The sequence below is a fragment of the Siminovitchia terrae genome (genome assembly GCF_003605405.2).
GTDB classification, from domain to species: Bacteria; Bacillota; Bacilli; order Bacillales; family Bacillaceae_C; genus Siminovitchia; species Siminovitchia terrae.
The window spans coordinates 57,251-114,921 of record NZ_QYTW02000015.1; the positions used below are offsets into that span (position 1 = coordinate 57,251).

The window sequence follows — 57,671 nt, forward strand, 5'->3', positions numbered from 1 at the left end:
TACGCGGGTTAACCATTATGCTCATCGGTACATTGGTCTCCACTTCGGTACATTTTTTACCGATTTCATTACAATTGCCAACCATGATAGTTAGTGTGTTTATTATATTATTTGGTACAGGTACCGCTTTACCAAACTGTCTAAGCCTAGCACTCATTGACTTTCAAGATGTCATTGGTTCAGCGAGTGCGATATTCAGCTTGGGCTATTATTTACTCGTGAGCATTATAACCTATGGTATGAGCGTTTTTCATAATGGCACAGTCCTTGCGATGCCACTATATTTTTTAATGTTGGGGCTTGTTATGCTGCTAATAAGCTCACGATTACAACAATAAAAAATGGATCCCGAATGGGATCCATTTTTTGTTTTGCCCCTTACTAATTTAGACACGAGAATTCAAGATTATAGAAACCCCTACAACCTTCTGAAAGTGACTGGCATTTTCCAGTTGTTTGCAAGAACCGGACCCCAAAAATACAAAATCAGACGGAAGCATATCAAATTCAATATGCCCCGCCTGACCTATTTTATGGGCTCTTAGACAGCCCCGCCTTAGTAAAAAAAGCATCAAATGTATTACATTTCTCCGCTTAATTCAACTAGAATTTTTGCTTGAGATTTATCGTTTGTTAATGCCTCGAATCCTTCTTCTACAATGTTCTCTAATTCTATTTGAGATGTAATGATACCTTGGGGTTTTAATTGACCTGTACCCATTAAGTCGATTGTTTGTCGGAATGTTGTTGGTGTATAAGCAATTGTTGAAGTCACTTTAACACCAGTATTTGTTAATTGCATCGGATTCCATTCGATTGGGCGTGCAAAAATAGAGACAATAACCATTGTACCGCGAGCACGTGTTACATCAATCGCTTGTTTGAAGGTTGGAGCGACACCAGCAACTTCAAATGAAACGTCTACACCATCAGGGATAATAGCCTTTACCGCTTCAACAGGGTTTACTTCTCCTGAATTGTAAACATGTGTTGCGCCAAGCTCTTTTGCTTTCGCCAAACGTTGCTCAGATAAGTCGAATACAAAGATTTTACTTGCGCCAGCTGCTTTTGCAGCAATAGTAGTTAATAAACCAATCGGACCAGCACCAAATACCGCCACTGTATCGCCAAACTGCATGTTAGCTTCTTTAACTGCTTGTACAGCAACTGCTGTGGGCTCCACTAATGCACCGTCTTGTAAGGTCATACTTTCAGGCAATTTATAAAGGTGTTTTTCGCCTACATTAACATGAGAAGCAAAGCCACCGTCTGAACCTAGTCCGATAAATTGGAATCCGTCATACGCATCAACGTCTTCTGGTTTGTTACCGTAAGTGTACATTGGATTAATTGCGACACGATCACCAACTTCTACAGATGTTACGCCTTTACCTACTTTTTCTACTATACCTGCAAATTCGTGCCCCATTGTTAGTGGTGCTTGCTGCCCAGTTAGTGGGTGCTGTTCTTCGACCGGAATAAATACTGGACCTTCTTGATATTCATGTAAATCAGATCCACAAATTCCTGTCCAAGCGACACGCACAGTTACCTCTTTATCTTTCATTTGCTTTAGTTTGCGTTCCTCCACACGAATATCCTTTTCACCATACCATACTGCTGCTTTCATCATTAATGCCTCCAATATTAGTTTTATTTAACTCTGAAAAAGTAATAAACTACTTATCTTGTTTAGACATTATTTATCTTTTTAAACATCATTCTACGTGTTATTGAAATAACATCTCCTTTTTCCACACCATTTGAGCCAACTGGACTACTAACTAAAAAAACTTAGACAGTGTTCCTTCAGATACACGTTACACAGTAACTTGGCTTTCCGCAGGACCTCCTTGATAAGCACTATCTGGTGCAAAAAAATTTACCATCCACGTGAATTGAAATACTTGAATCATGATATATACAATCCATTTATCTTCAATTCGAGATAATCATAACACATAATATCTCCCCCTTCAACAAATTAAGACCCTTGTCCAACATGGTTCATTCCGAATCTATTTTATCGAGCTCCGCTCGATAAAATCTGTGGCATCCGCCGGAGGCTTTAACTTTATTCAGCCGGGGTTTGAACCCCCACTGAATAGAATACCAATATCCAATCATCTCACTACTTACTAAAGTGAGAGACTTCTGCTGAATGAAGTTAAAAATTACCTTCTGTTAAATCCTTATATTCCTATTAGGCGAAGATATATACATAACACACATCTCAACAAAAAAAGCTTCTAACAAGATCCCTCATTTCACTAAAACTGTACAGTTTAAGAAATACCTTGTCGAAGAAGGGGCAACTCAAAATTCACCAAACTTCCCATCATTTATTCGTGTCGAACACCGCGTATAGATCCACCTCAATGAAGTTTCATTTTTTACAATCGATATAAAGCTCATGCTTGTTTTTTAGACAGCCTATCATCTTAATTAGTATGGCGTAATCTAATTTTCCGGCTGTTTCACGATTTCTTTCATCACTGTACGGGTCACTTCATCCCCCAATAAGTAAGCGCTTGTGATCTTTAGAATCAGAAATTATAATAAAAATGAAACAGCGTTAACAAGCTTTAAGTTGGAGGAGATAATCATGACAGATTTCACTATACGCCTTGCCACCCCCGAGGACCGCAAGGAGATTTTCAACGTTCATCGTGATTCAGTCCACAACCTCTGTTCAGAGCAATACACGGAGGAACAGATCAACATGTGGCTGGATGGGAGGGATCCGGATGTTTACCTCCCAGCGATAGAACGCGGGGAGCTTTGGGTCGCCGTGTCAGACGGGTCAATCCTTGGTTTCGTTGAAGTGGAAGGCAACGAGATCACCAAGCTTTTTGTCTCCGGAGCAGCAGCGGGGGCTGGAGTTGGTAAAGCCTTGATGATGAAGGCCATCGGGTATATTCGACAGGATGGAAAGGTACGAATTTATTTAGAAGCCACAACCACTGCACGGGATTTCTATCGCAAATTGGGCTTCGTTGAGACGGGAACAGGAACTTTCTCGCGAGGAGGAGCGGCAGTTTCGGTGGAAATCGTCAAGATGGAGCTTGTCTGAATCCAAGCAATCCATTCAAAAGGACATACACATTCTCAAACCGAGATTGCCTTTAGTAGATGAGGTCTAAATTTTACATGTTCCAGAAAAATAAATTTAAAGACAAAGGTCTCAGCACTTGGCACACAAAGATGAAAATAAAAAAGTAACTCCCAAATGATTGCTGAGCTATCTGGGTGGTTACTTTTTTGTTGCGACAAGTAATGCTAAGAAGACATAAGTCCCTAACCGTGGAGAATAAGCTGCTCACACTTAGAATTTTGTATGCTATTGCTTCCCCTTAATGAATGTCCGAATCCCTAAAAAGCATTGTATAAGCAATTAATATGCGCTATACTTTTTTAAAAAATTTCCCTGAGGAAAGTTTTTTTACTTAATACAAATGAGGTGGCGCAATGCTCAATTTTTCTCAAATTTTTTGGGAGGGTCTTATTCTATCTTTTATTTTTTCATTTGTTGTTCTAGCCTCGCTATACTATAATCCTAGATTATGGTTAAACGATTATCCAAAGGATATTCAGAAAGCTTCGCTTCCAAAGACAAAAAAAGAGAAAACACAATTTCTATTAATTGGCCTACCACTGATCGTTATATTACTTATTATCCCTTATCTATCTTCATTACACTACAGTGATAATATTAGTTTTTTATCGTTATTTCTCCACTTCTTTTTAATTTTTTCTGTAATAAGCTTGGTTGATCTGCTATTTATCGATTGGCTTATTTTCTGCTATATTAGCCCTAAATTTATTGAAATTCCAGGTACTTCCTCATTAAACAGTCATAAGAGTTATCTTTTTCATTTAATAGGCTTTTTAAAAGGCATCATCATATATGGGATATTTAGCTTCATTTTGGCCGGAATTCGATACATCGTTTAAACTATTTCGGTGAGTGAAGGCAGGTCGACCGCCGGTCTCTAGTTCGCTCTTTGTGGTCAACATGAAAAAATGTTCCAACACTTTTCGTCAGGCAATAGCTCTTTAGAAGCCAGTTCACAAAGATGAAAATAAAAAAGTAACTACCCAATGGTGGTTATTTTTTTGTTGCGACAGTATCGCATTACTTCACACTAGTATTAGGGAATATCTAATCATTTAATCCCTTTCCATTTAAAATGTGCTGCATATATTTCTCGATTCTTGACTCCCGTGTTACAGATTTTTTGGGTGCTGAAAAATATAGGCTGTATGCCCTTTGCCTTCCTGGTGTCAGTGCCTCAAAAGCAGTTTTTAAATCAGGAATTTCCTCGAATTTATTTTGAAGTTCTTTAGGAATACTGAATTCTGTATTCTTTTTTACTGTCAATCCGGCTTTTTCAATCTCAATAGCCTGATGAATATAGGTTTTCAAAATAGTTTCCAACTCAACTATTTCCTGAAGGTTGTTAAACCGAATCTGGCGCGCCGCTTGTACATTCTCCGTTTGCTGGACTAGAATCCCGTGGGTATCCTTCAACAAGGCGCCTTTTGGAAACAAAAGCGCACAATATTCTTTAAACCCTTGTATCAACACAATGTTTTTCTTCTCAAACGTGTAACAGGGGTTCCTCCACTTAAATTCTTCGGACAACTCACAGTCAAGAATGATATTTCTCAACTTCTCATACTCTTTCTTCCACTTCTTTGCTTTACTTAAAAATTCTTCAACTTTTGGATTCGTTTCACTATTTTTCATTAAGGATCACCCCTCTTGCATTTTTTCGAAAATCAGGAAATCAAATGCGCCTTGGCGTATTTGCGCCCAGATTTTATCGAGCTCCGCTCGATAAATTTCCCCTGAAATTCTGTGGCATCCGCCGGAGTCTTTAACTTTATTCAGCAGGGTTTAAACCCCCACTGAATGGAATCTTAATATGCATTCATCTTACCACTTACAGAAGTGTGAGACTTCTGCTGAATGAAGTTAAATCAACCTGTCCAGTTCAGTCAGGGAGCTTGTGTCACTAGTTTGCCCTGTTAGTTTCAAAAGGAAATCCTATTTAACGTTCAAAGCAAACACTAGCACTCAGTTTATTTGTGTAAAAGCTGAATTACTACCATTTAAATAGCCAAAATGGACTTATTAAAACTATACATCATTTTCAATTTGATATATAAAAAAATTCCCTTGCCACTATGGGACAAGGGACAGAGTTATTTATAAACAACCTCTCAATTCTATTCGCATTACAATTCGTCTAAGGCAAGAACCTCTCCAGTTAATGCATTCACTCCATAAACACAGTCTAATTTTCCGCATAAGATATATTGTTTTTGTGAAGTATCATAAACATAATAAGGCTTTAACTCAAACCTATCCTTCAACTTATCGTATGCTACATCTTTCGCAATTGTGGCCGTTTCCGCTTTCTGAAATTGATTAAACATTTCTAGCATCGGTAGATTATCAATATAATTTACTGCGTAAAATTGTTTAGAATCAATTATCACTGTCATTTTCCTTTGAAATATACGATTATCTTGTTTCTTCATTTTTAAGGTAGCATGGACATATTGCTTATGACGATGCAAGGTTTTGAGAATCCACTTATCTGTATCATGAGGATATTCTTGTCTTAAAAAATTGTTGACTGCCGTGATACATTTTTCTTGTTCTATATTTGTAATTGGAAATGCTTCAGGGCTTGGCTCTCTAGAAAGTGCTTCATCTAGCGTTACCTCCTCCACGAGATTGAGTTCTTTTCTTACAAATGGCACACCAAGAGAGGTATCCCATGACATTATTTTATCAACTGTAGTATTAGAGTTTACAACGAATTCAAATGGGATTATCTTGGTTTGATCATTCGTAATATATACTTCCTCTAACCCATATATCGGAATAAGCTGCTGCTTTGCATCAACTGGAAATTCAATCAATTGCAATTGCGCCTTTACCACATCATTAATCTTTTCAAGCGAAAGATTATAAATTTCTTTTCTTATTTGTTGTTGTACTGGAAATTGGCCATGTACGGTGAACATGGTAAGCTTCCCCTCAGCATCAAAGCTAATCTCAATCATTCCCGAAGGCGAAACATCAACACCATCTATGCACTCCCGGAACAAAAATTCCCTTTCCCCTTCCTTCTGCAATTGAAAATGCTGTCGATATGTAAGACCTGTCTCCTTCTCAATCCATTGGATGATAGCATTCGTATCCAAATGATCAAACAAAACAGTTTTTGCGAAAGATTTCCCTCCAACGAAAATCACACTTCTCACTTTCCCACTATTTAAATCCAACTCAATCACTGCTGTCCCATCTGGATTTAAATCATCCTCTGGAATAGGAATATGCTGTGGAACCCATTCTGTACTTAATGTATAAAGGGTTTCATTAAAAACATTTACAGTCCGCCCGAGATTATATCTCGCCAAATCATATGAATCCAATCCAAATTTTGCTCTCAGTGCACGGATAAATTCCTTTATTCTTCCGTCCATTCCTTGTCCCCTCGTTTCTATTCATCCTCAAAACAATAGAAAAGAACGTCTTCATAATAAAGATAGAAATTAACAATGAAAAACGTTATTCGGATTACCTTGTGAAAATCCGTATTAGTTAGATAATCAATTTACCTTAGAGTCCATTTTTCTGCAACTTTGTGACTTATCATCAATACTGGTATCAGTAATATCGTTACGATTAAGGCACTTATAACCGTGCCTGCATTTAAGATTCCATTAAGATGTAGCTGGTAAAAAAATAAAATGTTATATGGAATAATAATTAGCAGTGTTGTCCATACCCCTGGAACATAGCTTCTTAGAAATATAGATTGAACAGGATGAGTAAAAATATTTAAGGCAAAAAAAATATTTAAACCTACGAATAGGTAATACTGTTTTGTCGTTATTGTTATTAAAATTAGAGCGGAAGCTACAATAAAAACTACACATACAGCCGCAGAAAACTGAGCTGAGGTCATAGTTCCAAATTTATCCACTTCCTTTTTAGCAAACGAGGGTATTCGTTCACGAATACGAGGATACGATTCATTAAACCACCTTTCAATCATGATAATTTCTTCAAAATTGTGGAGCATAAAAATGATTAAAAAAGACCAAACTAAAAAATCAATATCCATTATTATCTCCCCTAGTGTAATATTTCCCTGATATCATCTTTTAACAAACACCACATACTCGAACACATTTACAAAAGTGTTCTGCCAATTCCTGGCTTGTTGCAGATTTTCCCTATATATAACTTAGACTAACTTATTTAGGTTCCCAATGTGGTTCAACAGCAAAGCCATTGAGCGTTAAAAATAGTGGCTCAGATAATAATCCAAAATACATAAAAATTATCATGAATGAAGGAATATAGAAATGGGCACATAAGCAACCACAGCCGCTCCTCCTGCACCTATTCCTCCCACAAAACTATTGAACAAAACATAAGGAGCCATGAGGAACGCCACAGTATACTCATAACGAAATTTTTTCCACAAGCTCCTTGGTAATTGCTCAAACCTAAACCATGCAATTGTTTTGGTGGTTTCGAGAAGTTACCCCAGTATAAAGCCTTTCAACCGGAATTCCTGTCTGGAGCCGCCAACACCATTTTTTATATAGTCGCCTTAGCCCCTTTGCTGTTAAGTTTCTTTATCTTCCTTTTGCAAATTCTCCTTTTCAAACCGGAATAAGAGAGGCAATGACGCTAGCTTTTTTTCAGATTCATAGAAAAGTCTTGCAAACTATTTATCTTTTTTGGGCCAAAGGGTATAGCTAAAGCTCCAAATAAAATCAATAGCCAGAAAGAATCCCCATCGCGGGATGAAGTTTAACAAAGCCTGCGTCCTCGATAAATCACCAACAAATGCAGTCATTGCCAATAATAAAGAGCAACCAATCACCCATGAGAGCAAGTGGCGATACCAGCCCTTTCGTTCATTTCGGGCATGTTCTTTCCCTCCACGCGGAGCTTTCTTTGGTTTTGGCCCGCCAGCAAAAGTGTATGCAAATCGTTCATCCGCCCAGTGAATCATCCTCTTGCCGAATCCCACGGTTACGCCAATATATATCGCTGCTAGTGAATGAAATATATCCGCCACAGCCCCATTTTTCAAATCCATCACGGTGGCAGCGATCAAAATCAAGTCGACAATCGGAGTACAGAGCAACAAATATCCGCCTAGCTTCTTTTTTTTCAAAATATAACGGGCGAATAAGCCCGCAATGACAAATATCCAAAATCCTATTTCACAACCTATGATTAACCAGCCAATCATTTTACACTTCCCTTTTTAGTACAACTGTATTAAAATTAATTTAACACGTCTGTATTAAAAAAATCAATCATGATATAATCAAACTATGCCAAAAATCGTTGATCACGAAAAACAAAAACAAAGAGTTGCTGAAGCTGCCTGGAGGGTCATCAGGGAAGAAGGCATGGAGCAGGCAACCGTACGCAAGATTGCCGAAGAAGCCGGAATGTCTGTCGGTTCTCTGCGGTACTATTTCTCTTCGCAGTCCGAGTTGTTTGCGTTCTCCATGAATCTTGTTTCAGAAAGGGTGAAAGAACGAATCAGAAGCATTTCTTTTTCCGGGCCTTCACGGGAGAGCATGAAGCTTTTACTGAAAGAATTGCTGCCCATGGATGAAGAAAAAAGATTTGAAGGAGAGGTCTGGTTTGCATTTACAGCCAAAGCCTTATCGGACAAATCCCTTCTTTCCCTCAGCCAACAAGTATACAGGGAATTAAGATCCGTTATGGCACTCATCATCAATTCTCTAGTGGATCAAGGGCTCGCCCTTCCTGATTTGAATGCGGAACTCGAAACAGAAAGATTATACGCACTCATTGACGGCTTGGCCATCCATGGCACACTTGAACCTGGGCAGGTTACTCCCGATTTAATGGAGAACATCGTAACAGCCCATCTAAAATCAATATGTAAAGCAGAAAGAACCTCTGAAAATGGATAGAGGTTCTTTTACTTTTATTTACATCCATAAGGCTTTTGAGTTCGAATTCCGTTAACTTCTCGGTACGGCGTTTCCATGGCTTCCTGCACTGTTTTACTTCCTGTTGTTGGTTTTTCCAATTCCGCAGCTGCTTTTTTAATGTTTTGTTCATAGCCACACCACTCTTACAATGAATGCTACAAGGCTTGCGTAAAAGGCTCCCATCAATCTATCCTGTAAAAGCATATCATTATTGGAACCCATAACACCTAAAAATGAAATAACGATGACACACAATAGGACTATTTGAAATGCGATAGTCATAGTTTTTCCTCCTTTAAAAGACACCAAACAACGCTTAATGCGTCATCAGTGTCCTCCAGTGGGCTGAGATGGACTAAATAGTATGTATTTTTTCACTTTCTTTTTTCCGTTTGTTTCGTTCTTTTAATTCAATTACAAAACTACATATTGTCATGTTCAGAGGGAATAACATGGAACACATCATCCCCTTTACCTCCCATCAACAGATCTCCTCTCCCTAAAACGTCTTTCCATTTAACTATTTCCACAGTCTGTTCCCTTCTTGGACACATTTGTTGCTCGTGATCACCACCTTGTTATTTCGAACTGCAACATTTTTTTATAAAATAGTAATATATAATTGTTTTTAGAAATTAAGGAGGTAAACCAGTATGAACTTGACCCCAGATCAACGATCTGTGTTACTTGCGTTAACGACTGATTGGCAGACACCAATACAAATAGCTGACCAACTTTCAAAAGATAGTGATAATCCATCCAACGTAAATCAGCCTCTTAAAGACTTAATGCGTGTAGGTCTGGTTCAGGCTAATCCTGTTGTGATGGGCACGTACCGACTAACTTCGGATGGCACTGTCACCAAGGCGGATCTGCTAGGGGAGTAACCGCCCACCTTTTTCTCCACAATGTTCAATTAAACTAATCTTAATTTCCATTCTGCTTTGACAATCTTCACTCAATGAACTCAGTTCTTTTGAATAACACTCAAGACATATGTTTTCTTGATGCCTATAGTCACCAGTTTTTTGCTTCAATACTTTCATATCTGATCGGAATGCCATTCTTAAACTACCACCTGCTAAAGCAGGTGGTAGTTTAAGGAGTTGCCCTGAAATGGTCGAATCTGCTTTAGAAAACAACCTAAAGGACCCCACTTTTAGACAATATAAAGTAATTGTCAGATTGCATATTTTACCTCATTTCGGTAGAAAAAAACTGCGAGGGTCATTATACAAGAATGGATAAATCTGTATTTTGAAATGATGGACGTTGAAGGGAACAATTTGTATTGATATGGTTTCCTCCTAAGATACTTATCCGTTTTTGAAGAGTATTTTTCACTATGCGTTCATGAATTGTAAATATTGGAGAAGCACTCAATCCGGGACTATTGCAAAAAGGCAGGAGTGGAATATAAGGGGACGCACGGATTCAGACATACTCATGCCGTTTTGCTTCTCGAATCTGGCACAAGCATTAAATTCGTATCAAAAAGATTAGGACACAAAACCCTCAAGACAACGGTGGACATATACTTGGATATTACCGAAAAAATAGAAGAAGACGAACTCAATGAGTTCGCCTCCTACACCAAAAGAAAATCTAACGTGGCACTCAAAGCCTTTGAAATAGAGGCTTTTTAAACTTTTATCCAATCGAACCTTCCATTTCGAATTTAATCAATCGGTTCATTTCAACCGCGTATTCCATTGGAAGTTCTTTTGTAAATGGCTCGATGAAGCCCATGACGATCATTTCCACTGCTTCCTGCTCGCTGATTCCGCGGCTCATCAGGTAGAAGAGCTGCTCTTCGGAGACTTTGGAAACTTTTGCTTCGTGCTCAAGTGAAATGTTGTCATTTAAAATTTCATTGTAAGGAATTGTATCTGACGTGGATTTGTCATCCAAGATCATTGTGTCACATTCAATGTTTGAACGTGCACCGTCGGCTTTGCGGCCGAAGTGGACGATTCCACGGTACGTCACTTTTCCTCCATGCTGTGACATGGATTTGGAAACGATGGAAGACGTTGTATTTGGAGCCAAGTGCATCATTTTCGCACCTGAATCCTGGTGCTGCCCTTTACCAGCCATCGCAATCGAAAGCGTCAAACCCCTTGCGCCTTCTCCCTTTAAAATGACAGCAGGATATTTCATCGTCAATTTTGAACCAAAGTTACCGTCGACCCATTCCATTGTTGCCCGTTCGTCGCAAACCGCACGCTTTGTTACGAGATTGTATACGTTGTTTGCCCAGTTTTGAATCGTTGTGTAACGGCAGTAGGCATCTTTTTTAACAATGATTTCAACAACTGCACTGTGAAGCGAGTTTGTTGTGTAGGTAGGTGCCGTACAACCTTCAACATAGTGAACGTGTGCACCTTCGTCAACAATGATTAGAGTACGCTCAAATTGTCCCATGTTTTCAGAGTTGATTCTAAAGTATGCTTGAAGCGGCGTATCCACTTTTACTCCAGGCGGAACATAGATGAATGATCCACCGGACCAAACAGCTGAGTTCAATGCGGCAAATTTGTTGTCCGTTGCTGGAATTACTGTTGCCCAGTGCTCCTTGAAGATCTCTTCGTTCTCCCGCAAGGCGGAATCAGTATCCTTAAATACGATTCCCATTTCCTCAAGATCTTCTTTCATGTTATGGTATACGACTTCTGATTCATATTGTGCAGAAACCCCAGCGAGCCATTTTTGTTCAGCCTCTGGAATACCGAGCTTATCAAAAGTCTGTTTGATTTCCTCAGGTACTTCATCCCATGAACGCTCTGCATTCTCGGACGGTTTTACATAATATCTGATTTCATCAAAATTGAGAGAATTCAAATCTCCGCCCCATTGCGGCATCGGCATTTTGTAAAAATGCTCCAAAGATTTAAGACGGAAGTCCAGCATCCACTGAGGCTCTTCTTTCATCTTTGAGATTTCCTCAACAATTTCACGTGTCAAGCCGCGCTCTGAACGGTAAATGGAAACGTCTTTATCCCTAAAGCCATATTTATATTCGCCGCCAATTTGAGGTGCTTTTTTAGCCACTGATCCATTCCTCCATTCTTTTATTGTTGTTCCTTGATTCCCTTTTCTAACGCTTTCCATGCCAATGTGGCACATTTGATCCGCGCCGGAAACTTAGAGACTCCCTGCAACGCTTCTATATCACCAAGGTCCAAATCCTCGTCGTCAAAATCTTTTCCTTGGATCATTTCTGAAAATATTCCTGAAAGCTTCAATGCTGTTTCTGTATCTTGTCCGATGACTGCCTGCGTCATCATGGAGGCAGATGCCATTGAAATGGAGCAGCCTTCACCATCAAACTTGGCTTCCGTCACTTTTCCGTCTTCTACATTCATCGTCAAATGGATTCTGTCCCCACAGGTAGGATTGTTCATATCGACAGTCAAGCTGCCATCTTCCAAACTTCCCTTATTCCGCGGGTTTTTATAATGATCCATGATCACTTGCCGATAGAGGTTGTCGAGATTATTAAAAGACATTCGTGAAATACTCCTTCGTTTTAACAAGGCCTTCAACAAGTCTGTCAATGTCTTGTTCAGTGTTATATATATAAAAGCTTGCCCTTGCTGTTGCCGACACATCCAACCATTTCATGAGCGGCTGTGCACAATGATGGCCTGCACGTACGGCAATGCCTTCGGCATCAAGAACAGTCGCAACATCATGCGGATGAACATCTTCGATGTTAAACGTAATGACACCGACACGTTTTGAGGCTTCAAGAGGCCCATAGATCTTCAGATTTTCAATCTCGGACATTTTTTCAAGAGCATAGGCAGCCAATTTGTGTTCATGCTCCAAAATGGCTTCAGAACCAATTTCGTTTAAAAAGTCGATAGCTGCTCCTAGTCCGATAGCTCCGGCAATAATCGGAGTTCCGGCTTCAAACTTCCAAGGTAGCTCCTTCCATGTCGACTCATATAATCCGACGAAATCAATCATTTCGCCGCCAAATTCGATTGGTTCCATTTTTTCCAGATGTTCTTTCTTTCCGTACAGAACTCCAATACCTGTCGGAGCACACATTTTATGGCCTGACAAAGAATAAAAATCGCAGTCAAGATCCCTGACATCCACCTTCATATGGGGTGCACCCTGAGCTCCGTCAACAACCATTACTGCCCCGTGGCTGTGTGCAATAGCTGCCAGCTCTTTAATCGGGTTGATCACGCCAAGGACATTAGATACATGCGATGTTGAAACAATCTTCGTCTTATCTGTAATGGTATTTTTGGCTTCATCCATATTGATGGAGCCATCCTCACGCAGCGGAATAAACTTGAGCTGCGCACCTTTTTCTTTTGCGAGCTGCTGCCATGGAATGATGTTGCTGTGGTGCTCCATATAGGTGATGACGATTTCGTCACCTTGGTTCACATTTGCCCTGCCGTAGCTAACAGCAACTGTATTGATCGCTGTTGTGGTACCTCGGGTAAAAATGACTTCTTCAGTTGAAGAGGCATTGATGAAGCGTCTTACCTTTTCCCTGGCACCCTCATATTTATCCGTAGCTCTTGTTCCGAGTGTATGAACACCGCGATGAACATTGGAGTTATATCCTCGGTAATAGTCATTGAGTGCCTCAATGACTTGGACAGGCTTCTGCGAAGTAGCTGCACTGTCTAAATATACGAGCGGATGTCCATTGACTTCCTGATCCAGAATGGGAAACTGTTTCCGTACGTCGCTCGCTTTCATTATCGCATTTTCCTTTCGATTATTTCTGTCAATTGGCTTTTAACAGCTTCGATAGGTAGTTTTTCTACAACAGGCGCAAGGAAACCGTGTATGATAAGACGCTCTGCATCCGTTTTGGAAATACCGCGTGACATCATATAAAAGAGCTGCATCGGATCTACTCGGCCAACAGACGCCGCATGACCGGCCATTACATCGTCTTCGTCAATAAGCAAAATCGGATTCGCGTCTCCCCTTGCTTTTTCACTTAACATTAATACGCGTGATTCCTGTTCGGCATTCGCTTTGGATGCACCTTTTTCAATCTTTCCGATTCCATTAAAGATCGAAGATGCGGCATCCTTCATAACACCATGGTTTAAAATAAAACCTTCAGTGTTTCTACCAAAGTGAATGACGCTTGTAGTAAAGTTTTGGGTCTGCTTTCCTCTTCCAACAACAACTGTCTTTGCGTCCCCTTTTGAGCCTTGTCCAATCAAGTTTGTTGTATTCTCGGAAATCGTATTCCCGTCGTTCATCATACCGAGCGCCCAATCCAATTCGGCATCGCGCCCAGTAATGCCTCTGCGATTTACATAAACAGTAGAACCTTTTGCAATCGTATCTACCGCTCCGTAAACCACTTTCGCGTTTGCATTGGCAAACACCTCAGACACGACATTGACAATTCCGTTTACCTCTTCATTCGTAGACAAATAGTTCTCTACATAAGTAACGGAACTGTTGTCATCCGCTACGACAATCACATGATTGAACACTGCCGCTTCTTTATCATCCAATATATAAACAGCCTGAATAGGCTCTTTCACTTCCACATTTTTTGGAACGTACAAGAACGCTCCACCGTTGACAAGTGCTGCATGAAAAGCTGTCAGCTTATGCTCATCTATTTTCACAGCATCAGTCATGAAGTATTTTTTGACGAGATCCCCATGCTCTTGAAGAGCAGTAAATAGATCAGTAAAAATGACCCCTTGCTTCTTCAACTCATCAGACAGCGACAAATAAGCCAGCTTCTGATTATGTTGAACATACAGGTTCTGGTTATCTTCATCTACATGAACAACTGATTTGGCAACTTCCGGCAAATCAGCCAACGATTCGAATTTGCTGCCTTCAGCTTCGTGTTTGGCAAAATCGGTGAAATTCCAATTTGTAATCCTTGTTTTGTCCGGCTTCGGCATTGGTAAGTCTTCAGCCTTTTCCAACGCTTGGCTTCTTAATTGTGCAAACCATTCCGGCTCATGGTTTTTATTTGAAAAAGAACGAATGTACTCTTGATCTATAGTCATTTTCGTATCAATTGTCATTTCAATCCCCCTACCACTTATGCTTCTTGGCCAACAGTCTCATCTTCAATTCCAAGCTCTTCCTTAACCCAGTCATAGCCTTCTGCTTCCAGGCGCTGTGCCAGCTCAGGGCCACCTGATTTTACGATACGTCCTTGCATCATAACATGCACAAAATCTGGTGTAATGTAGTTGAGAAGCCGTTGGTAGTGAGTGATTACGAGGCATCCAAAATCGCTGCCTCTCATTTCATTGATTCCTTTGGAAACTATTTTTAACGCATCTATATCAAGACCCGAGTCGATTTCATCCAGGATTGCAAATTTCGGTTTTAGCATTAATAATTGGAGTATTTCATTACGTTTCTTTTCCCCGCCTGAGAACCCTTCATTCAAATAGCGCTGTGCCATATTCGGATCCATTTCAAGCAGTTCCATTTCCTTGTCCATTTGCTTGATGAATTTCATCAAGGAGATTTCTTTGCCTTCTTCGCGACGCCCGTTGATAGCCGTTCTTAAAAACTCTGCATTCGTCACACCGCTGATTTCACTTGGATATTGCATAGCTGCAAACAAGCCTGCACGCGCACGCTCATCTACCTCCATGTCCAAGACATCTTGTCCGTCAAGCGTAATGCTTCCGCTTGTCACCGTATACCTTGGATGTCCCATGATGGAGGCGGATAAAGTAGATTTCCCAGTTCCATTGGGTCCCATGACAGCATGGATTTCTCCACCATTTATATTAATGTTTACACCCTTTAAGATCTCTTTATCGTCGATAGACACATTAAGATCTTTGATTGTCAACGTTGAAGCCATCCTCATTACCTCCAAATATAGAAAATATTTGTTCTCTCTTTCTCATTTGTTTCTCATTGTTCATCTTATCTCATTTTAAAATAATTATCAACAAGCGCACGTCTGGATTGAATTTTCCCTCATTTTATTTGAGAACCTTCTCAAATACCCATACAAAAGCGTCTTGCCAACGATTCAGGCTGATCCAAAGACAAAAGGAGCCGCTTAGAGGCGCACAGCAGCGGTTAGCGAGCCAATAAAATCGCCCTTTGATCCGGCTAACCTTGCCACTGTTGTCACTGCTAGACAAGATGGATCCGCCGGCATATATAACAATGAAGTCTTAGGATATCTGTTGATTGGAACAAAGCTAAGCAAATGATGAAAAGAACCAGATTGTTTTCACTAGAGATGTCACTCATAAGCTGGACGCAGCATAATCTGATAAACAAGTTATACACAAGCATAGAATTTTATAATTTCCTATACCCCATAAAAAAGGCTCATCTGTCTATTTTGAACAGATGAGCCTGATTTTATTATGTTCCTGACGAAAGGACTCCACCTATGTTCTCTGCTACTATCTTAGACTCCACATACTCTTCTTCACGTCTCTTTTCAACCTCGATTCTTTTTCCGCAATCATGCCTGTACGTTTCATAACCGATTCCGTGAGCTCCGTGAAGTGCCTTTTCCATCTCGTTGGTGTACTGAATCTTTAGAGGGGTGATAAAAAACCATTCCTTTCGTTTTTTCATGGCCGGCTTTTCCGGCATACTTATCATTTCCCCTAAGAAAGGAGCAGTTAAACATCGATTTTATATTATTGGCCTTTATCAAGATACCTTTGTACGATGCCAAGCATATTTGGAACAGAACGGAATGCATAGACTTTCTCGGCTGGCAAACCATTCTGAAGAATTAAAAGACACGGGACACTTTCAATTTTTAACTCAATAGCCAAATCAGGCATGTAGTTCAAATCGGCTTTTCCAAATATTCCGCCAGTCATTTCTTCCACAATCTCAAGCATCCGTCCTGCCACCTGGCAAGTCCCGCACATGGGTGTATAAAAGTAAATAAAAGCAGATTCCTGTTTAGACATGATGTTAGTTATATCTGCTTTATTCCAATCTTCCATTAAACCATTCATCCTTTATGAAGATATTGGGCATGAACATCAATTCTGGCCCTTAATAAAATTTGTGCGAGATGTTCCATTGGAGCGGTTGCCACTTCTTTAAATTTGCGGTCAATATAGAGATTCCGAGCTAAAGGGAATTCACGCTTCAATTGCTTTCTAAGTCGATCTCCGGAAGCATCCGAATCGACTAGAATAAAAATGTCCCTTCCTTCGAGTTCCTCGACGAGTTCATCCAACTTCGACAGACTGATCGTTCCATTCGTACAAATAATTTCAACAGGTTCCCTGACAACCTTCATGATTTTCTTCTTGTCGGACAACCCCTCGACGATGATGGCACTATTTGTTAGTGGATTCATAGTCTGCTACCCCGCTTTTATCATCATTGGAAAAAAATGCACCTTAGGAACTGATTCCAAGGCGCATTTATGTTTATCATTTTGTTCAGGCTTAGGAGCCGTCCACTCCGTACGTCGCTAAACGGCGCCTTCCGCTTTTCTATTGTCTAGCTCCAGTCGCCAGCGACTAGCGGACTTCCTGCCCCTTCCTACGATAAGTCAACATCGGCTTCGACGGACAGAACGTCCTAGTGCCACCGAAGCCACAGGACGTGGCGACTTGAGGCGGCCTGTGTCGCCGTGTTGTCTGGCTGCGAGTACCATCGGCTCGAGGTCATAAGCCAATCGCTGCCGAGGCAAACTACGCCTTCTTCAGCGCTCGTCTTATGCTTTGTCGCCGATAAGCAGGCACTCTCGCACTTCGTTTTCCTTTATCTCGTCAAGAGCCGTCCACTCCGTACGTCGCTAAACGGCGCCTTCCGCTTTTCTATTTACTCTTCGCTTGTCATTTTCACATAGTCTTCAGCAGACATCAAGTTGTCAAGTTCGCTTGAATCTGAAGGTTCGACAATAATCATCCATGCTTTTTCATATGGAGATTCGTTGACAAATTCTGGGCTGTCTTCAAGGTCTTCGTTTACTTCAACAACTTTTCCGCTGATTGGCGCATACAATTCGGAAACAGTTTTAACTGATTCAACACTTCCAAAAGGCTCGTCCGCCGTGACTTCATCTCCAACTTCAGGAAGTTCAACAAATACGATATCTCCAAGCTCTGATTGAGCAAAATCGGTAATTCCGATACGTACTTTTTCCCCTTCCTCTTTTACCCATTCATGTTCTTCCGAATAACGTAATTCTGCCGGTGTATTCATACAGATCCCTCCATCATCTTTTTCTCATTTTAATGTACATAAAGAAAGTTTTGAAAGCAAGAAAACCCTCTTAACTCTCTTTATTCCATATTTCATCAAACATTTCTTCTTTAAAACCAACCGTAACTTTCTCTCCATCTGTTACAATAGGGCGTTTAATCAGCATGCCGTCCGATGCAAGTAGTTCAAGCAGTTCTTCTTCTGGAGCCTCTTTGATTCTGTCTTTTAAACCAAGCTCTCTGTACTTTTGACCACTTGTATTGAAGAATTTCTTCAATTCCAACCCACTTTTTTCATATAAATCCTTCAGCTTATCTTTTGATGGCGTCTCTTCTACGATATGTATCTCATTATAATCCACCTCTTGATCATCCAGCCATTTCTTAGCTTTGCGGCAAGTTCCACAACGCGGATATAAATATACGTCAATCGGCATACAATCACCTTCCTTTCTATAAAAGCGTTCTACACCATATATTCCTATATTCGACATCTCTTGCAAAAAACCTTTTAAAAAGTTTACTCTACTTTGAGATATCCTCGTTCGATATGATTAAAACAACGCGGCGATTTTTGCTTCTTCCCTCATCAGTATCATTAGAAGAGATTGGCTGGTATTCACCGTAACCCACGGCTTTAAAGCGATCGGGATCAAGCTTATGTTTCTCGGTCAAATAACGGATCACAACATTGGCCCTTGCCGTGGACAAATCCCAGTTGGAAGGAAAGCGCTCGGTCGATATCGGGCGGTTATCTGTATGTCCTTCAATTTCAATGATATTGGAAATTTCCGCGATTAATGGCGCCATATCATTTAAAAACAGCTCAGCTTCTTTTATAAGGTCAGCTTTGCCCGAGGGAAAAAGCATGATTTCTGGAAGGACGACTTCGATTCCTTTTTCTGTTGGAGTCACGGTCATCTTATCCTCCAAATCATGTTCGACAGCATACGTTTTTACATAATCTAAAATTTCTTTGATATGTTTTTCGCGTTTTATCATTTCTTCCAATTGGTCTTCATATTCCTCTGGAACAGTATTTTCGCCTTCAGAGGATTCTTTTTCATCATCTGAAGACTTTTCTTCATTACTGCCTGCTGCTCCATCTCCTCCACCTTTTTCAGGAGAAGAACTCCGATTATGGTTTTGAAAAGAGTCCGTAACGGATTCAAAATCAGTGTCAGAATAAGAGTATAAAAGAACGAAGAGGATTAATATAACCATCAATAAATCGGCAAATGTCACTAACCAAGGCTGAGTTGTTCTTGGCACCTCAAACTTGTTTCTCTTCATGTGTGCCTTCTCCTACATAGTCGTCCATCATAATAGTCTCCTGTGTACTTTCCGTCAGGAACATTTGCAATTTGTCCTTTAAGATCGTAGGCCCTTCATTATTGCGTATGCTGATCAGCGCATCAATGACGACCTCTTTTAAAAAAACTTCCTCTTCTGTCAGAAGAACCAGCTTATTGGCGATTGGAATAAATACAAGATTTGCCGTAAGCACCCCATAAAAAGTCGTAATCAGGGCTACTGCAATCGCCGGTCCCAATTCACCTGGATTATCCAGTTGCTGGAGCATGAGTACAAGCCCCACAATTGTTCCGATCATTCCCCAGGCTGGCGATAGCTCTCCTGCCTTCGTAATTAACTGCTGGCCGCGTGCATGTCTTTTTTCCATGGCTCTGATATCCATGTCCATGATTTTTCGTATCATTTCTTCTTCATATCCATCAATCACAAGACGGAGGCCTTTTTGAATAAATGGATCGGTCGTCCTTTCTCTCTCCCTTTCAAGGCCCTTAATCATTCCATCGACTCTCGAAGTTCTTGCCAAACGTACTAGATTGTTGATGAACTCCTGGATTGGAACTTCTTTGCGCCTGAAGGTCGTATGTAAAACTTTAAACATACTTCCTACTTCCTTCGCACCAAAACCTACAAACAAAGAAGCAAACAGCCCTCCGAAAACTATGATAAAGGAGGAAAGACTAATAAATACTAAAAAGCTGTCATATCCCCCTGCAAGATAGATTGCAAAAAATATGACCGCAAAACCTAATATAATACCGATGGGTGTCAGTATATCCTTCCTGAGCACAGATGATGCACCTTCTTTCTATAATAAGCGACAGCTACTACCCTTAATATCGGTTTGCGGAACATATTTTTAACGATCTTCTAAAGAAGTCCCATACTTCAATCGGCGATAGCCGATAAGTGGGGGATGAAATTTATTTTTTGGATAAGAACTAAAATATTACCTGCACAAAACAACGAAGCAATTTGTAGAGTGGTGCGTAGAAAATAATACAAAAACTTCTTTCTTTCCGATTAAACTAAGTCCGAGGACAATCCATTTGATCCAGATTCATCTAATTTAGCTTGAACGCAAAAACGAGCGGGCCTCCCGGCCCACTCGCTCCAATCAAATTCGCCTTGGCGTATTTGCGCCCAGATTTTATCGAGCTCTGCTCGATAAATTTCCTCTGAAAATCTGTGGCATCCACCGGAGGCTTTAACTTTACCACTTACTGAAGTGGGAGACCTCTGCTGAATAAAGTTAAACTACATATTTTTCTGCTACAATCAACTGCTCGGCAGCTTCCCTCTTTTTCGCGATGATATTAATAGGTGTATGACGTGTCAACCTGCGAAGGGCAGAGTTCATCATGCGGAATGTATCTCCTTCTTCAATTGCAGCCAGACTTTCTCTCGCCATTTGTTCTACTTTCACGATGGAGTCCTGGCAGAAAATTTCAGTATAAAGGAGCTTCTGCCCATTTTTTTCTAAACCGCTGCGATTAATCGCTTTTTCCGTTCTAAGAACCACCGACTCCATTGCATAGGCAAGTGAAACAATATCAGCAATTCTAGAAAGAATCTCCTGTTCGTTTTCCAATGCTTTTCCATACTTCTGAGCAGCAAGCCCCGCAATCATGAGGGCTGCTTTCTTAGCCCCACCCGTCAATTGCTTTTCCTGGGCTAGCGGTTCATCTCCAGGCTCTTCCGGCATAAGCATCATCAATTCTTCCTGAAGAGTTTGGGCTTTTTCAAGAAGCGGAAGTTCTCCCTTGAATGCCTTGCGCAAATAGGTTCCCGGAACTAGAAGGCGGTTGATTTCATTCGTCCCCTCAAAAATACGGTTGATTCTCGAATCACGGTACGCTCGTTCAATCTCATACTCCTCCATAAAGCCGTATCCTCCATGGATTTGCACTCCTTCATCCACAACATGATCAAGAACTTCCGTCCCAAAAAACTTGTTTAACGAACATTCGATAGCATATTCGGCAATTGATTTCGCTACTTCCGTACCATCTTTGATCTCTTCACTACTAAGACGGCTCATTCTGTCTTCAAATAGACCCACTGTCCGATAGACCGAGCTTTCAGCAGCATAAATTTCCGAGCCAAGTGCACCGAATTTTTCTTTTGTCAAATTGAACTGGGAAATTGGTGTCTTGAATTGTTTCCGCTGGTTGGCATATTCCAAAGTGATTTCAAGCGCTCGCTTGGAAGCACCTACAGCACCTACCCCGAGCTTATAGCGGCCGATATTTAAAATATTGAAAGCGATCCGGTGGCCATTTCCGGCTTCACCAAGCAGATTTTCAACAGGAATTTCTGCATCCTCTAAAATGAGAGTACGGGTCGACGAGCTCTTGATTCCCATTTTCTTTTCTTCCGGTCCAGTTGATACTCCAGGATATTCCCTTTCAACAATGAATGCTGAAAAATGTTCCCCATCCACTTTTGCATAGACGATGAATACGTCCGCAAACGCCGAGTTGGTGATCCACTGCTTTTCTCCATTTAAAATATAATGAGTTCCGGCTTCGTTTAACTTCGCTGTCGTTTTTGCCCCTAGCGCATCAGATCCTGACCCCGGCTCTGTCAAAGCATACGCAGCGAGGAGTTCGCCAGTCGCCAATGAAGGCAAATACTTCTGTTTCTGCTCATCAGTCCCGAACAGAACTATTGGAAGTGATCCGATTCCGACATGCGCGCCATGGGAAATTGAAAAACCCCCCGCTTTTGCCATTCTTTCCGCAATTAAGGCAGAGCTCACCTTATCAAGCGCCAATCCTCCATATTCTTCTGGAACATCGGCCCCCAAGAGTCCAAGTTCCCCGGCTTCTTTTAACAGTTTGACAGAACGGTCAAATTCATGATTTTCCAGATGCTCCACCTGTGGTATTACTTCGTTTGTTACAAAGTCATCCGCTGTTTTCGCAATCATTTTTTGCTCATCAGTGTAATCTTCCGGAGTGAACATTTGATCAGTAGAAATATCCTCGATTAAAAATGCCCCGCCCTTAATCAATTTTTCTGTTCCTTTAGTCATTGCTCATTCCTCCATTTCATTTTGCTCAAACAAGCTCAAATACACCAGCCGCACCCATGCCGCCGCCGATACACATCGTCACAACGCCAAACTGCACTTGCCTCCGCTTCATTTCATGGGCGAGTGTTAATGTCAGCTTTGCACCTGTACATCCAAGTGGATGACCAAGAGCAATGGCTCCCCCGTTTACGTTTACGATCTCTTCATTAAGGTCCAGCGTTCGAATCACCTGAATGGCCTGAGACGCAAATGCTTCATTTAACTCGAACAGTCCGATATCAGCCAATTCGAGTCCTGCGATTTCCAATGCCTTCGGTATCGCTGCAACCGGACCGACCCCCATGATCTCCGGTGCAACACCCGCAACAGCAAACGAACGGAATTTTAACATCGGTTCAAGCCCGATAGAATACGCCTTCTCCCGGTCCATCACCATTACCGTTGCCGCCCCATCGCTCGTTTGCGAGGAGTTCCCCGCTGTGACTGAACCCGTGACAGAGAACGCAGGACGAAGCTTTGACAAAACTTCCATGTTAGTATCTGGACGGACACCTTCATCCTGGGAAAATTGTATATGTTTCTCTTTCAACCTATGATCTGGTCCAACCGTTCTCGCAATTACATCGACCGGAACAATTTCATCATCGAATTTTCCTTCAGCAATTGCCTTGGCTGCTTTTTGATGGCTGCGGACTGCAAAAGCATCCTGATCCTCCCTAGATACGCCGAATTGTCTAGCAACCTCCTCGGCTGTATGTCCCATGCTCATATAATATTCGGGAGCCGATTCCACAAGCTGTAAATTCGGCCTGACGACATGCCCCGTCATCGGTAAAAGGCTCATCGATTCAGCGCCCCCGGCAATGATTGTATCTGATGATCCCACCATGATCCTTTCGGCAGCGTATGCAATCGACTGCAGGCCTGAGGAACAAAACCGGTTAATTGTAATACCCGGAACATCATCAGAAAGACCCGCAAGCCCTCCAATATTCCGTGCCATATTCAATCCCTGCTCAGCTTCTGGAACAGCGCAGCCAATAATGACATCATCGATATTCCCTTCATAATTGCCTGCCCGCTTTAAAGTTTCTTTTACAACCAGCGCCCCTAGATCATCTGGACGCGTATGGGCGAGCGTCCCTTTTTTCGCTTTGCCGACCGGCGTTCTTGCACCGGCCACGATGACCGCTTCACGCATAAATGATCCTCCTCATTTCCTCATAAACTTTGGTCAGTTTCTTAATGGCTTCCCTTTGACAAGCATATGTTGCATGCGCTGCTGTGATTTCGGCTCAGCTACAAGACTCAGGAATGCTTCCTTTTCAAGATCTAGTAAATACTGCTCATCCACCATTGTTCCGTAAGGGACTTTTCCGCCTGCAATCACATACGCCAATTTTTTTGCTATTTTCATATCATGCTCAGAAATATAGCCTGACAGTTTCATTGCTTCTGCACCAAGCAGCAATGCGGCGTATCCAGTCTCTCCTGTAACCGGGATCTTTTCTCTCACCGGTGGTTTATATCCTTGTTCATGTAAGGACAAAACAGCCTGTTTCGCATCGTAAATGAGATGATCTCCATTGACAGATATCCCATCCGCTTGATTCAAAAAGTTATTTTCCACCGCTTCTTCAGCTGAAGTGGACACTTTTGCCATAGCGATTGTTTCAAACACTTTGTTCGCCACTTGCTGCAAATTAAACTCCACGTTATTATCCATACTCTTTAATGTTTTTATATAAAGCTCTTTATTACCGCCGCCCCCTGGAATGAGCCCGACACCTGTTTCAACAAGACCCATATATGTTTCCATGGACGCCTGGATGTGCGCAGAAGGAAGGCAAACCTCTGATCCTCCGCCAAGCGTCATGCCGAATGGCGCGGTCACAACTGGCTTTTCACTATATTTGATTTTCATCATCGCCTGCTGGAACTGCCGGACGACCATATCCACTTCGAAAATGTCATCATCCTGGGCTGCCATTAATATCATGGCAATATTTGCTCCCACACAGAAGTTCTTCCCTTGGTTTCCAATGATAAGCCCTTTGTAGTTCCTTTCTGTTTCTTCAATGGCATAATTGAGCATTTGAATGATATCAAAACCGATCGCATTGCTTTTTGAATGGAATTCAAGCAAAAGCACTTCGTCTCCGACATCTATGACACTTGCTCCTGAATTTTTCTTTAACACTTTCCCCTGCTTTTTCAAAAGCTTCAAATCTATTACTTTAGGATTCTTTGGAATTTCTTTATATTCACCATTTGAAAAATAATACTCGATTCCGTCGACTTCCTTATAAAAAGAAGTATGGCCGCCATCAAGCATATCCTTCACCCAGCCAGGGACCTTAATTCCTTCCTGTTCCATTTTTGCAACAGAATTCTCCAATCCGATGGCATCCCAGGTTTCAAAAGGTCCTAGCTCCCAACCGAATCCCCATTTCATCGCCTGGTCAATGGCAACAATGTCATCTGCGATTTCACCGAGAAGCTCAGCAGAAATTGCCAGTACTGGCGCAGTAATATTCCAAAGTAGCTTCCCTGCCGGATCTTCCGAATACATAAGCGCTTTCATTTTCCGCTTTGTTCCCTTTTCCTGTTTTGCCAATTCCAGTCCAGGTGTTTTAAACTTCTTCCGCGGTTCATATTCGAAAGTCTCAGGATTGAGCTGCAGGATCTCTTTTCCTTTTTTTACATAAAAACCTTGCCCAGACTTGCTTCCAAGCCAGCCTTTTTCACGCATTTTGTTCATAAAACCTGGAACCTCAAACACTTCTTTCTCTTCGCCATCCACCAGTTCATACACGTTGTTAGCGACATGAATGAAGGTATCAAGACCAACGACATCGAGTGTTCTGAACGTGGCACTTTTCGGCCTCCCAATCAATGTACCTGTGATGGAATCCACTTCACCAATGCTGTATCCACCTTTTAACATTTCTCTGACAGCTATGAGAAGGCCATATGTCCCGATGCGGTTCGCAATGAAATTCGGTGTATCTTTGGCAACGACGACACCCTTACCCAGCACATCTTCCCCGAACCTTTTCATAAACTCGAGCACTTCAGGAGCAGTTTTTTGTGTCGGAATGACTTCCAATAGCTTTAGATAGCGTGGTGGATTGAAAAAGTGAGTTCCAAGAAAATGCTTTTGGAAATCATCGGACCTTCCTTCAGACATGGCTTCAACAGAAATACCTGAAGTGTTGGAACTGATGATTGAACCTTTTTTTCTACAATGATCGATCTGTTCAAACACTTTCTGTTTCACTTCAAGATTTTCAACCACTACTTCAATGACCCAATCCACATCTTTTAGTTGATCCAAATCATCTTCGAGGTTTCCGGCTGTAATCAGATTCAAGTTTTTCTTACTTGCAAGAGGTGCCGGCTTTTGCTTCAACAATCTTTTCAAAGCTTCTTCCGTATTCCTGTTTCGCACTTCCCTGTCTTCCAGCGTAAGCCCTTTTGCCTTCTCTCTTGCTGTCAGCTCCTTTGGAACAATATCCAGGAGCAGAGTGGGAATCCCAACGTTAGCCAAGTGTGCAGCTATGCCGGAGCCCATGACTCCTGAACCAAGGACTGCCGCCTTTCGAATTCGAAATGACAATGCAATTTCCTCCTTTTGAACTTTGAATGAACACTCATTCATTTTGTCTTTAAAAAAAAGCTCATGAATGAAATGAGTCCTGTTAACTATTAATATAACGGAATTGAAAGATTTTCGCAATCATTTCTAATTAAAAATTCAAAAAATATTGTTTGGATACTTTGTCTACATTGTAGATATACACCGCAACTCACTTTTTAAACATTCCTTTTAAAATAAAGGAGACGTTGGCCGGCCGCTCAGCAAGCCTTCGCATGAAATAACCATACCAATCGGTTCCATATGGGACATAGACCCGCATCGTATAACCTTCTTTTGCAAGCTCCAGTTGGCGTTCACTCCGGATGCCATATAGCATTTGAAACTCGAACTGATTATTCGGGATGTCATTGTCTTTTACAAATTGCTTCGTGAATTCAATTATAGCATCGTCATGTGTAGCCACTGCCGTATAATGTCCATGCAAAAGATGCATTTGAATCATTTTTTTATAATTCTCGTCAACGTCCGATTTGTCAGGAAAAGCAACTTCGGATGACTCCTTATACGCTCCTTTGACGAGTCGCAGATTGGGTGCGTACGCATCTAGCTCTTTCATATCTTCAAATGTACGGAAAAGATAAGCTTGGATGACAGTTCCGATATTGTCGTATTCACGACTGAGCTGTTTGAAAATCTGAAGAGTTTTTTCACACCGCTCATAATCTTCCATATCAATGGTGACAAATACCTTATTCTTATTTGCAGCGTCCATGATCTCCCTCATATTGGCCATGACAAAGTCATCGGAAATATCCATTCCCATCGACGTAAGCTTAAGAGACATTTGCGAATCAAGTTTTTCACGCCCAATTACCTCGATCGCATTAATGCAATTGTCCACCATGCGCCTCGCTTCCTTTTTGTTGTCAACGAATTCCCCCAAGTAATCAATCGTCACCTTCAACCCTTTTCTATTCAGCTCTTTGATGACAGCAACTGCCTGCTCAATTGTTTCACCAGCAACAAATCTAGCTGCCCCGAATCGAAGGCCATATTTTTTCGCCGTCCTTGTAAGGAATTTATTTTTTGACAAAAACAAAAAGAAATTGCGCATTACCTTTTCCATGAAATATGCCCCCTTAAGAACGTGAGTCTGAGTATCACCGCTATCCTATGCTATCTTCATTTTTGTTTAGCATTTGCATATTGCATGAATAAAAATCCTCCGCGCACACAAGCTATTTTTGTAAAGTCCAAGGAGGGAAAAAAATGCAAAATCAGCAAATGAATCCACAGCAAATGCAAAATCAGCAGCAGCCAATGATGCAACAGCCGCCGCATGTCATTACAACAAAAGATCTCTCTTATATTAATGATATGTTGGCGTGGAACCTGCTGGCAATGAAAAAAGCACATTTTTTTGCACAGCAGTGTCAAGACCAGTCAATCAAAATGGAAATTGAAAAATGCGGACAAATGCACCAGCGTCATTACGAAATGCTGCTAGCACACCTGCAGGAAAAACAGCAGAACAACAAAATCATGTGATTGAAAGGAGACCGCCACTTAGATGAATAACCAAAACCAACCGAGTCAAAAAATCCAAAACCCGGCCATGCAAGTTCCAAAGACACCGCAGATGAACGATCGAGATTTCATCAATGACATGCTGGCAACGGAAAAATATATGACAAACAGCTACGCGGTTGCTCTTCACGAAGCAAGCCACCAACACCTCCATGATGACTTGCTTACCATATTCAATGAAACCCAGCACGCACAGCGAAGCCTGTTTGAACACATGTTCAAAAACGGCTGGTATACCTTCGATGCGGAGAGCGAGCAAAAAATCCAGCAATCTTACCAGCAGCACGCCGGATACTCGAATCAATTCCCTTATGGTGGGGTTCAATGAATAAGGAAAGCAGACCTCGACGGGTCTGCTTTTTTTGATGGATCGATGAGGGAAGGTTGATTCGTAGAACCGTTCGACCAAACAGGTAGTTTGGAGATATACCTGAGAATTGTACGCCTAGCCCATGAATTACACGAATTAACCTGCGAATTGAACGGATCCCTTTTTCAACAAACCGATTATTTTTCACGATTTTAACTTCATTCAGCAGAAGTCTCCCACATCTGTAAGTGGTGAGATAAATGCCTATTGGTATTCCATTCAGTGGGGGTTCAAACCCCGGCTGAATAAAGTTAAAGCCTCCAGCGGATGCCACAGGTTTTCAGAGGAAATTTATCGAGCAGAGCTCGATAAAATCTGGGCGCAAATACTCCAAGGCGCATTTGATTACTTAGGGCCGGGTCAACCGACCTTCATACCAGCTTCATTATCCGCTTTTTTAGAGGGGATAAATGAAAGCAGTATGATTGTGACAAAACTTACCACTAAGCCGTAAATAATTGGTTCAGTAGCAGTGATTCCTAATATTGCCAAACCCCCAAGAATAACTGCTGCACTTAAAATAATGGAATAGAAGGCTGCACGCGCATTGACTTTCCTTGAGATTAAACCGAATATGACCGGAATGAATAGTGCACCTGACAATACCGCGTATGCCACGTCCAAGGCTACTAGTATATCTTGGATCCAAATGGCACAAACGATAGAGAAAACCCCAATTCCCACAGTTGTCATGCGGGAAACCTGGATAAAGTTTTTATCACTTATATTCGATTTAAAGAATCTTCTGACAATATCGTTAGATATGAGTGTTGAACAGGCAATGATTGATCCTGATGCTGTTGACATGATTGCGGCAGCAACACTCGCCAAAACGAGCCCCAGCACACCTGGAGGCAAAGAGATCATAGCCATCTCGGCAAAGACATTCTGGCTATCTTCGATATTTGGCAGCACAATAAAAGCACACATTCCGATGATGGCCAAAACGATTGCGTAGGCATAGGCGTAGAGTCCAGCCGCCACTGTACCGTATTTAGATACTTTTGGAGTTTTTGCAGTGAACAACCGCTGCCACATATCTTGACCAACCATCATCCCAAGTGTAAACAAGATAAAATATTGAAAGATACGATCTCCGCCGATATTGCCAAGATCGAAAAAGCCGGAAGGCAAGCCCGTAGTTAGAGCACCAAAGCCACCAGCCTTGGAAAGACTGAGCGGAAGCATGAGAAGGAAAACACCTACAGTCATCACAACAAACTGAACAATATCAGTCATCGTAACAGACCACATTCCTCCAAGTATCGTATATAAAAAGACAATTCCTCCGCCAACGATAATGCATAGTGCCAAGTTCCATCCCAACCATACATTCAGCAAGGAACCGATACCGATCATTTGAACGACCGTCAACATCAATGTATAAATAGTAGCAACAATTGCACTGACCAATCTTGTCTCTTTGTTATATCGCTTTTCAAGCATTTCGCTAATTGTCAGCACTTTGAATTGGGATATTTTCTTTGTTAAAAAGATTCCGAGAAAGATTACTCCCGTACCAATTGCACCTACCATCCAAATTCCGGAAATTCCGAATTCATACCCCAACCTGGCTGTACCGATTGTTGATGCCCCGCCAAGTATAACAGCGGCCAAACAGCCGAGATACATGAATAAACTCAAATTCCGGCCAGCCACCAAATACTCCTCCGAGTTCGTTGCCCGCCTTGCTCCATAAATCCCAACTCCAGCAATTACTGCAAAATAAAGAATAATGATAGCGATGTCAATTGTTCCCAAGATAATCCCCCTTTTCATTTACATAGATATTCTCTATATTATTCGCAATATTACGAAATATAGAATCGCTTCTGTCCGTTTAGAAATCACTGTTTCTTACCGAATCAATAGCCAGCTTCTAACGTTTGGAGAAACCCGGCTTCATGCCGGGCACTCCAACTACATATCCGTGACTGCTCTTTTTTTATTCAATGCAGCTAAACACATCATTTCAAACATGACGTTCGCTGCTAGTGCAGATGTAATCTCGCCATGATCGTAGGCAGGAAGGACTTCCACCACGTCAAACCCGATAAATGGAATATCCGTCAATTGCCGCAAAATTTGAAAGGCTTCCCGCGGAAAAATACCATTGACCTCAGGCGTTCCTGTTCCTGGAGCAAAAGCTGGGTCAATGAAGTCCACGTCAAAAGAAAGAAATACGCGTTGCCCCTGGACTCTATTTTTTATTGCAGAAATAAGTGAAGGTATCCCCATTTCCACCAATTCATCTGTTGTAATCACTTCAAACCCTAATTCTCTTGATTCGTCATATTCATTAAGACTGTTGATTGGCCCGCGCATCCCTACTTGAATAGAACGAGATGGATCAATCAACCCTTCTTCTACTGCCCGTCTAAAAGGGGTGCCGTGCGTATACTTTTGTCCAAAGTAGCTATCCACTGTATCTGTATGGGCATCAAAATGGAGTAATGAAACCGGTCCATAATGTTTAGCAGCTGCCCGCAGCTCTCCCAAAGAAATCGAATGGTCCCCGCCCATAACAATCGGAACAATTTCTTTTTCATACATAGGCGACAGTACATCCACCATATTTTCATATGTTTCCTGAATAAATCCCGGAACGATCGGGATATCTCCATAATCTACAGCGGAGACATAATCGAATATATTAATCTTGTGATAATTGGAGGAACAGCGAACCAAAGATGAGAAGTTACGAATCGCTTGCGGCCCAAGCCTTGCTCCTGTGCGAAATGTTTGTCCAGTGTCAAAGGGAACACCAACAACTGCCACATCCACTTCATCTAAAGTTTTCACGTGGGGTAACCTCATAAAAGTACTGATTCCGCTAAAACGCGGCTGTGAAAATGTTGGATCTTGTTTATACTTCACCATGCTTTCTCCCTTTCTTTTTGTTCAATTAAAAGTAACTTTATTTACCATGTTATCAAGTTGCCTCTTTTGATAACACTTGTAGTTATCAAGGAATAGGTTGATTGCCCGATTCATATACATCTTCGTCCTGGCAGAAGCATGCGGAGTAACAAGCACGTTTTCCATTGACCAAAAAGGGTGCCCTGTCTTAAGCGGCTCCTCTTTAAATACGTCTAAGGCGGCTCCTCCTATTTTTCCTGCTTTCAGAGCTTTTAATAAATCCTCTTCAATGACCAAGTCTCCCCTGCCTACATTTATAAAAATCACCTGATCTTTCATTAAGCTGATGATTTCTTGGCCTATTAAATGGATTGTTTCCTTCGTTGATGGAAGGATACAGCAAATATAATCACATAACGGAACCATTTCTTTTAATTGATCTATTTTATATACTTGGTCGAATTCAGCCGGACGGCGTCCGCTGCGATTCACACCAATGACATTCATTCCAAATACTTTTGCTTTTTCAGCGATATCGCTTCCAATTGAACCGGTTCCAAGAATACCTAGAGTTTTTCCGTAAACTTCGAACATTTCTTGAGTGTATGACCAACTCATTTGATCTTGTAATTTACGAAACTCTGTAATTCTTTTTGCAAAATGCAGGATGGCACCAAGCACATATTCGCTGATTGGAATAGCATGAATTCCTTTGGAGGAAGTAACAAGAATATCCCTATCTTTGATCACACTTTGTGGCAATTGTTCCGTTCCACTGCTCAATACGTGAATCCACTTTAAATTCGGCAGCTGCTCTAATTCTTCAGCATTAACTTCATCATCAAAATTTCCGTAGGTTAAAAGATATTTTGTCTCATATTTTTCAGAGGATTTAAGCATCTGAATTTTCTTTTGAACTACTTTACAACCCGTTTCTTTTATCACCTTCTTTATTATTTCATTGGATATATCAGAAGTTGTGCAAACAATCACCCGATTACCCCCTTCTTTTTAAAAATAGCATGAGAATTTTCTGTTGAGAAATCGAGATTACTTATCGTATGCATAGCATCTTTCGATACTTCACCTTCTGAATCTTGGCAACTATGATAATATGATATAAAGATAGAAATATAGGAGAGGTTTCAATGGAACTAAGGAACTTAAAAACGTTTCAAGTAGTAGCAGAATGTCTAAACTTTACAAAAGCTGCGGAAAAGTTAAATTTTACGCAGCCCACGGTGACGGCCCAAATTCAATCGCTTGAAAGGGAATTAAATCAATTATTATTCTTTCGAGCTGGCAGAAAAAACCATTTGACCCCCGCAGGAAAACTGTTGAAAAAATACACCGATGACCTTTTCCATATAGTGGACGAAATGGAAGCTGCTTTTCTAGAGCTTGAAAAGCCACATGGCTACCTTAAAGTTGCTGCACCTGAATATTATTGCATCAACTACTTTCCTATAGTTGTTTCTGAATTTTTAAAGACATTTCCTGATGTGCATATTAATTTAATTTCATGTAATAGTGACGATGTTTTAAAAGGTGTTGCAACCAATACTTACGATTTGGGTATCATTGCTGGTGAAGTTTCAAAAAGCGACATTAACAACATCATCTTGGATGAAGAAGAGCTTTTGTTAGTTATTTCGAAGAATATATTTGAGCAAGATGAAATTAATCATATATTAAATACACTTCCCTTTATCAGGTTTAGAATTGGAGTTAACTTTCAGTCGGTGATTAATCAATATATACAACAATCCAATTTTTCCCCAAGAAAAGTTATTGAGATTGGAAGTGAAGAAGCTATTAAGCGGGCTGTATTAAATGGTACGGGCTATGGACTGCTCTCCAGTAATCTGATAAAAAAAGAAATTCAAAGCGGAGAACTCACACCTATTCAATTGACGAATCAAAAAATCAGCTTTAAAACTTCCCTAATTTATTTAAAGAAAAACGAAGAAAAGGGTGTACTTAAATCTTTCAGCGACGTAATTGAATCTTTATGGACAAAAGCGGATACAATATAAAACTCAACAATGCATCAGCACTGTTGAGTTTTCGCTTTTTTAACTTTTGAACCATCCCGCCATGCCAGGGTTCATATTATTATTAATCTGTTTGACTTCCTGGAAGTCCTCCAACCCATACGTTCCAAGGCTGCGCCCTATGCCGCTTTGTTTATAACCGCCCCACGGCGCTTCCACAAATGTAGGATGGTAGGTGTTAATCCAAGTAATGCCTGCACGAAGCTTCTTGATAACACGCAAAGCGCGGGCCCCGTCACTGGTAAACACACCGCCGGCCAGACCATAATCAACGCCGTTGGCCAATTCAAGAGCTTCTTTCTCATCCTTAAACTTTTGGATTGTCACAACAGGTCCAAAGATTTCTTCCTGTACAATCCGCATGTTCTGTTTGACATCTGTAAAAACTGTTGGCTCAATGAAGAAACCTTTGTCCATGCCCCTGTTCATGATTCGATTGCCGCCGGCTCTTAGGACAGCGCCCTCTTCCTGCCCAATCTTGATATAGCTCAAAATATTTTTCATTTGTCTTTCACTCACTATGGGGCCCATTTCTACGCCCTCTTCATTCCCGGGACCGACTTTGATGTTTTTGGCACGTTCGACGAAGCGATCGACAAACTGGTCATATATTCCTTCCTGGACAAGAATGCGACTTCCCGCAGAACATACTTGTCCGGCCCCAAAAAAGATTCCAAATAATGCCTGGTCGACTGCGATTTCCAAATCCACGTCATCAAAAATCATATTAGGAGATTTTCCGCCTAGCTCAAGTGAGATTTTTTTCAAATTCCCTGTTGCAGCCTGCATGATTTTCCTTCCTGTCTGTGTACTGCCAGTGAAAGAGATGGCATCTACATCATGGCTTTCCGCGACCGCCTGTCCAATAACCCCTCCTTCGCCTAATATCATGTTTGCAACACCCGCCGGAATGCCAACCTCTTCCATGATTTCAAACACTTTTATAGCTGTGACAGGGGTGATTTCTGCAGGTTTAAATACGATCGTATTTCCGGCAGCAAGGGCTGGCGCAATTTTCCAGACACTCATAAGCATGGGAAAGTTCCACGGAACAACCAGCCCAGCCACTCCTACAGGCTCCCGGACAACCATCGATTGAATATCGGGGTCAGGAACCTCAAACGTTTCTCCGCCAGGCGTCGTAATTAAACCTGCATAATAACGGAAACAAGCCACCGCATCTTCCATATCAAACTCAGCTTCACCACGAGTTTTTCCATTATCCAACACTTCCAAGTCAACGAGCTCTTCAAATTGTTCCTCCAATTTGTCGGCAATTTGATAGAGATATTTCGCCCGTTCTGCCGCAGTCAGTTCTGACCAGATTCCGCTATCAAAGGCCTTTCTAGCTGCTTGAATGGCTGCTTCCGCATCCTCTATCGTTCCTTCTGCAGCCTGGGCAATTACTTCTCCATTGGCAGGATTGATAATATCGCGGACAGCCTTATTGCTTGAATCTTTCCATTCGCCGTTAATATACATCCTTAATTTCATCATCGGTTTCCTCCTGTTTCCGTTAAATAAGCTATACCTGGACATTTTATTACAACTTTTTATAATTACCTGTATAAGACAGTGCCATACAAGGTTTCCATCTACCTTTACCAGTCATTAAAGGCAGCTAATAGCCCTGTGTCATGTTGGCAATAGCTATAAAAAGTCTCGACATCCTCACTTTTAAGAACACTGACTTCGTGCCACAAGTTAATATCTGACTCCCATTTTGCCTTTTTAGGATCAAAATATGTGTTAAATATAGAAAGATGGGGAGGGTGTGAAGAATCCCACTTTTCAAGGCTTTTTCCTTGAAGCGAGAATTGCTCGAAAACAATCGATCAACATCAGCCGGGAAAACAGCAGTATAAGAATCATTAATTGTTTAATGGTTATTAGGCATGTATTTTCTTGGTATGATTCATCCCTCCTTATACACTCAGTTGGGCCTCAAGCTGCCGGGACACCATTTTATCGCCAAATGGAGAGAAGAGAGGGGGAATAGCCGCCTCTCTTCAGAAGTCCCCATTACTTTAACTTACTTGTAAGTTCCAATAATTGTGCCTTGATTTCTTGCAACGCTGCCTCATCGTCTGGTTGGGATGTCTTAACCATCTCGGTTAAGTGTTTATATTCAGTGTTATTATAAGAAAGTTGTACTAAATCAGGCCGAGAATAATGCCCCAAAAGGTCAAAACCATTTTTGGCAGCTTTTATCATTGTTCCATCTAATTCTGCAACGATAAGAGCTTCTTTATCATATACCGGCTCAACAACATAGCACCCAAATGGATCAACGATTGAGCTGCCGCCGTTGGCCCAGTCCCAGTTTGTTTTGTCTTTATAAGGGAAATCATCCGGCACTTCATCAGCTGGCTGATAACCACATGCACTTATGACAAATGTCTGTGCCTCAAAGGCATGGGCCCTGATTGCCGGTTCAACATCGCTGGTATTATAAGACTGTGGATTTTTTGATTCTCGGTCAACATAAGTCATATCTTCCGTTGGAAGCCCACTCCATGTCCCCGGCCAATTGGCAATGTGAATTTCCTCTCCTTGCAAGGCTAATAGTGCTCTGATTAATATCATATGGTTTTCCCAGCAAACTAAACCGCCAATACGGCCAATATCCGTATCATATACTTTTAGATTATCTCCGCCGCCGCCCATACCATGAAAGCATCTTTCCTGGTTGGTCGGCACTACTTTTCGATGCCTTCCATATAAATTGCCATTTCTATCAAAATAAAGCATCGTGTTGTAAAGCGTACGGGAACCTACCGCATCATCCAGCTCCGTACACCCCATGTTTACATGAACATTTGCTTGTCGGGCCGCCTCTGCCAACAAAGCAGTGTCTTTGGACCCCACAACAACTGATTCCTCTTGAAACTTCACATGGACATCAAACCAATCAGTTGATGGATCGTTATATCCCTGCTGCCAGTATGGAAAAGCCGGAATAAATGATTCCGGGAAAACAACAATATCTGCTCCTTCATTGCCTGCCTTGTGAATGTATTCTATTGCCTTTTCGATTGTCCTTTTTTTATCTAAAAAAACCGGCGAAACCTGAGCTATTGCTGCAGTAATTTTATCCTTTCCTCCGAATATTGCTTTACTCAATGGTAACACTCCTTTTAATGGTTGCTATTATATGCATTTTTAATAATGGTTAAATAATCTTCCACCGTTAAGCTTCTTACATTATCTGCATCCATTGGTGTTTCTTTAGAGGTTTTTGCTAGTTTAGCAAAATCTTTCGGATCTACAGCAGGAAGGTCTGAAAACTTTGGAATTCCTACCTTTTCTACCATTTCAAACAATAACTTAGCGCCTTCTTTACTGGCCTCACGCACCGGCAGGTTTTGGTCAACCCCCAGTGCGTAAGCCACATCTGCATGTTTCTCTAAATTTGCTTCCATGTTAAATTCGAAGACATATGGAAGGAATATAGAGTTTAATACACCATGTGGAGCGTCATACAAACCGCCAGCCGCTTCGGAGATACAGTGTACACTGCCCACATTGGACTGACTAAAAGCGATTCCTGCCATTAAACTGGCACTTAGGATATTCTCACGTGCCTCCATATTGGCTCCATTTTGAACAGCTTCTAAAAAGTAGTCTTTTATTAGCCTAATAGCATGCAAAGCTAGAGCATCTGTCACTGGCGATGAAGATCTTGAGGTATAAGCCTCAATGGCATGCGTTAAAGCATCCATACCTGTGCTTGCCGTAATACTTGCTGGAAGGCCCTTTGTTAGTTCAGGGTCTAATAATGATAGTTTAGGCGCAATCCGATCATCTACAATCCCCATTTTCACTTTTCTTTCAGTGTCTGTAATAACTGCTATGTTCGTAGCTTCACTGCCTGTTCCAGCTGTAGTTGGTATACAAATTAATGGAGTAATATCCCGCTGCAGCGTGTTATCGCCTTCCCAATCATTAATTACTCCATCATGTGTTAACAGTATACCTAACGCTTTTGCCGTATCTAGTACACTTCCACCACCTACAGCAATAATTCCATCAACATTATTCACCCTTGCAAAGTCAGCTGCTAAACCGCAGTATTTGTCTTTAGGATTCGGCTGCACATCGTCATACACAGCAAAATCTATATTCTCATTAGTCAAGCTTTCAATGATTCCTTGCAATAAACCTGCTTTGTTAATGCCTTTGTCTGTCAATATTAAGGGCTTACTAATGCGATATAAAGGTAAAAATCCAGCTACTTGTCTGACTATGCCTGTTTTTAGAACAATATTTGTTGGTAAGTTAAACTGAAAATTCATCATACTCCTCCTCAATTTCACAATCTATACATCAAATGCACCTTGGCATATTTGCGCCCAGATTTTATCGAGCTCCGCTCGATAAATTCCTCTGAAAATCTGTGGCATCCGCCGGAAGCTTTGACTTTATTCAGCCGAGGTTTGAACCCCCACTGAATGGAATACCAATATGCATTCATCTCTCCACTTATAGCAGTGGGAGATTTCTACTAAATGAAGTTAATATTAACATCTCTATCAACCTGCATTTTTTTCAATATCAGTTTTACTATGATATCCACCCATCCCTTTTGGAATAACGAAAAATTTTGTTATCACGTAATATAGGATGCCGGCTAAAAGCATTGCTGGCAATGTGGCAGAGGCATAATCAAAGAATGTTGACCCTTCAAGACTAATCGGGTCCAATATTAAAAAGTAAGCAATTGTGGAAATAGCTACTGATATAATTGGTGTAAAATTGTACCCTCCCACAAAATCATAAGGCTTTCCGGGTGTATCCAAATAAAGAGCCCTCATATCTATTTGCTGTTTACGCAATAAATAGTAATCCACAAACATGACTGTCGATAACGGGCCAAACACCGTTCCGCATGCCGCTAAAAAAAGACTAAAGTTGCCATATATTGCATCAGGGAAGAAGACAAACACAGCTGTACATGCTAAAAATAGCAGTGTTAAGTTCTCCCATTTCATATTTCTAAAGAACTTGATCTGTTTTAAAGCCATACAAGTAGAGAAGACAAGCGATGTCATAGCAGTAACATTAGCAAATGAAATAATGATCAAAGCGACCAAACCTAGGATTGCTCCACCTATTGGAATCATCCAAGCAGTAGGATCGCTATCACCAATGGCCAGTCCAGCCAATAGTCCGATCATCGTTCCCAACACTGCACAAATATTAACCCCAATCATATTTGGCCATAAGGCAGCCCTCTCCGATTTTGTTAACCGGGTCAGTCCCCCCATAATGGGCCACCAGGAAAATCCAGAACCAAGGCCAAGCTCAAAGGCAACAATATAGTTGTGTAAATCATTGGGAAAAGGGCTTATTGGTTGCAGCGCTAACATCTCACCAAAGCTGTATTGCTGGGACAGCATGTAAAACATAACAATTAACATAGTTACCAACAACGGGGCTACAATTCGGTTTAACCAATTGATGGAATTGGAACCCCTTGAAACAATTATCCAGCTTATCACTATGGCAATAAGGGCAAAAATTGTAACAGCCGTGTTAGAGACAGCTGGCGTATTTGTTATAGCACCATAAGCATTACTGCTTGCCTTTCCAAACATTACAGCTAATGTGGCTACCCATCCAAATTCTACAATAACCATTAATATTACTGGAATCTTGGTTCCCTTTTTTCCAAATATACTTCGTAAAAATATATATTGGTCAATCCCGTACCTACTTGATGGAATGGCATTTGACAAAGCTACAAAAAGAACAGAGATGGTATTTCCTGCTAATGTGGCAATTAATCCCATTTTTAAACCTACAAAAAGCGATAATGTACCTCCAATTAAAAAACACCATGTTGCAATAGCAAGACCAATATTCACCATTGAAAAGTCAAAGCTTCCCCAAGTCCTTTCTTTGGGAAGTAGTGGCAAAAGATCGCTTTGTCCATTAGATTTTTCCACTTGATAATGCACCTCTTTCATGTTTAAACAATTTTTTTATAAAATCCGCCCGAAAAGTAATAAAAAAATGGCCATAATACTAATTATTCCTATCAAAATATAATCGATGCTGCTTAACCTTTTATCAGGTGTATCTGCATTGCTTATTATTTCAATTCTTTTCTCCACTTCTTCCAGAAATTCTTTATCGAATTCAGAAGTATTCATGCTTCTATCCCTCCACAATCAAAATTTATTTGTCTTGAAAGCTATTACAATTTACATGAAGGATCATTCGGAGATTTGTTGACCTTGCTTCATCAGCAGCTTTCCTTCTCCCGCCTCTTCTTCAAAGCAATCAACGTAATCATCTCGTATATAACCGCCGAAGCAAGCACCGCGGTAATTTCATTCGCATCATAAGTCGGAAGCACTTCCACCAAGTCAAATCCGACAACATCCAACCCGTCCAATCCACGGACGTATTCCAGCGCTTCGTAGCTTGTCGGTCCCCCAACTTCAGGTGTACCTGTCCCTGGTGCAAACGCCGGATCGACGAAATCAATGTCGTAAGTGACAAATACCGGGCGGTCTTTCACACGTTCATGAATTCTCTTCATCACATGGTCAAAACCAATCTGACGAACTTCCTTCATCGGAATGACTTCAAAACCTAGGTCCCTCGCGTCTTCAATATCGCCAGGTCCGTATAAAGGCCCTCTCATGCCAACCTGGATGGAGTGCTCCATATCCAGCAGCCCTTCTTCGGCTGCACGTCTAAACGGAGTGCCATGCATATATTTTTCTCCGTAGTAATGCTCCCATGTATCGCCATGGGAATCGAAGTGGACAAGCGCAATCTTTCCAAATTTTTTATGGAAAGCACGTAGATTTCCCAGTGTGATAGAGTGATCCCCACCCATAATGACAGGGATTACATTCTTCTCAAGAAGCGGGGTAAGTCCATCAACCATGCTGTCGTAAGTGCGGAGTGCGTTTCCTGGGATGACATTAATATCCCCATAATCGACTCCTGAGCAATATTCGAATATATCGATATCCATATCTGGATTATACGGACGCAGCAGCACGGAAAAATCACGGATATGCTGAGGGCCGAAACGCTGTCCAGTCCGGTTGGATGCTGCCGTATCAAAAGGGACGCCAAGAACTGCGAAATCTATATTATCTGTTGTCCTTACTTGTTCCAGCCTCATAAAAGTCCTGTTGCCCACAAAGCGTGGGGATTGTGATGAGTCTTTTGGTTTGTACATTGGCATGATTATAGTCCTCCTGTTAGTAAAGTTTTATCGCTATAGCACGCACCGGTGATCCATCTCCGTTTGAGATTTTTAAAGGCAGGGCGATAATCAACGGATTTTCAAACGTGATTTGATCAAAGTTAGTAAAATTTTCTCCGATAATTCCGTTCACCACGGTGATAGCTTCATGGGCCGGAAACTCGCCTCCATTTGGCTGATCAATGTTTAACGCATCTATAAAAAATGTACGGACACCAAGGTCAAGCATTTTCGCAATAACCTCTATATCTACATAAGGGTGGTTGAAATATCTTTCTTCTCCAAGATACTTTGTCCAGCCCGTGTGGAATAAAGCCACTTTTCCCGGCCCAAGCTTATCGAAATATGGTGCGGCATCATCCATTGTTACCGGCTCGCCGCCCTTTTTATGGGTTGCCGGGATGATAACACCTTCGCCCATAAAGTTATCCAATGGCAAGCGATCAATCGTTTCTCCTTCATCCCTGAAATGATAGGGGGCATCTACATGTGTCCCTGTGTGAGAGCCGATATCCAGAAAGGATGTATTATAACCATCTTTTTTGATTGTTGTCGCCGAGCGCATATTCGGTTCGGGATCCCCGGGAAAGATGGGGAGATCATTGTTCAATGGCAAAGATAAATCCACTATCTGTTTAAACTTCATCTTAATCTCCCTTCCATTGAATCGTATATAAATCCGATCGTTCATCGGAACGCATCGAATAAAATGTTTCTTTAAGTTCTTCTCTTTTCTCAATATTTATCTCTGCGAAGGCTAAACTGCTTTCTTCTGTTACTTTTCCGCTTATTATGCCTCCATCCGGGCCATAAACAGCAGACCTTCCAAAAAATTGAATATCCTCGTCATCGCCGGTATAGTTGCATGTAGCCAAATAAACTGTATTATCCATTGCCCGTGCCGCCGCCATACGGCAGTAAGAACCTTCATAAGGCCTCTCCCATGCACTAGGAGCGAGAATGACATCTGCCCCTTGTTGTTCAAGCAGACGAGCCAACTCCGGAAAGGCCATGTCCCAGCAGATCATAAAGCCGAAAGTGCCCAGCTCAGTCTTTACGGTAACAAGTTTGTCACCCGCCGAAAAAAGATGCTTTTCCAAAGGCGTAAGGTGCATTTTCTGATAAGTCGTCAAAAGTTCTCCTGCTGGGCTGATTAAATTCATTGAATTAAATACCTTGCCATCCTTTTTTTCAATAAAACCATAACCAATGTACAATTCGAACTTCTTTGCCAATCGTGACAAGAAGCTGAAAGAGGAGCCATCCGCCGGTTCCGCTTTATTCGCCACATGATCTTCAGAAAATACATAGCCGGATGCAGCTGCTTCCGGAAACAAAATGAACTTTGTTTCCGGATTTTCCTGCATACAACAATTGATATGGGATTCCATCAAATGCAGATTATCACCAACGTTAAAATCATCTTGAACAACAGCCAGCTTCCATTTTGTCATGCCGTTTTTTCACCTTCCACCTTCTCTATTGAATTTGAACGCATCACTTTTGAAAGTACAACATAAGGATCCCAGATACAAAGAACGTAAGAACCATCGAACCAATTGCCAGTGGACTTACATATGTGAAGAAAAGGGCAAAAGCAGCGCTCAATACATAGGCAACGTATGCTGCCGGATCAACCTTTTACATAGCTGCCTGCAAACGAGCCATCTTCATTCTCCCTATTATTCACCTGAATATATTTTTGCTTTCTTGCTTTTGAATAAACGTTGCAAAAAACGTGCCAACAAAAAAACAATTGGGTTAGAAGGCGTTTACATTTTCTTTTAATTTGTTTTTGAATTAAATGATGTAAATTCGATGCGTTATTGAATTTTAATTCAATGTTGAATCAAATATATGATATTTTTCAAACAAAATTGCAAGCACTTGTCCATCGACAGGTAGAATGTAGTACATCCCGCACGACAAAAAACGTATCTAACCCTCTTAACAAATAAAGAGCGGCCCGCTAAGCGAACCGCCCTTACTCAATCATTTGAAGAAAACATATACTTTTTAAAATGGTAACGGATAGACATGATGATCCCGATCGCAAGCATATTAGAAAGCAGCGAACTCCCCCCATAGCTAATGAAAGGAAGCGGAATACCTGTAATCGGCAAAAGTCCAATGGTCATACCGATATTTTGAAAAACGTGAAATGTAATCATCGAGATAACCCCGACGCAAATATAGGAATAAAAAGGATTTTTCGTATCAAGACCGACTCTTGTAATCTGATAAATCAGCAGGAAAAAGAGACTGATGACGATGCTTCCGCCTATAAAACCGAACTCCTCCCCAAGCGTACTGAAGATAAAGTCCGAATGACTTTCCGGCATGTATACTTCCCTGTTTCCAAAGCCTTTTCCACTTGTCATCCCCGAACCGATCGCCTGCAGCGATTTTACAAGCTGGAATCCTTCATTCGACTGATACGTGTACGGGTCGAGCCAAGAATAGATCCGTTTGAATTGATATGGTTTTACGCCAAAATACTTTAAATACTGCGGCATTTCAATCGCAATATAAAGAACCGTTCCTCCTAACAGGGAAACCCCTGAAAAAATAGGGACCAATAGTTTCCATGTGATTCCTGATACGAGAACCATTCCCAGGAAAATGGCCAAGAATACAAGAGAAGTTCCGAGGTCCGGCTGCTTTAAAATAAATAACACAGGCACTGCTATCGCAAATCCAAGCTTGAGCAATAGCCAAAAATCCGTTTTCGTCGTTTTATGGATAAACTTCACATGATGATCCGTAGCTATTCTAGCCAACACCAATATCGTAAATACTTTCATGAATTCCGATGGCTGAATGGCTCCAACTTTAGGTATGAAAAACCAGCTTTGTGCGCCGTTTACCCTTTTTGTAAAATCAATATTGTCAGGTGAAAGAATTAGAACAATCAGCATAAAAAGCCCAATTCCATATAAGTACCAGGAGATTTTTCTTAGCTGTTCCGAGTCAAACTGCATGACAAAAACAGCAACAAATGATCCGAGTGTATACCAAAACACCTGCTGAAGGACGAAGTTTTGTTTATATTGCCCTGTTGTCTGGGCGCTATAGATAATGATCAAACTCGCGATCATCATCAGCATTAAAGTTAATATGATCCCGTAATCGATTTTGGGAATTTGTCTTCTCTGTGAGGTCATTCCAATTCTCCTCTTTAATGAAAAAATAACGCTGTAGCCATCTTAACATTATACTGAATGATGAATGATTTAAAAAGCAACAAATTATGTCGATTTCCGACAAAAACACGAAAATCGGGAAATTTTTTTAATAGCACATTTTATTTTCGTCAATAAGTTCAAAGGCTACTACCTTACTTTAACATAAAACAATGCCAAGTTTCCGATCAGCTATTTTTATTACTTCCTCTAACCGCTCCCTTAAACGGAATGGAAATCCAATATTTTCCCTTTTTGTCATATAACTATCGACATCCTTCATTTACCAAAAAGAGAATGTTTTAAATCACCTTTCACCAGGTAAACATAAAATAGCTAGGACCCAAAGGAAGGGAAGTGAAACGAATGCTTTGGACAATCATTGGTATATTGATTGTATTATGGATTCTAGGCCTTATCGCCAAGATCGGCGGCGCACTCATTCATATTCTGCTTGTAGCGGCCGTCATCATCTTTATCGTTTATTTGGTTATGAGGAGAAATAACGCAAGGTAATATGAAAGACTCAAGCGCATCGGCTTTAAACTGAGTCCAATGCAAAAATCCTTGGTCAGTTCGAGAAAATCATCCTACTCACAAAAAGGCTGTACTGCGGCTGGATGAAGTTTATAGGTATAAAGACCCTCATGCATTATAAAGGAGAGTCAGCACAAAGTACTGAAAAAGGATGAGCAAACACCCTGTTCATCGGTTAGTCAAAGTATATTCACAAGAAGAATAAAAACCGGGCCGTCTAAAAAGCCCCTAAAATGAATCAGCCGAAGAAATTTCTCCGGCTGATGTTGCATTTTGGACAGCTACCTCCGCCAATCGTGACTGTTTTGACTGAAAGCCGTTTAAGATGGGTACCTTTCGCTACCAATCATTACCGTTTTAACTGCAAACCACTTAAGTTAGGCATCTTTCTTCACTCATAAAACAATAAAGAAACGGGAGCTTACTTTTCTGGACATCCCCGTTTCATGCTTATTCAAATTTCAGGAGCATATCAGCATGCGGAATTCCCTCGTCCAAATACACTTCTGAAACCTTTTCAAATCCGAAAGAACCATAAAAAGATAGTAAATATTCCTGGGCCTGCAACCTGACCGCCTTTACCTTCAGTTCTTCCCGAATAAAATCAATAGCCCTAGTCATCAATTCACCAGCCAAGCCGCGTCCTCTGTATGCCTCTTTTACCAATACTCTTCCTATGGACAGCTCCTGATACGTAGTACCTGCCGGCAGTATCCGAGCATAGGCAGCAATCTCCTTTCCATCGCAGGCATAAATATGGTAGGAAGTCTGATCAAAATTATCAAGCTCCCTGTATGGGCATTGTTGTTCCACAACAAAAATATCCACACGCTCTCGCAATATGCTATATAGCTCATCAATGGTCATTTCTTCAAAAGCTTTTAATTTCCACTCCATCCGCGGTATCCCTCTTCATTATTATTTTATTGAATTATAACACACTTCATTTTGCTTCCATTCATAGCGATTGGTTATTTTGGGGGCTTTATGAGTGCTATGCTTAATTGAATGATCACAAGTTTAATAGACCTTTCTTACGTTGGTGCTATCATTAACCAAACACGAGAGCTCTTATTTTCTATGACGCTTCTAGTAGAAAGCCAAACAAATGCGCCTTGGCGTATTTGCGCCCAGATTTTATCGAGCTCCGCTCGATAAATTTCCTCTGAAAATCTGTGGCATCCGCCGGACCTTTGACTTTATTCAGCCGGGGTTTGAACTCCCGCTGAATAGATTACCAATATGCATTCATCTTACCACTTGTAGAAGTTGGAGATTTCTGCTGAATGAAGTTAAACTTAAATACAATCATATTTCTCTAAAAAAGTGCATATTTTACTATGACTGAATATATATCAAATGCGCCTTGGCGTATTTGCGCCCAGATTTTATCGAGCTCCGCTTGATAAATTTCCTCTGAAAATCTGTGGCATCCGCCGGAGGGTTTAACTTTATTCAGCCTGGGTTTGAACCCCCACTGAATGGAATACCAATATGCTTTCATCACACCACTTACTGAAGTAGGAGACTTCTGATGAATGAAGTTAAGCCTATACAACATCCTTCATCAGTCCTAGGAATAGACCATACGGCTCATGTGTTTAAATAGAAAGATTGATATAGTGAAAATAACTTTTTTTCAACACCTACAATTACCTGAATTTCCTAAATAACTTCACAGCAACATGAACCAAGGATGGTGATTTGAAAATTGACAGCATTATTAGATGTACAAAATTTAAAAACTCACTTTTTTACAAATAAAAAAGTCATCCCTGCGGTGGACGGTGTTGACATCAAAATCAACAAAGGGGAAACTGTGGCCCTAGTCGGGGAATCTGGCTCTGGAAAAAGCATCACCTCTCTTTCTATTATGAAATTAGTCCCAAGTCCGCCAGGAGAAATCGTAGACGGTACAATCATTTTCGATGGAGCGGATTTGGCAGCGCTTCCGGAAGAGGAGATGTACCGTATCCGTGGAAATGATATATCTATGATATTTCAGGAGCCGATGACCTCTTTAAACCCCGTTTTGACAATAGGCGAGCAAATCACTGAAGTGTTGATCTATCACAAAAAGCTATCCAAAAGAGAAGCAGCTAGAAGGGCTGTTGATCTGTTGAACATGGTGGGATTTTCCCGTGCCAAAGAGATGCTTGCTGAATATCCGCACAGGCTATCTGGTGGAATGAGACAACGCGTCATGATTGCCATTGCCATGAGCTGTAATCCGAAATTGCTCATCGCCGATGAACCTACAACTGCACTGGATGTAACAATCCAAGCTCAAATCCTCGATTTGATGAAAAATTTGAGTGAGCAGTTTCATACCTCCATCCTATTGATTACTCATGACCTTGGTGTCGTTTCTGAAATCGCCGACAAAGTGCTTGTCATGTATTGTGGACAGGTTGTGGAAGAGGCTTTGGTTGATGACTTGTTCAACAAACCATTGCACCCATATACTGTCGGCCTGATGAATTCAATGCCATCTATAGACAATGATTCTGAAAGACTTGTACCTATCCAGGGCAGCGTGCCTTCCCCCGAACACTATCCAAAAGGGTGCCGCTTTGCTTCCCGCTGTCCGCATGCGTTTGACCGCTGCATTCAGGAAAGTCCCAACTTGATAGCAGTCGAAAGCTCCCGGTCAGTACGCTGTTTTTTATACACCGAAGAGGAGGTTACATCATGACGACTACCTTGGAGAAGCAGAAGCCGTGGAAGGAAAACGCAACAGAATACCTGCTCGAGTCTGTTAATTTGACCAAGCATTTCCCAATTAAATCAGGCGTCTTTCAAAAGACTACCGGGCATATCAAAGCAGTCGACGGGATATCCCTCTTTGTAAAAAAAGGGGAAACATTGGGGATTGTCGGTGAGTCTGGCTGCGGCAAGTCAACTGCTGGCCGGACATTCATCCGGTTGTATGAACCAACAGAAGGAAAAATTCTTTTTAAAGGGAAAGATATTTCACATCTTTCTGAAAGCACACTCAGCCGTACCGTCAGAAAAAATATTCAAATGGTTTTTCAAGATCCATATGCATCAATGAATCCTCGTAAAACGCTGAAGTCAATTTTAAGCGAGCCGCTTATCACACATCAATTATATGATAGGAAAGGCCGTGATCAGAAAATCTCTGAACTGTTGAATCGGGTCGGACTCAATCCTTCCTTTATTAACCGTTATCCGCATGAGTTTTCAGGTGGACAGCGTCAGCGGATCGGGATAGCGCGAGCTCTGGCTCTTCATCCAGAATTGATCATAGCAGACGAGGCAGTTTCTGCCCTTGATGTCTCGATCCAAGCACAAATTATCAATTTAATGGAGGATCTACAGGAGGAGTTCAGCCTCACTTATATTTTTATCTCCCATGATTTGAGTGTTGTCCGCCATATAAGCGACCGGGTCGCAGTCATGTACCTGGGGAAAATCATGGAATTTGCACGAAAAAAAGATTTATATGGAGATCCTCTTCACCCTTATACAAGGGCCTTGCTTTCTGCTGTTCCTGCACCAGGAAAACGCGGCGTGGAAAATCGGGAAAGAATTGTTTTAAAAGGAGATCTGCCAAGCCCGGCTAGCCCGCCCCCCGGATGTGTCTTCCACACAAGATGTCCGGCAGCAATGGATGTATGCCGGAAAGTCACCCCTAAATTCCAAGAGTTGAAAAAAGAGCATTTTGTTGCTTGCCATTTATACCAGTGAAGGTGGTCTCCAACACTTGAAAGGGGTGATTCACGACAGAATGATTGTCTATTGAACACCAAAAATTATTTAATAGGGGGACTAACCATGAGAAAAACAGCTTGGTTAATATTGTGCATGATACTTGTTCTTTCGTTGTTTCTTGCTGCATGCAGCGGCAGGGATAAAACAGCAACGAACGGGGATAAATCAGCGGACGATGGTCAAGCAGCTGAGAATAAAGAACCGGTGGATGGTGGAGACCTCATTATGGGTTCTTCCGGATCGCCAACTCTGTTTAACCCTATGTACTCGGACGACGAAGTAAGCGGAGAGGTTCAGGACTTGATTTTTAGCGGCCTTGTCGGCTCAAATAAGGAGGACTTCACACCCAACACAGATCAATTGGCCAAAAGTGTTAAAGAATCCGAGGACGGACTTACGTATACAGTAACATTGAAAGAAGACATAAAATTTCATGATGGAGAAAATTTAACTGCCGATGATGTTGTTTTCACTTACAACATACCGCTGAATAAAGATTATGATGGACCACGCAAGTCTAATTTCGAAGCTTTGGAAAGTGTTGAGAAAGTGGATGACTTAACTGTTAAATTCCACATGAAAAAAGTAGATGCACAGTTCCACACTGTTGGCTTGAGCTTCGAAATTTTACCCGAGCATATTTTAAAAGACGTTCCTGTCAGCGAACTTGGAGAACATGAATTCAATACAAAAAATCCGATCGGTTCAGGCCCATTCAAATTTGTAGAATGGAAGGAAGGCGAATACCTAAAAGTTGAAGCCTTTGATGACTACTACCAGGGCCGGCCGCATTTAGATTCAATCACGATGAAGTTTGTACCGGATGCGAACGCCATGCTGACACAGCTCCAAAATCGAGATATTGATTTCTGGGCAGGAGTGCCGCCTACGGACATTGAAACCGTCAAATCGTTCCAAGACGAAATCGGAATCAAAGTGGAAGAGGGGTTAGCTCTTCAATATAATTTCTTTGCTGGTAACTTAAGAAATGACTTGTTCAAAGATAAAAAAGTGCGCCAGGCAATTACTCATGCGATTGACCGTGAAACCATTATTAATGAAATTGTTGAAGGACATGGAGAAGTTGCCCATACGCCTGAAAGCCCTCTAAGCTGGGCTTATAACGAGGACGTGCCGCAATTTGATTACGATCCCGAAAAAGCAAAGGAAATGCTTGCTGAAGCCGGTTGGAAACCAGGAAGTGACGGTATCCTTAAAAAAGACGGCAAGAGATTCTCATTTGAGATGAAGACAAACCAAGGGAATAAAGCAAGAGAAGATATTGTTGTATTATTACAGGAACAGCTTAAGGAAGTTGGGATTGAAGCGAAGCCAAAAGTGGTAGAATTCAGCTCATTGATTGCAGATCTTGATCCAGGAGTTTGGAATTTTGATGCGATTGTACTGGGGTGGTCACTTGGAACCGACCCGGACCCGAGCGGCATCTACCATACGAAGGAAATCGAAAAAGGATTGAACTTTAACGGCTATTCAAATCCTGAGCTTGATAAATTGATGGATCAGCAGCTTCAAGAGAAAGATCGGGACAAACGGAAAAAATTAATTGGTCAGATCCAGGCCGGCCTTGCGGAAGATCAACCGTACACTTTCCTGTACTATCCAACAGAATTCCGGGTGATGCCTGCTGAATTAGAAGGCTACGAATTCCATGCTAAAAAAGTCATTTACAAGCCGCACCAGTGGTGGCTGAATAAATAATAACGCTAAGAAATGGGAAATGGACGCCCATTTCCCATTTCTTTATTTGATTAAACAGCGAAAAGGAGCATAGCGAATGATTTCTTATATTATTCGGCGGATCCTCACGGCGATACCTTTGATGCTCGGGATCACCATTCTTTCATTTGCGATCATTAAAGCCGCTCCCGGAGGACCGACATCTTTGTTGATGGATCCGAACACAAAACCGGAGGATAGGGTAAAGTTTGAAGAAAAATACGGGCTAAATGACCCAATTTATATTCAGTATGGCAAATGGCTTGGAAATATGGTCAAGGGAGACTTCGGTACATCTCTGATCCGGAGAGGCGTTCCCGTTAGTGAAATGATTTTAAACAGGCTCCCAAATACCCTGCTGCTAATGGTAGCCTCCACAATATTGGCATTCCTCATCGCCGTGCCGCTCGGTATTTTTTCCGCTATGAGACCCTATACGAAACTGGATTATACTGTCACGGTCACTTCTGTTCTTGGTGTAGCCACTCCAAATTTCTGGCTTGGCATTATGTTGATTATCCTCTTCGGTGTTCAACTTGGGTGGTTCCCTACCGGGGGGGTCGCAACGCTGAACGCTCCTTTCAGCATTTGGGACAGGCTCCACCATCTGATCATGCCTGCCTTTGTTCTAGCTGTAGCAGATATGGCTGCTTTGACCCGCTACACGCGTTCCAGTATGATGGAGGTCTTGCAGCAAGATTATATCCGGACGGCCAAATCGAAAGGATTTAAAGAACGGACAGTCGTGTTAAAACATGGATTACGCAACGGACTAATTCCTATTATCACTATGTTCGGCCTTATGCTCCCGAATTTTATCGCAGGAGCGGCCATCACCGAAACGGTTTTCAGCTGGCCGGGCATCGGGAGATTGTTTATTGAATCTGCTTTTACTCGTGATTATCCTGTTATCATGGCAGTGACAGTCTTGACAGCTGTGTTTGTAGTTATCGGGAACTTATTGGCGGATATTCTATATGCCATTTTTGATCCGCGGATTGAGTATTAAGGGGGGATTTATATGTCACAAACGAACTATGAACCGACAATTAATAACTTGAATATGAACCCCGAAATGAAAGAAAAACCGGAAACACTCACCAAAATATTCATACGTAAGTTTATAAAAAACAAATTGGCCGTATTTGGAGCTATCGTCCTTTTTTTAATCATACTTTCCGCCCTGCTCGCTCCCTTGATTGCTCCATATGATCCAGGAGCGACCAGTCTGGCCAATAAGCTGGCGCCTCCCAACTTAGAAAATTGGCTCGGCACAGATCGATTTGGGCGTGACATTTTTTCCCGCATTCTATATGGCGGAAGAATTTCCCTTCTTGTCGGTTTTGGATCGGTGGCAGGGGCACTGATCATCGGAACAACTATTGGCGCTATTGCCGGGTATTACGGTGGCCTGGTTGATGCTATATTAATGAGATTCGTCGATGTGATTCTCTCTATTCCTACGATATTCTTGCTGATCACGATCGTAGCGATTTTTCAGCCAAGCGTAGACAAACTCATCCTTGTATTTGCCATCACCTCATGGACCACCACTGCCAGAATCGTACGCGGGGAATTTTTAACCTTGCGAACAAGGGAGTTTGTACTCGCCTCCAGGACGATTGGAACAAAGCCAGTAAAAATCATCTTTAGCCATATTTTGCCGAATGCCATGGGCCCCATTATTGTTACAGCCACCTTGCTTGTCGGTACTGTAATCTTGACAGAAGCTGCTTTAAGCTATTTGGGCCTCGGCGTTCAGCCTCCTACACCAAGCTGGGGGAATATGCTGGAGGATGCCCAGAACTTTACAGTTCTGCTGAAAGCACCTTGGTACCCTGCATTCCCCGGACTGTTGATCCTAATCACGGTTTTGTGCTTTAACTTTGTAGGAGACGGTTTAAGGGATGCACTTGACCCGAAAAGGGATTAACACTTATGATGAGCCTACAATATTGGCAAAATCCATTCAAAAGAAAAACCGGTTCTGTTCATGCTTTCCAAGTTCATGAGCAGAGCCGGTTTTCATATTTATCGTATCAAATGCGTCTTGGCGTATTTGCGCCCAGATTTTATCGAGCTCCGCTCGATAAATTTCCTCTAAAAATCTGTGATATCCAACGGAGGCTTTAACTTTATTCAGCCGGGGTTTGCCCCCCACTGAATGGAATACCAATAGGCATTTATCTCACCACTTACAGAAGTGGGAGGACTTCTGCTGAATGAAGTTAAAAATCATGCACAGTTACACAAAGCTGGATAACGATTCCATATGGATCTCGAATAATCGCATATCCAGGACTAAATACATTTTCTTTAAAGGGCATTAAAACAGTAACTTTCTCATGTTGAACAAGAGATTCATACAGATTTTGAATAACATTCTTATCTTTAGATTGTATACACAATGAAGAGCTATTGCCTAATTGCCAAGGCCGCGAAGTGTCCATTTCTTCCTCTGCAATCATTAGTTTATTCGCGCCTATTTCCAAAACAGAATGTGTAATATAGTCATCTTGGCCCTCTTCATAACTAAAATGAGGATTCATTTCCTTCATTTCTTTGTAGTTTTTCTTAAAAAGAACTTTAGCTCCTAAGTATTTTTCATAAAATGTAATGGCTGCCGCTGCATCGCCGTTCAAAGATAAAAACGGGATTACTTCAACTTTCATTTTATTGCCTCCCTCACTATTCTTGATTACACTTACAGTATAGTAAATAAAGGTGACAATTTAAGGCACCATTAAGAGGTGTTTTTTTATGAAAAAATCAGAGCGTCTCAATCAAATGCTGCGCTTCATTCATCAACAACAACATTTTACCCTTCAAGATTTAATGCAAGAATTTCAAATTTCAAAGAGAACAGCGTTGAGAGATATCGCTTCATTGGAGGAATTAGGTGCGCCAATTTATGCAGAATATGGCCGCTATGGGGGATATCGTCTGCTTAATCACATGCAGCTCCCTCCCATTTCTTTTAGCAGTCAAGAAATCTACGCACTTTATTTTGCAATGCAAGCCCTTCGAAGCTTTTCAAATTTACCGTTTCAAGTATCTTTTCATTCCATACATGAAAAATTTATAAGCGAATTATCGGAAAGCCAAAGACAAGAAATAGAGAGAATGCAAAATAGAATATCCTTTCGACATACTGAGCAAATCAAAGATAGTGCGCATCTAGATATTTTATTAATGGCAGCTGTTAAAAACAGCGTTTTAAAAATAGAGTATCAAAAAGCTCACCAAAAGAGCACTCGTCATATTCAACCAATCTCTATTTATTCAATGAAAGGCTATTGGTATTGTCAGGCTTATGATATTAGTAAAAAAGCTTACCGTGTTTTCCGTTGTGATCATATAACATCCGCTGAATTAACGGATATTCACCCTTTAGAAGATTTAAATGAAATGGACATGCAAAATGCTCATTCACTTTGGAAACCGTCCGAACAAGCAGTCCAATTTAAATGTGCAATAAATCAGACAGGGATAGAGCAATTTCAACAAGAGCATTATCCTTCAATGAAGTTAATCTATGAGACAGAGAGTACATTTATTGTTGGTTGGTATGAGCCAAACGAAGTTGATTTCATCGTTAAATATCTTTCAGGGTTTGGAAAATCCATAAAGATCATTGAGCCTATTATTTTAAAAGAAAGATTGAGACAGTACTATAGGGATTTACTTGATCATATATAGAGCTTCCTTGTGAAATCATTTCTATAGATAGATTCATTTTAGAGTACAGTAGCAAAACCCCAATATCCGTGAATTTGTATGCAATGCCTTATATACGATGTGCGTCCAACCATGAAAAAAAGCCAAGGGTTTACCCTCGGCTTTTTCCCTTTTCTGGCTCCTGCGTCCCTACTGTGTTCACGGAAGGCTCTGCTGGGGCTGGTTCGTTTTTTTCCAAATGGCTGACATCTGTCCCCATACCCCTTAGAAATTCCAACAGCAAGGTGATCGACCGATTGATTTCAGGATCTCGTAATGCTCGTGCCATACCAAGATAGCCTGTTTTTTCCGCTTCTTTATCTTCTATTTCCGCAACTCTAGCGATTCCCGCATTTATTTTTAATAAAATCGGCTCTAGCTGGGTCACGTTGATCATACCGATTGTTCCTATAAGCAAAAGGAGATTTTTAATAGAATTTTTATTTTCGGGCATATTTGCTAAATTTACCGCTATGTCCAGCACTTTGTCCCCTTGTCCAAGCAACCCTTTGGCTATGTCGAGAATCCCTCGTTGTTTCAAGTAACCAATGACCTCTATGACTTCCATTATTGAGTCTTTATTGGCCAAAAGAGCCTCTTCAATTTCCAGAAAATCTTTCCTTTCTTGGGTTTCTGCATCAATCTGCTTAAATTGAATGTTTTTAATCGGCTCAGCCATTAGTCTTCAGCCCCTTCCCTTTCACAAAATGACCAGGGAAACTATAATCAGCTCTTGCCCATTTCCTCTCGACCTCTACCCCTTTTTGAGGATTCGGATTTCCAAAACGGTGATTGATTCTTGGTAGAGGGTCTTCCCCTTTCTTCTCGACTATTTCCATTTTCACCATGATATCTTTATATGCCGGAGTATCCGTATCCTTATCGGCGAAACTGCTTGTCAATAGGTTGATGGCCGCATTCCCAGCATCATTCATTGGCAGGTATACTTCCTTCCCTTTTACGCGGTCCGTCACATGACATTTGACAACTGCCTGGCCATATGGAGATATAAGCCTGACAAGTGTTCCGCTGGCAAGTCCTCTTTCTTTTGCAAGTTCGGAAGAGACTTCCAAGAAAACACTCGGTGTTTTTGATGAAATCCCCTTGGAACGGTATGTGAGATTCCCTTCGTGGAAATGCTCCAGCAAACGTCCATTATTAAGATGGATGTCGTACTCCTCCTCATATTCAAGCGGCGTTGTCCATTTAACCGGGAACAGGTTTGCTTTTTTATCCGGGAACGGAAAACCGTCTGTGAAAAGAAGTGGTGTGTCCGTACCGTCTTCTTTTACAGGCCATTGGAGCGTATTATACCCTTCCAGCAATTCGTACCTTACACCAGCAAACAAAGGCGCTAGCTTCGCCGCTTCTTCCATGATTTCACTTGGATGCTCATATTTCCAACCTGCACCAAGTTTGTTGGCGATTGCCATGATGATTTGCCAGTCAGGCTTTGAATCGCCAAGTGGTTCAAATACCTGATAAAGCCGTTGGAAACGTCGTTCAGTGTTTGTAAAAGTCCCCTCTTTCTCAAGACTGGGAGAAGCAGGCAGGATAACATCGGCGTATTCAGCCGTTTTTGAAAAGAAAATATCCTGGACAACGAAGAAATCAAGTTTTTCAACCCCAGCTTGGACATAGTTAATATTGGAATCGACCAAAGCCATTTCTTCACCCTTTAAATATAGAGCCCTTAATGTTCCGGCATGCATCGCGTCCACCATTTCGTGGTTGTTTAAGCCTGGGTGCTCGGGAATTTCTGTTCCCCAAGCCTTAGAATATTTGGCACGTACTTTGGAATCAGCCACTTTTTCATAAGCCGGTAACCTATCTGGCATGCTGCCAAAATCGCTTGCCCCCTGAACATTATTATGACCACGTAGCGGATACGAGCCGGTTCCCGGACGCCCGTAATTTCCTGTGATAAGCAATAGATTGGAAATTGCTGTACTTGTGTCACTTCCGCCCACCTGCTGCGTAACTCCCATGGCCCAAAGAACTGCAAGACTGTTGGATTCATGGATCATTTCTGCAATTTGGACTAGATCATCTTTGGAAACCCCTGTTACTTGTTCTGCATGTTCCAAGGTATATTCTTCCAGACTTCTATAGTATTCATCATAGCCGTTTACTTTTTCATTGATAAAATCCTTATCCGCCCAGCCTTGATCAAGGATATATTTCGTAATGGCCGATAACCAGACAAGATCTGAAGATGGGTTGGGTTTAATAAACTTGTCAGCCCTATGGGCCATCTCGTGTTCCCTTAAATCGGATACTACGAGCTTTTGCCCTTTGAGCTTGTGTGAGCGTTTGACCCTAGTTGCCAGCACAGGGTGTGATTCCGCCGTGTTTGAACCAATGATTAGCACCATGCCCGCTTGTTCGATATCCTTAATGGACCCAGAGTCTCCACCATAGCCCACTGTGCGGAACAATCCCATTGTGGCAGGAGACTGGCAATAGCGCGAGCAATTGTCGATATTGTTCGTTCCGATGACTCCTCTGGCCAGCTTCTGCATTAAATAGGACTCTTCATTCGTACATTTGGAGGAACTGATAAAACCTAATGAGTGGGCACCTGATTCTTTTTTGATAGCCGTCATTTTTTCCGCAATCAAGTCTAGGGCCTCGTCCCATTCAGCTTCACGGAAAACTTCTCCTTCACGGATAAGCGGTTTGGTTAGACGTTCTTCACTGTTCACAAAGTCCCAGCCGAACTTCCCTTTGACGCATGTGGAAATTCCATTAGCTGGGGCATGAACATTCGGTTCCACTTTTAATATCTTCCTGCCTTTTGTCCAAATATCAAAGCTGCAGCCAACCCCACAATACGTACAAACTGTTTTCGTCTTTTTGATCCGTTCTTCCCTCATGGCAGATTCCATATCTGAAATGGCAAGAATAGAACCGTATCCCGTTTCTATATCCTTTGTCAGTTCAATCATCGGACGCAAGGTTTCCCGCTTTAATCCGGTCAAATATCCCGCTTCTCCTAACATTCCTTTTTCCATCATGGCGTTGCAGGGACAGACGGTGGAACAGTGCCCGCATGAGACACAGGATGATTCATTGATTGGAACATCATTGTCCCAGATGACACGTGGATGCTCTCGCTCCCAATCAATCGATAACGTTTCGGTCACCTGGACGTTTTGGCATGCTTCCACACAACGGCCGCAAAGGATACATTGGTCGGGTTCATACCTATAAAAAGGATGTGAGTTGTCCTCTTCATAAGGTTTGGGTTCAAAGGGGATACTTTGATGGTTGATTTTCATATCTTTTACGGTGTTATGTACCTCGCAAGTGCCATTATTGTAATCACAGACGGTACAATACAGCTCATGATTATGCAAAATTTGATCCATCGCAATGACTTGCGCTGCTTTGACTTCCTTCGTTTCCGTTTCTACAACATCACCGCTTTTAATTTCCGTAGAGCAGGAGCGCACAAATTCGCCATTCACCTTCACAATACATGTGTCACACGTTTCAATCGCTCCCAGGCTCGGATGGAAGCAAACATCTGGAATAGAAATATTAAGCGCTTTCAACATTTTCATTACAGTGCCTGACCCTGTAACCTGTATCCGTTCACCATCAATGGTCACTTTATATTCCGATGTCAAAATCCAACTCTCCCTTCATAATCATTAGAAAGTTCTGACTATAATTGAATCTACCATTTTAACGTGTATTTTTCAAAACAACGACAGTTCATCACATTCAGTTTTACCCTCTTGAAGTGATAATAAACCATTCAGAAAGACGCAATTGCGGCAAGCACATGACGAATTATAGAAAATTGCTACTCAGCCATCACAATAGCGTCTAGTCAACTTGAGCAATCGCGCCCCTTAGAACGCAACGTTTAATTCTAAACTCACCCCATTGTCTTGCGAATCACACAAAAAAAAGACCCTCCCTCCATTTTGACAAATGGAGAAAAAATCCTTAACCCGGCAGCTGCAATAGACCCTCTGCCTGACTTTCAGTTATATTCTTGATCAAAGACAGCTCACTAACAATCAATCGTTTCGCATTGTTCAGCATTTGTTTCTCGCTGGCGTTGAGCGGCTTTTCCTTATTCCGATACTGGAGATCACTCAGCACTTCAAGGCCGGCTTCAAACTCTCCTGTCTTTATTTTTTCCATGTTCGAACTGAATCTTTGTTTCCATGGGAGTTGGGGCTCATGCTCTGCGTCATAATAATCCTCAAGCATTCTCTTTGCGGTCCGCCGGTCAATCACCGAACGCAAACCAGCTTTTGATGCTTTTTTTACGGGAAGCATTACATTCATATGACTGCTTGGAATTGTAATTGAGCAATATTTTTCCAGTTCTCCCCGAAACTCCTTTTCTTCAATGGCTGTCACAATACCTGCTCCGTGCATCGGATAAAAAACTTTATCACCAACCTGGAACAAATTGTCCACCTCCAAATTTACTTACATGTTCATTATATCACAAATAAGTAAATTTGAAAAAATCTATATTTTATATCATAAAACCCAAAAGTCCAGTAAA

General features: G+C 41.5%; 59 protein-coding genes and 2 pseudogenes (1 of these 61 cut by a window edge). 17 read left to right on the top strand and 44 right to left on the bottom strand.

Annotated elements, in window-relative coordinates; translation table 11 throughout:
* Nucleotides 1-338 carry the final stretch of a multidrug effflux MFS transporter gene (locus tag D5F11_RS14905; protein ID WP_120116914.1) on the top strand. 835 nt of this gene lie to the left of the window's left edge, so the window shows 338 of its 1,173 coding nt (coding positions 836-1,173); the start codon falls outside the window, past its left edge; it ends in the stop codon at nt 336-338.
* A 242-nt stretch (nt 339-580) separates the two neighbouring features.
* On the opposite strand, the gene D5F11_RS14910 is transcribed toward D5F11_RS14905, so the two are convergent.
* Nucleotides 581-1,630 carry a 2,3-butanediol dehydrogenase gene (locus tag D5F11_RS14910; RefSeq protein WP_120116915.1) on the bottom strand — a complete coding sequence of 350 codons (1,050 nt, stop codon included), beginning with the start codon at nt 1,628-1,630 and terminating at the stop codon, nt 581-583.
* Between the two features lie 903 nt (nt 1,631-2,533).
* Here D5F11_RS14910 and D5F11_RS14915 point away from each other — a divergent pair.
* Nucleotides 2,534-3,073, top strand: a complete 540-nt coding sequence (locus D5F11_RS14915; RefSeq protein WP_126646604.1) for a GNAT family N-acetyltransferase — start codon at nt 2,534-2,536, stop codon at nt 3,071-3,073.
* Between the two features lie 1,089 nt (nt 3,074-4,162).
* Here D5F11_RS14915 and D5F11_RS14920 read toward each other — a convergent pair.
* The 4 genes from D5F11_RS14920 to D5F11_RS14935 all read right to left on the bottom strand — a co-directional run bounded on the left by D5F11_RS14920 (nt 4,163) and on the right by D5F11_RS14935 (nt 8,291).
* Nucleotides 4,163-4,750: a YdeI/OmpD-associated family protein gene (locus tag D5F11_RS14920; protein ID WP_120116918.1), complete on the bottom strand. Its 588-nt coding sequence runs from the start codon at nt 4,748-4,750 to the stop codon at nt 4,163-4,165.
* A 491-nt stretch (nt 4,751-5,241) separates the two neighbouring features.
* Nucleotides 5,242-6,501, bottom strand: coding sequence for a hypothetical protein (locus D5F11_RS14925; RefSeq protein ID WP_120116919.1), 1,260 nt, complete (start codon nt 6,499-6,501; stop codon nt 5,242-5,244).
* 131 nt (nt 6,502-6,632) lie between these two features.
* Nucleotides 6,633-7,145 (bottom strand): HXXEE domain-containing protein, encoded by a 513-nt coding sequence (locus tag D5F11_RS14930; protein ID WP_120116920.1) that lies wholly within the window; start codon nt 7,143-7,145, stop codon nt 6,633-6,635.
* A 612-nt stretch (nt 7,146-7,757) separates the two neighbouring features.
* A complete protein-coding gene (locus tag D5F11_RS14935; protein ID WP_120116921.1) occupies nt 7,758-8,291 on the bottom strand; it encodes a hypothetical protein in 534 nt (177 codons plus the stop codon).
* Between the two features lie 85 nt (nt 8,292-8,376).
* On the opposite strand from D5F11_RS14935, the gene D5F11_RS14940 reads away from it, so the two are divergent.
* Nucleotides 8,377-8,991, top strand: coding sequence for a TetR/AcrR family transcriptional regulator (locus tag D5F11_RS14940; protein WP_120116922.1), 615 nt, complete (start codon nt 8,377-8,379; stop codon nt 8,989-8,991).
* Between the two features lie 147 nt (nt 8,992-9,138).
* Here D5F11_RS14940 and D5F11_RS26565 read toward each other — a convergent pair whose 3' ends face one another.
* Nucleotides 9,139-9,294, bottom strand: coding sequence for a hypothetical protein (locus tag D5F11_RS26565; protein ID WP_185830718.1), 156 nt, complete (start codon nt 9,292-9,294; stop codon nt 9,139-9,141).
* A 371-nt stretch (nt 9,295-9,665) separates the two neighbouring features.
* Between D5F11_RS26565 and D5F11_RS14945 the strand changes: the two genes are divergently transcribed.
* Nucleotides 9,666-9,899 (top strand): hypothetical protein, encoded by a 234-nt coding sequence (locus D5F11_RS14945; RefSeq protein ID WP_120116923.1) that lies wholly within the window; start codon nt 9,666-9,668, stop codon nt 9,897-9,899.
* Here the strand turns inward: D5F11_RS14945 and D5F11_RS26570 are convergent.
* Nucleotides 9,888-10,154 carry a hypothetical protein gene (locus tag D5F11_RS26570; protein WP_185830725.1) on the bottom strand — a complete coding sequence of 89 codons (267 nt, stop codon included), beginning with the start codon at nt 10,152-10,154 and terminating at the stop codon, nt 9,888-9,890. The genes D5F11_RS14945 and D5F11_RS26570 overlap by 12 nt on opposite strands.
* Here D5F11_RS26570 and D5F11_RS28150 point away from each other — a divergent pair.
* A complete protein-coding gene (locus tag D5F11_RS28150; protein ID WP_120116925.1) occupies nt 10,129-10,260 on the top strand; it encodes a tyrosine-type recombinase/integrase in 132 nt (43 codons plus the stop codon). The two genes, D5F11_RS26570 and D5F11_RS28150, sit on opposite strands and share 26 nt — an antisense overlap.
* 161 nt (nt 10,261-10,421) lie before the next feature.
* A pseudogene (locus tag D5F11_RS27450) lies at nt 10,422-10,502 on the top strand (tyrosine-type recombinase/integrase); the annotation flags it as partial.
* A gap of 160 nt (nt 10,503-10,662) precedes the next feature.
* Here D5F11_RS27450 and sufB read toward each other — a convergent pair.
* The 16 genes from sufB to D5F11_RS15035 form a co-directional block, all read right to left on the bottom strand.
* Nucleotides 10,663-12,063: a Fe-S cluster assembly protein SufB gene (gene sufB, locus D5F11_RS14960; RefSeq protein ID WP_120116926.1), complete on the bottom strand. Its 1,401-nt coding sequence runs from the start codon at nt 12,061-12,063 to the stop codon at nt 10,663-10,665.
* A gap of 20 nt (nt 12,064-12,083) precedes the next feature.
* A complete protein-coding gene (gene sufU, locus D5F11_RS14965; RefSeq protein WP_120116927.1) occupies nt 12,084-12,521 on the bottom strand; it encodes a Fe-S cluster assembly sulfur transfer protein SufU in 438 nt (145 codons plus the stop codon).
* A complete protein-coding gene (locus tag D5F11_RS14970; protein ID WP_120116928.1) occupies nt 12,511-13,740 on the bottom strand; it encodes a cysteine desulfurase in 1,230 nt (409 codons plus the stop codon). Before D5F11_RS14970 ends, sufU begins: the two co-directional genes overlap by 11 nt.
* A complete protein-coding gene (gene sufD, locus D5F11_RS14975; RefSeq protein WP_120116929.1) occupies nt 13,740-15,050 on the bottom strand; it encodes a Fe-S cluster assembly protein SufD in 1,311 nt (436 codons plus the stop codon). The genes D5F11_RS14970 and sufD overlap by 1 nt, the downstream gene beginning before the upstream one ends.
* A 17-nt stretch (nt 15,051-15,067) precedes the next feature.
* Entirely contained in the window at nt 15,068-15,850 is a 783-nt protein-coding gene (sufC, locus tag D5F11_RS14980) for a Fe-S cluster assembly ATPase SufC (protein ID WP_120116930.1), read from the bottom strand.
* Between the two features lie 518 nt (nt 15,851-16,368).
* On the bottom strand, nt 16,369-16,605 hold the full coding sequence (locus tag D5F11_RS14985) for a YuzK family famiily protein (RefSeq protein WP_120116931.1): 237 nt from the start codon (nt 16,603-16,605) through the stop codon (nt 16,369-16,371).
* Nucleotides 16,606-16,652: 47 nt separating this feature from the next.
* Nucleotides 16,653-16,970 (bottom strand): thioredoxin family protein, encoded by a 318-nt coding sequence (locus D5F11_RS14990; protein WP_120116932.1) that lies wholly within the window; start codon nt 16,968-16,970, stop codon nt 16,653-16,655.
* Nucleotides 16,971-16,978: 8 nt separating this feature from the next.
* A complete protein-coding gene (locus D5F11_RS14995; protein WP_120116933.1) occupies nt 16,979-17,332 on the bottom strand; it encodes a toprim domain-containing protein in 354 nt (117 codons plus the stop codon).
* A 470-nt stretch (nt 17,333-17,802) separates the two neighbouring features.
* On the bottom strand, nt 17,803-18,186 hold the full coding sequence (gene gcvH / locus D5F11_RS15000; RefSeq protein WP_120116934.1) for a glycine cleavage system protein GcvH: 384 nt from the start codon (nt 18,184-18,186) through the stop codon (nt 17,803-17,805).
* Nucleotides 18,187-18,256: 70 nt separating this feature from the next.
* Nucleotides 18,257-18,622 carry an arsenate reductase family protein gene (locus D5F11_RS15005; protein WP_120116935.1) on the bottom strand — a complete coding sequence of 122 codons (366 nt, stop codon included), beginning with the start codon at nt 18,620-18,622 and terminating at the stop codon, nt 18,257-18,259.
* 88 nt (nt 18,623-18,710) lie between these two features.
* The gene (locus tag D5F11_RS15010) at nt 18,711-19,478 is read right to left on the bottom strand and encodes an OmpA family protein (RefSeq protein ID WP_120116936.1); all 768 of its coding nucleotides are present in this window, start codon (nt 19,476-19,478) and stop codon (nt 18,711-18,713) included.
* Nucleotides 19,459-20,286, bottom strand: coding sequence for a MotA/TolQ/ExbB proton channel family protein (locus D5F11_RS15015; protein ID WP_244861980.1), 828 nt, complete (start codon nt 20,284-20,286; stop codon nt 19,459-19,461). The genes D5F11_RS15010 and D5F11_RS15015 overlap by 20 nt, the downstream gene beginning before the upstream one ends.
* A gap of 462 nt (nt 20,287-20,748) precedes the next feature.
* Entirely contained in the window at nt 20,749-22,533 is a 1,785-nt protein-coding gene (locus D5F11_RS15020) for an acyl-CoA dehydrogenase family protein (RefSeq protein WP_120116937.1), read from the bottom strand.
* 25 nt (nt 22,534-22,558) lie between these two features.
* The gene (locus D5F11_RS15025; protein ID WP_120116938.1) at nt 22,559-23,734 is read right to left on the bottom strand and encodes an acetyl-CoA C-acetyltransferase; all 1,176 of its coding nucleotides are present in this window, start codon (nt 23,732-23,734) and stop codon (nt 22,559-22,561) included.
* A 33-nt stretch (nt 23,735-23,767) separates the two neighbouring features.
* Nucleotides 23,768-26,152 carry a 3-hydroxyacyl-CoA dehydrogenase/enoyl-CoA hydratase family protein gene (locus D5F11_RS15030; protein ID WP_120116939.1) on the bottom strand — a complete coding sequence of 795 codons (2,385 nt, stop codon included), beginning with the start codon at nt 26,150-26,152 and terminating at the stop codon, nt 23,768-23,770.
* A 190-nt stretch (nt 26,153-26,342) separates the two neighbouring features.
* Nucleotides 26,343-27,260, bottom strand: a complete 918-nt coding sequence (locus tag D5F11_RS15035; protein WP_120116940.1) for a proline dehydrogenase family protein — start codon at nt 27,258-27,260, stop codon at nt 26,343-26,345.
* Between the two features lie 143 nt (nt 27,261-27,403).
* Here D5F11_RS15035 and D5F11_RS15040 point away from each other — a divergent pair, with 143 nt between their 5' ends.
* A complete protein-coding gene (locus D5F11_RS15040; RefSeq protein WP_120116941.1) occupies nt 27,404-27,682 on the top strand; it encodes a hypothetical protein in 279 nt (92 codons plus the stop codon).
* A gap of 22 nt (nt 27,683-27,704) precedes the next feature.
* A complete protein-coding gene (locus D5F11_RS15045) occupies nt 27,705-28,049 on the top strand; it encodes a spore coat protein (protein ID WP_120116942.1) in 345 nt (114 codons plus the stop codon).
* A gap of 402 nt (nt 28,050-28,451) precedes the next feature.
* Here D5F11_RS15045 and D5F11_RS15050 read toward each other — a convergent pair whose 3' ends face one another.
* The 3 genes from D5F11_RS15050 to D5F11_RS15060 all read right to left on the bottom strand — a co-directional run bounded on the left by D5F11_RS15050 (nt 28,452) and on the right by D5F11_RS15060 (nt 31,943).
* Nucleotides 28,452-29,852, bottom strand: coding sequence for a sodium:solute symporter family protein (locus tag D5F11_RS15050; protein ID WP_120116943.1), 1,401 nt, complete (start codon nt 29,850-29,852; stop codon nt 28,452-28,454).
* Between the two features lie 159 nt (nt 29,853-30,011).
* A complete protein-coding gene (gene speB / locus D5F11_RS15055) occupies nt 30,012-30,971 on the bottom strand; it encodes an agmatinase (protein ID WP_120116944.1) in 960 nt (319 codons plus the stop codon).
* A gap of 21 nt (nt 30,972-30,992) precedes the next feature.
* Nucleotides 30,993-31,943, bottom strand: coding sequence for a D-2-hydroxyacid dehydrogenase (locus tag D5F11_RS15060; RefSeq protein WP_120116945.1), 951 nt, complete (start codon nt 31,941-31,943; stop codon nt 30,993-30,995).
* Between the two features lie 155 nt (nt 31,944-32,098).
* Between D5F11_RS15060 and D5F11_RS27455 the strand changes: the two are divergent.
* A pseudogene (locus D5F11_RS27455) lies at nt 32,099-32,272 on the top strand (LysR family transcriptional regulator); the annotation flags it as partial.
* A gap of 15 nt (nt 32,273-32,287) precedes the next feature.
* Nucleotides 32,288-32,986, top strand: coding sequence for a LysR family transcriptional regulator substrate-binding protein (locus tag D5F11_RS15065; RefSeq protein ID WP_245998222.1), 699 nt, complete (start codon nt 32,288-32,290; stop codon nt 32,984-32,986).
* A 39-nt stretch (nt 32,987-33,025) separates the two neighbouring features.
* Here D5F11_RS15065 and D5F11_RS15070 read toward each other — a convergent pair whose 3' ends face one another.
* From D5F11_RS15070 to rodA, 11 genes are all read right to left on the bottom strand, one after another.
* Complete coding sequence (locus D5F11_RS15070) at nt 33,026-34,501, bottom strand: aldehyde dehydrogenase family protein (RefSeq protein ID WP_120116947.1); 1,476 nt, start codon at nt 34,499-34,501, stop codon at nt 33,026-33,028.
* Nucleotides 34,502-34,605: 104 nt separating this feature from the next.
* Nucleotides 34,606-34,836, bottom strand: coding sequence for a phenylacetaldoxime dehydratase family protein (locus D5F11_RS28155; protein ID WP_120116948.1), 231 nt, complete (start codon nt 34,834-34,836; stop codon nt 34,606-34,608).
* A gap of 190 nt (nt 34,837-35,026) precedes the next feature.
* On the bottom strand, nt 35,027-36,127 hold the full coding sequence (locus D5F11_RS15080; protein WP_185830719.1) for a carbon-nitrogen hydrolase family protein: 1,101 nt from the start codon (nt 36,125-36,127) through the stop codon (nt 35,027-35,029).
* Nucleotides 36,128-36,141: 14 nt separating this feature from the next.
* Nucleotides 36,142-37,299, bottom strand: a complete 1,158-nt coding sequence (locus D5F11_RS15085; RefSeq protein WP_185830720.1) for an iron-containing alcohol dehydrogenase — start codon at nt 37,297-37,299, stop codon at nt 36,142-36,144.
* 17 nt (nt 37,300-37,316) lie between these two features.
* Entirely contained in the window at nt 37,317-37,478 is a 162-nt protein-coding gene (locus D5F11_RS26575; protein ID WP_185830721.1) for a hypothetical protein, read from the bottom strand.
* 58 nt (nt 37,479-37,536) lie between these two features.
* Entirely contained in the window at nt 37,537-38,952 is a 1,416-nt protein-coding gene (locus D5F11_RS15090; RefSeq protein ID WP_185830722.1) for a purine-cytosine permease family protein, read from the bottom strand.
* Between the two features lie 36 nt (nt 38,953-38,988).
* Nucleotides 38,989-39,159: a hypothetical protein gene (locus tag D5F11_RS26580; RefSeq protein WP_185830723.1), complete on the bottom strand. Its 171-nt coding sequence runs from the start codon at nt 39,157-39,159 to the stop codon at nt 38,989-38,991.
* 92 nt (nt 39,160-39,251) lie between these two features.
* Nucleotides 39,252-40,205, bottom strand: coding sequence for an agmatinase (speB, locus tag D5F11_RS15095; protein ID WP_120116979.1), 954 nt, complete (start codon nt 40,203-40,205; stop codon nt 39,252-39,254).
* 22 nt (nt 40,206-40,227) lie between these two features.
* Entirely contained in the window at nt 40,228-40,878 is a 651-nt protein-coding gene (locus D5F11_RS15100; protein WP_120116952.1) for a cyclase family protein, read from the bottom strand.
* 1 nt (nt 40,879) lies between these two features.
* Entirely contained in the window at nt 40,880-41,686 is an 807-nt protein-coding gene (locus tag D5F11_RS15105; protein WP_120116953.1) for a carbon-nitrogen hydrolase family protein, read from the bottom strand.
* Nucleotides 41,687-42,220: 534 nt separating this feature from the next.
* Nucleotides 42,221-43,396 carry a rod shape-determining protein RodA gene (gene rodA / locus D5F11_RS15110; RefSeq protein WP_120116954.1) on the bottom strand — a complete coding sequence of 392 codons (1,176 nt, stop codon included), beginning with the start codon at nt 43,394-43,396 and terminating at the stop codon, nt 42,221-42,223.
* A gap of 384 nt (nt 43,397-43,780) precedes the next feature.
* Here rodA and D5F11_RS15115 point away from each other — a divergent pair, with 384 nt between their 5' ends.
* Nucleotides 43,781-43,930 carry a lmo0937 family membrane protein gene (locus D5F11_RS15115; protein ID WP_120116955.1) on the top strand — a complete coding sequence of 50 codons (150 nt, stop codon included), beginning with the start codon at nt 43,781-43,783 and terminating at the stop codon, nt 43,928-43,930.
* A 471-nt stretch (nt 43,931-44,401) separates the two neighbouring features.
* On the opposite strand, the gene D5F11_RS15120 is transcribed toward D5F11_RS15115, so the two are convergent.
* Both D5F11_RS15120 and D5F11_RS15125 read right to left on the bottom strand, forming a co-directional pair.
* Nucleotides 44,402-44,848 (bottom strand): GNAT family N-acetyltransferase, encoded by a 447-nt coding sequence (locus tag D5F11_RS15120; RefSeq protein WP_120116956.1) that lies wholly within the window; start codon nt 44,846-44,848, stop codon nt 44,402-44,404.
* Between the two features lie 421 nt (nt 44,849-45,269).
* Nucleotides 45,270-45,455 carry a hypothetical protein gene (locus D5F11_RS15125; protein WP_120116957.1) on the bottom strand — a complete coding sequence of 62 codons (186 nt, stop codon included), beginning with the start codon at nt 45,453-45,455 and terminating at the stop codon, nt 45,270-45,272.
* 207 nt (nt 45,456-45,662) lie between these two features.
* On the opposite strand from D5F11_RS15125, the gene D5F11_RS15130 reads away from it, so the two are divergent.
* The 5 genes from D5F11_RS15130 (at nt 45,663) to opp4C (ending at nt 51,356) form a co-directional block, all read left to right on the top strand.
* Entirely contained in the window at nt 45,663-46,646 is a 984-nt protein-coding gene (locus D5F11_RS15130) for an ABC transporter ATP-binding protein (protein ID WP_120116958.1), read from the top strand.
* On the top strand, nt 46,643-47,662 hold the full coding sequence (locus D5F11_RS15135; protein ID WP_120116959.1) for an ABC transporter ATP-binding protein: 1,020 nt from the start codon (nt 46,643-46,645) through the stop codon (nt 47,660-47,662). Before D5F11_RS15130 ends, D5F11_RS15135 begins: the two co-directional genes overlap by 4 nt.
* 87 nt (nt 47,663-47,749) lie before the next feature.
* Nucleotides 47,750-49,405: a peptide-binding protein gene (locus D5F11_RS15140; protein WP_120116960.1), complete on the top strand. Its 1,656-nt coding sequence runs from the start codon at nt 47,750-47,752 to the stop codon at nt 49,403-49,405.
* A gap of 76 nt (nt 49,406-49,481) precedes the next feature.
* Entirely contained in the window at nt 49,482-50,432 is a 951-nt protein-coding gene (locus D5F11_RS15145) for an ABC transporter permease (RefSeq protein ID WP_120116961.1), read from the top strand.
* A gap of 12 nt (nt 50,433-50,444) precedes the next feature.
* On the top strand, nt 50,445-51,356 hold the full coding sequence (gene opp4C / locus D5F11_RS15150; RefSeq protein WP_120116962.1) for an oligopeptide ABC transporter permease: 912 nt from the start codon (nt 50,445-50,447) through the stop codon (nt 51,354-51,356).
* A 36-nt stretch (nt 51,357-51,392) separates the two neighbouring features.
* Here opp4C and D5F11_RS15155 read toward each other — a convergent pair whose 3' ends face one another.
* Nucleotides 51,393-51,599, bottom strand: coding sequence for a hypothetical protein (locus D5F11_RS15155; RefSeq protein WP_120116963.1), 207 nt, complete (start codon nt 51,597-51,599; stop codon nt 51,393-51,395).
* Nucleotides 51,600-51,651: 52 nt separating this feature from the next.
* Nucleotides 51,652-52,095: a VOC family protein gene (locus D5F11_RS15160; RefSeq protein ID WP_120116964.1), complete on the bottom strand. Its 444-nt coding sequence runs from the start codon at nt 52,093-52,095 to the stop codon at nt 51,652-51,654.
* Nucleotides 52,096-52,183: 88 nt separating this feature from the next.
* On the opposite strand from D5F11_RS15160, the gene D5F11_RS15165 reads away from it, so the two are divergent.
* Nucleotides 52,184-53,122: a helix-turn-helix transcriptional regulator gene (locus tag D5F11_RS15165; protein WP_120116965.1), complete on the top strand. Its 939-nt coding sequence runs from the start codon at nt 52,184-52,186 to the stop codon at nt 53,120-53,122.
* Nucleotides 53,123-53,252: 130 nt separating this feature from the next.
* Here the strand turns inward: D5F11_RS15165 and D5F11_RS15170 are convergent, their stop codons facing one another.
* The 3 genes from D5F11_RS15170 to D5F11_RS15180 form a co-directional block, all read right to left on the bottom strand.
* Nucleotides 53,253-53,819 carry a helical membrane plugin domain-containing protein gene (locus D5F11_RS15170; RefSeq protein WP_120116966.1) on the bottom strand — a complete coding sequence of 189 codons (567 nt, stop codon included), beginning with the start codon at nt 53,817-53,819 and terminating at the stop codon, nt 53,253-53,255.
* Nucleotides 53,812-56,772 carry a formate dehydrogenase subunit alpha gene (gene fdhF / locus D5F11_RS15175; RefSeq protein ID WP_120116967.1) on the bottom strand — a complete coding sequence of 987 codons (2,961 nt, stop codon included), beginning with the start codon at nt 56,770-56,772 and terminating at the stop codon, nt 53,812-53,814. The genes D5F11_RS15170 and fdhF overlap by 8 nt, the downstream gene beginning before the upstream one ends.
* Nucleotides 56,773-57,097: 325 nt before the next feature.
* Entirely contained in the window at nt 57,098-57,571 is a 474-nt protein-coding gene (locus D5F11_RS15180; RefSeq protein WP_120116968.1) for a CarD family transcriptional regulator, read from the bottom strand.
* Between the last annotated feature and the right edge of the window lie 100 nt (nt 57,572-57,671).

Coding starts and splice junctions, on each gene's coding strand:
- speB (WP_120116944.1), bottom strand. CDS start 30,971: ATGGTGAAGTATAAACAAGATCCAACATTTTCACAGCCGCGTTTTAGC.
- D5F11_RS14985 (WP_120116931.1), bottom strand. CDS start 16,605: ATGCCGGAAAAGCCGGCCATGAAAAAACGAAAGGAATGGTTTTTTATC.
- D5F11_RS15115 (WP_120116955.1), top strand. CDS start 43,781: ATGCTTTGGACAATCATTGGTATATTGATTGTATTATGGATTCTAGGC.
- rodA (WP_120116954.1), bottom strand. CDS start 43,396: ATGACCTCACAGAGAAGACAAATTCCCAAAATCGATTACGGGATCATA.
- D5F11_RS15145 (WP_120116961.1), top strand. CDS start 49,482: ATGATTTCTTATATTATTCGGCGGATCCTCACGGCGATACCTTTGATG.
- D5F11_RS14990 (WP_120116932.1), bottom strand. CDS start 16,970: ATGGAAGATTGGAATAAAGCAGATATAACTAACATCATGTCTAAACAG.
- D5F11_RS15010 (WP_120116936.1), bottom strand. CDS start 19,478: ATGAAGAGAAACAAGTTTGAGGTGCCAAGAACAACTCAGCCTTGGTTA.
- D5F11_RS15035 (WP_120116940.1), bottom strand. CDS start 27,260: ATGGAAAAGGTAATGCGCAATTTCTTTTTGTTTTTGTCAAAAAATAAA.
- D5F11_RS28150 (WP_120116925.1), top strand. CDS start 10,129: ATGGTCGAATCTGCTTTAGAAAACAACCTAAAGGACCCCACTTTTAGA.
- D5F11_RS14945 (WP_120116923.1), top strand. CDS start 9,666: ATGAACTTGACCCCAGATCAACGATCTGTGTTACTTGCGTTAACGACT.
- D5F11_RS14920 (WP_120116918.1), bottom strand. CDS start 4,750: ATGAAAAATAGTGAAACGAATCCAAAAGTTGAAGAATTTTTAAGTAAA.
- D5F11_RS14925 (WP_120116919.1), bottom strand. CDS start 6,501: ATGGACGGAAGAATAAAGGAATTTATCCGTGCACTGAGAGCAAAATTT.
- D5F11_RS15045 (WP_120116942.1), top strand. CDS start 27,705: ATGAATAACCAAAACCAACCGAGTCAAAAAATCCAAAACCCGGCCATG.
- D5F11_RS15165 (WP_120116965.1), top strand. CDS start 52,184: ATGAAAAAATCAGAGCGTCTCAATCAAATGCTGCGCTTCATTCATCAA.
- D5F11_RS15125 (WP_120116957.1), bottom strand. CDS start 45,455: ATGAAAGCATATTGGTATTCCATTCAGTGGGGGTTCAAACCCAGGCTG.
- D5F11_RS15070 (WP_120116947.1), bottom strand. CDS start 34,501: ATGATGAAATTAAGGATGTATATTAACGGCGAATGGAAAGATTCAAGC.
- D5F11_RS15105 (WP_120116953.1), bottom strand. CDS start 41,686: ATGACAAAATGGAAGCTGGCTGTTGTTCAAGATGATTTTAACGTTGGT.
- D5F11_RS15135 (WP_120116959.1), top strand. CDS start 46,643: ATGACGACTACCTTGGAGAAGCAGAAGCCGTGGAAGGAAAACGCAACA.
- gcvH (WP_120116934.1), bottom strand. CDS start 18,186: ATGAATACACCGGCAGAATTACGTTATTCGGAAGAACATGAATGGGTA.
- D5F11_RS15025 (WP_120116938.1), bottom strand. CDS start 23,734: ATGCGTGAAGCGGTCATCGTGGCCGGTGCAAGAACGCCGGTCGGCAAA.
- opp4C (WP_120116962.1), top strand. CDS start 50,445: ATGTCACAAACGAACTATGAACCGACAATTAATAACTTGAATATGAAC.
- D5F11_RS15005 (WP_120116935.1), bottom strand. CDS start 18,622: ATGCCGATTGACGTATATTTATATCCGCGTTGTGGAACTTGCCGCAAA.
- D5F11_RS14940 (WP_120116922.1), top strand. CDS start 8,377: ATGCCAAAAATCGTTGATCACGAAAAACAAAAACAAAGAGTTGCTGAA.
- D5F11_RS15120 (WP_120116956.1), bottom strand. CDS start 44,848: ATGGAGTGGAAATTAAAAGCTTTTGAAGAAATGACCATTGATGAGCTA.
- D5F11_RS15170 (WP_120116966.1), bottom strand. CDS start 53,819: ATGGCTGAGCCGATTAAAAACATTCAATTTAAGCAGATTGATGCAGAA.
- sufD (WP_120116929.1), bottom strand. CDS start 15,050: ATGACAATTGATACGAAAATGACTATAGATCAAGAGTACATTCGTTCT.
- D5F11_RS15140 (WP_120116960.1), top strand. CDS start 47,750: ATGAGAAAAACAGCTTGGTTAATATTGTGCATGATACTTGTTCTTTCG.
- D5F11_RS26565 (WP_185830718.1), bottom strand. CDS start 9,294: ATGACTATCGCATTTCAAATAGTCCTATTGTGTGTCATCGTTATTTCA.
- D5F11_RS15160 (WP_120116964.1), bottom strand. CDS start 52,095: ATGAAAGTTGAAGTAATCCCGTTTTTATCTTTGAACGGCGATGCAGCG.
- D5F11_RS14995 (WP_120116933.1), bottom strand. CDS start 17,332: ATGAATCCACTAACAAATAGTGCCATCATCGTCGAGGGGTTGTCCGAC.
- D5F11_RS14935 (WP_120116921.1), bottom strand. CDS start 8,291: ATGATTGGCTGGTTAATCATAGGTTGTGAAATAGGATTTTGGATATTT.
- sufC (WP_120116930.1), bottom strand. CDS start 15,850: ATGGCTTCAACGTTGACAATCAAAGATCTTAATGTGTCTATCGACGAT.
- D5F11_RS15040 (WP_120116941.1), top strand. CDS start 27,404: ATGCAAAATCAGCAAATGAATCCACAGCAAATGCAAAATCAGCAGCAG.
- D5F11_RS15100 (WP_120116952.1), bottom strand. CDS start 40,878: ATGAAGTTTAAACAGATAGTGGATTTATCTTTGCCATTGAACAATGAT.
- sufU (WP_120116927.1), bottom strand. CDS start 12,521: ATGTCTTTTAATAATCTCGACAACCTCTATCGGCAAGTGATCATGGAT.
- D5F11_RS15085 (WP_185830720.1), bottom strand. CDS start 37,299: ATGAATTTTCAGTTTAACTTACCAACAAATATTGTTCTAAAAACAGGC.
- D5F11_RS14910 (WP_120116915.1), bottom strand. CDS start 1,630: ATGAAAGCAGCAGTATGGTATGGTGAAAAGGATATTCGTGTGGAGGAA.
- speB (WP_120116979.1), bottom strand. CDS start 40,205: ATGTACAAACCAAAAGACTCATCACAATCCCCACGCTTTGTGGGCAAC.
- D5F11_RS26575 (WP_185830721.1), bottom strand. CDS start 37,478: ATGAATGCATATTGGTATTCCATTCAGTGGGGGTTCAAACCTCGGCTG.
- D5F11_RS26580 (WP_185830723.1), bottom strand. CDS start 39,159: ATGAATACTTCTGAATTCGATAAAGAATTTCTGGAAGAAGTGGAGAAA.
- D5F11_RS14930 (WP_120116920.1), bottom strand. CDS start 7,145: ATGGATATTGATTTTTTAGTTTGGTCTTTTTTAATCATTTTTATGCTC.
- D5F11_RS14970 (WP_120116928.1), bottom strand. CDS start 13,740: ATGAAAGCGAGCGACGTACGGAAACAGTTTCCCATTCTGGATCAGGAA.
- D5F11_RS15020 (WP_120116937.1), bottom strand. CDS start 22,533: ATGACTAAAGGAACAGAAAAATTGATTAAGGGCGGGGCATTTTTAATC.